Here is a 57,671-nt window from a genome sequence, read left to right on the forward strand (position 1 = left end):
GCCCGACAGCACAACTACGCCGTGATGATTGGTTGTGCGGATCTCGAAGTCGACCTCATCGCCGTGCGCACTGCTGCGTACGGCGACTGCCGTTGCCACTGCGTGTAGTGCGTCACCTGGCCACACGGGGTGCACGAAACGTGCTCGGTATCGCACCAGTCGATTTCGGCCTACCCACTCGGCCAGCAGCGTTTCGGTGGCCGCCATCGTCAACATGCCGTGGGCCATGACGCTGGGGTATCCCGACAGCTGCGCCCACGGTTCGTCGGTGTGCAGCGGGCTGTAGTCACCGGAAGCAGCTGCATACTGGACGATTTGGGTGCGGGTCACTTCGGCGTCCACCACCGCCTCGCGGCGGGCGCCGATGACGAATTTCTGGTCGGTGTGGAGATCGCTACCCATGGCCGGCGTCGACCTCATTAGCGGCGAACTCGGTGTCGACCAGAACCATTCGCGAACGCAGAACCAGCTCGCCCGCAGTATTTCGATACTCCCTGATGAGCTCTCGGAATTTCAGCGTCCCGGGCCGCCGACTTTGCTTTTGCCAGCTGGCGCCTTCGTATTCTGTGACCGCAAGGCGATCTCCCACGTGCATGCCAGCGAAGTACTCGAATTCTTGCTCAGCGTGAAGCACGCTGCCGCCCGGCGTTGAACTACCAACTGCCAACGCCCCCGTGGGGCGTAGGCCCCGCATGTGTTGGGGATCGAATTGGATTGACGCGGCGGGGAAGGTCAGCGGCACCACAGTCCCGTTTTCCGGCACTTCGCGAGCGAGTCGCTGGTCGCCAACAGCTCGAGCAAACGCCAGAACATGACCCGGCTCGATCTCGAAAGTGTAAGTCCCCATTACGGCTCCGGAGTGACTGGCCGAAAGCGGGGCAGAGCACCGTCACCACCGGTGGCGCAGAACACCACCTCCACAGGTTGGCCGATCGACAACTCGGTGGGATCGCAGCCGATGATGTTGGTCAGCATCTTGGGACCCTCATCGAGTTCGACCATGGCGAGTACGTAGGAGCCGGCGTCTGCGTATTCCAGGATTCCGCGGGTCGTCACCGTGTGGCTGTAAATGCTGCCCCGGCCGCTGGCCTCGATGTAGGCCAGGTTGGTGTGGTGGCAATTCGCGCAGACGTATCGGGGGTAGTAGCCGGCGAGTCCACAGTCTGCACACCGCTGCAGCAACAACTTCCCGTCCAGCGTCGCGGCCCAGAACACCGAGGTGTCGGGTGTGACACCCGGCGGCGGCGACGGTAATTGGGGTGCGCTCATGCGTCCTCCCGGCCTAGAACGACGGTCGCGTTGCCCATGCGTGTGCTCAGCCAGCCCCCGGTTCCGTGGGCCAGCGCAAGGTTGCAGTCAGAGATCTGCACGGCGGGATGGGCTTCGCCGCGCAGCTGACGGACTGCCTCGATGATTTTCGTCATTCCCCCGCGGTTGGCCGGGTGGTTGTTACATAGGGATCCGCCGTCGGTGTTGAACGGCAGTCGGCCATGGGGAGCCTGCAGCGCACCGTCGAGGACGAACGTGCCGCCGTCGCCCTTGGCGCAGAAGCCCAAGTCTTCGAGCGCCAACAACACGGTGATGGTGAACGAGTCGTACAGCCCGACGTAATCGATGTCGGCAGGACGCACCCCGGCCTCGGCGAACGCGTCGCTGCCCGACCGCACACCACCGGTCACGGTGATGTCTTGCCAGCCGCCGCGGGTGTGCTCGACGGTCTCTCCGTGTCCGAGGATTTTCACGCAGTCGCGGTCCAGCGTGGAGGCGACGTCGTCAGCGACGATCACGAGGGCTCCCCCACCGTCGGTGACTACGCAGCAATCAAGGCGATGCAGCGGCGTCGACACCATCGGGGAATTCACCACGTCCTCGACAGTGACGACCTTCGGCAACAGGGCGTGTGGGTTGTGTTGAGCGTGTGTTGAGGCGGCCACTTTGATTTCGGCGAGTTGCTCGCTGGTGGTCCCGTATTGATACATGTGCCGTTGCGCCGCAAGGGCGTATAGCGCACTGACGTTAGCTCCGAAAATCGGTTCGAACGATTTTTCCGGCGGATCGCCCATCAGCTGCCCGGGGGCCCGCAGCGAGGTCGTGCGGGGGCGCCCTCCCAAAGTGATGAGCGCGATCCGGCATTTCCCGGCGGCGACGGCTGCCGCGGCATGCCCCACGTGGGACATGTACACCGAGCCACCCATGTCGGAGCTGTCCATGTAGCGCAATTTGAGGCCGAGGTAGTCGGCCATCGCCAGACCCCCCAGCCCAGGGGCGTCGCCCCCGCAGAAGTAGCCGTCGACATCGGCGAGGTCAAGGCCGGCGTCGGCCAGGGCACCCAGGGCTACTTCGGCGTGAATCTGCGGGATCGACTTGTCGGGCAGTTCGCGTCCGGGATGTTCGAAAGCCCCTGCGATGAAAGCTTTTCCTTTGATGGACATCAGATGAACGGGTTCGGCGGGGCCGCTTCGGTGATGGGACGGAATTGTGTCTCCACCTCTTTGGCCATTTCCTGCAGATCCCAGGGGCCCTCCGAGCGCAGGGTCACCAGTGGTTCGGGGTCGCTGTAGAGCGACACCTCATAGCCCCGCGCGTGCACCACGTGACCGTTGAGCCATCCGGATTGCTCAGAGCCCAGGTAAGCGGCGATGGGGGCGATACTGTCGGGCGAGAGTTCGTTGCCACCCGTGCTGTAGGCGTCGTCTTTGATGGTCGCCGTCATCCGCGTTGCCGCTGCCGGCGAGACGGCGTTGGTCGTCACTCCGTACTTCTTGAGCGCGAACGCGCACGAATAGGTCAGTCCGACGATCCCCATCTTCGCGGCGGAGTAATTCGGCTGTCCGGGGGCCCCGTGCAGGCCGGCCCTCGAGGTGTAGTTGATGATTCTGTGTTGGGCGTTGGGATTGTCGAGTTTGCGCCAGTAAGCGGCGGCAGGCCTGATGGTGTTGAAATGCCCTTTGAGGTGGACCCGAATCACGGCGTCCCACTCCTCTTCGGTCATGTTGAAGATCATCCGATCACGCAAGATTCCGGCGACATTCACCAGTACATCGAGCTTTCCGAACCGCTCGATGGTTGACTCGACGAGATCGCGGGCAGCCTCGTGGTCGGAGATGTCGGCCCCGTTCGTGATCGCGGTGCCGCCATTTTGCTCAATCTCATGCGCCAGTTCGAGTGCTGGGTTGCCGTCGCTTTCCAGCCCACTCAGCGACGCCCCAATGTCATTGATGACGACCGTGGCTCCCTCGCGGGCGAACAGCCGGGCGACCGCGCCGCCGATGCCGCGGCCACCACCGGTGACGATGGCTACACGCCCCTCCATAATTCCCATAGATCAACGCTCCAGAAAGACCGGCAGTGCAATGGGGCCACGGGCGAATGCCGGTCGATACTTCACTTCGTAGCCGGGTTGGAGCTGAAAGACACTCAACTCACTAATCGCGCGGACTGCTGCTTTGAGCTCCCGCCGCGCCAGGTGATTGCCAAGGCATCGATGGATCCCGGCGCCGAAAGCCAGGTGCGCCGAACCATTCGGACGATTGAAATCGAGGGTGTCTGGATCGGGGAATTTCTCCGGATCATGGTTGGCCGCAGCCCAATTCAGCAAGATGCGGTCGCCACTTCTCATCGGGCAGCCGCGAACTTCGGTGTCGGCGGTCAGCGTCCGCCCGGCCGTGGGAACCGGTGTTTCCAGCCGAAGGAATTCCTCGACATGCTTGTCCAGCACTTTGTCGCTGGCACCGCGCAGGCTTTCACGCAGATCGTTGTCCGTGCTCAGGATGCGGGCGATGCCGGCCAACGCCCCCATCGTGGTCTCCATGCCGCCCATGATTGCCATGTTCAGCGTCTCCATCCTGGTCCGGTCGTCGAGTTCGAGCCCGTCGTCGAATTCCCCGGTGCCGAGGTGGGCGATCACCCCCGCCAGGTCGTCGGTTCGCCCCTCGTCGCGGCGCTTCTGCAGCAGCTCGATGCAGAACATGAACAATTTCGGGGCGACTTCGAGCGCTCTGTCGGGTTGTGTCAACAGGACGTCGAGGACCTCCAGAACCCAGCCGATGTCGGTGGACTTCTGGTCCAGGAAGCTTTCGAAAAATACGATCGGCGGCAGTTGGGAGGTGAAGCCGGCAATGAAGTCCGCGGGGCTCTGCTTCACACAGTTGTCGATCAGGCGGTCGACGGTCGCACGGATGCTGGGCTCGGCTGCGGCTAGCGCCTCGGGCGTGAACAATGGGTTGAGCGCCTTGCGAACACCGCGATGCAGAGGCGGATCGGTCTCCAGCGGCACCATCCGGAGGATGTCGAGATCGAACTGGACTGGCGCCGCGCCCTCAGCACTGCTGAAGACGTTCCAGTTGACCGCTGCATCCATCACGTCTTGGTACTTGTTGATCACCCAGAAGCCCGTGTCCTCCGCACTCCAGTGCGCGGTGCTGAACACGACCGGACATGTCTCCCGCAACGCGTTGACCCGAGGCCAGAAGTCGTCGGCGAGTTCGAGGTCGAGCGGATTGAAGTCGACGGGCGATGTGCCGACCGGTGCCGGTTCGGCGATGTCGTGCTCGGTCATGTTGCAGCTCCTGTCTGAAGTCTCGCCCTGCACATTGAATCCCGTGTCGGCCGGCGGGTCACGTCGGCGGCCCGATTCCGGATCATCCGCATCCTGAGATCAAATCCTACGCAGATTTAGAACTACTTGGTTTCTATACTTCTGGGCCTGAAGCTGTCAAGCGCGTCACATCTGCGGCAAGAAACGCTGGAAGTTGTGCTCGCGGTGCCGATCACCCCGCCGGACCGGCACCGCGAGTGGTCTGGGCGTTGGTGCAACAGATTCGGTTTTCGTTTAGACTGCCCACTACGAGCGTGCAGGAGGTAGCAGTCGTGGTGAAAGTGACATACATCCGCCCCAGCGGCGACGCGGTGATCGTGGAGGTGGCCGAGGGAATCTCGGTCATGCAAGGCGCGATCGCCAACGAAGTTTCGGAGATCGTCGCCGAGTGCGGGGGCACTCTGGCGTGTGCCACATGCCACGTGTATGTCGATGGGGACCATGCAGAGCGGCTGGCCACACCCAGCGAAGACGAACAGGAGATGCTCGACTACACCGCGTCGCCTCGTATGGCGAACTCTCGGTTAAGTTGTCAGATCTTAGTCGGACCCGAAGTTGACGGCCTCGTCGTGCGAGTGCCGCCCACCCAGTTATGACATCGGCGCTTATGCCAGCCACCGTTGTCATAGCCGGCGCGGGCCAAGCCGGTGCCAGCACGGCTGCAGCACTGCGCGAGTTCGGATTTCCGGGACGGATCGTGCTTGTCGGTGACGAACCGTATTTGCCGTATCAACGGCCGCCCTTGTCCAAAGGCCACCTCGCTGGCGTGAACGCCCAGGAAGGCCTCTGGCTGCATCCCAACAGCTTCTACGCGCACCACGAGATCGACTTGATGCTCGACGATTCGGTACGCCGGATTGATCGCAACAACGCTCGGGTCGAACTCGCGAGTGGGGCGGTACTGGACTACGACCGTCTGGTGCTCGCCCTTGGGGGGCGTAACCGCGCCTTGCCTGTCGCTGGAGCCGACCTCGACGGTGTTGTCGGACTGCGGAGTCTGGATGAGGCCGACGACATTCGGGATCGGCTAAGTCGCGCCCGCAATGTCGTGGTGATTGGCGGCGGCTTCATCGGACTCGAAGTCGCCGCGACAGCGGTAAAGCTGGGCGTGGATGCCGTCGTAATCGAGGTCTCCGACCAACTGATGGGGCGCGTCGTGTCGCCTGAGATGGGCCGCATTCTTCTGGACGCTCATCGAGCTCGCGGATTGCACGTTGCCTTGGGCACGAGTGTCCGCGCGATGACGGGGGTGGCGGGCCGCGTCAACGCTGTCGTGACGAGCGACGGCCACGAACTCCCCGCCGACCTGGTGCTGGTGGGGATCGGCGCGATTCCCAACACCGAGATCGCCGAGCGCGCTGGGCTTCGCGTTGACAACGGGATTGTTGTTGACGAATACCTCGCCACTGACGACACGCAGATCTCGGCGGTGGGCGATTGCGCGGTCTGTCCCAACCCATTCGCCAGCGGGCGCAACGTGCGACTGGAGTCGGTACACAACGCCACGGCGCAGGCACGGTTTCTGGCCGCGCGTCTTGTCGGCCGGGCCGAACCCTACGTGAGCGTTCCATGGTTCTGGAGCAATCAGGGCGATCTGAAACTGCAAATCGCTGGACTTCGCGGTCCGTCAGGCCACAACGTCTTTCGCGGAGATCCGGCCAGTGGCCGGTTTTCGGTCTTCTGTTTCGAAGGCGACGTGCTGCGTTGCGTCGAGTCCCTCAACCGACCAGGCGACCACATGGCTGCGCGCAAGCTGTTAGCGGATGGTGTCGCCCTAACCCCCGATCAAGCGAGCGACCTCACTGTTGACCTTCGCACACACCTCGCTGAGGCCACCGTCGAGCCGGTCCTCACCGATGACCGGACTCCCGCGCGGGGCTAGCTTTCGCCATGAGTGTGGTTGGCAGCGCGATGGTTTCGAAGGGATCATGTAGTCGCCGTGTTCGGCAGGGCTTCATGTGAGAGCCGTGATGGCGGTCCAGGACGAAGCGTTCTGCAAGCGAAGTTTGCGCCGTCGAGCGGCTTAACACTCACGGCCCTCATGGTCCGTTGCTCAGCGTTCCTTGGCGATTCAATCCCCCTTCATCGAAGGGGCTGGGATCGCAACGGTCGGTAAAGCACGCGGCACGCCTGGCGCCCGGACGAGCACGACATTCGGTGAACGACAGCGAGTTCTGAGCCCGACCCCGTGTGATGCCCACCGAGGCGTCGCGGTCCTCGGCCGGTCCTGGTCGCGGGATTGAACCGAGGCGGTTCAGCGGTGCCGACTGGTAGTAGGCCGGCGCCAAACGCACTGCCGAGTGTGAGGTGTTCGCATCGACCAAGCGTTCAATCGGAAGGGCTATCGCGGCCGATGCCGCCGTTCGAACCGGACGCAAGTCGGGCGGGAAGGCTGGTCCGGATCTGGCCATCGGTCTGGGCGAGTATAAGCCGTGCTCTCGGCACGACGGCAGTGATGATTGTTCGGAGTCGACCGTTGCGGTGTGGGTCGCGATTTAACGGTGAGTATGTCGGCTCCGGTCGAATCCTGCGCAGTTTCTTCCGGTCGAAAAGTGAGCAGGTTTACGGGGTTGAGTCTGCCTGACGGTCGACTTCGACGGAGGGCAGTGACTCGATTGCGGTGTGTTTGATGCGGTAGCTGGCGCCTTTGAGGGCGATGACGTCGGCGTGGTGCACGATGCGGTCGATCATTGCCGAGGCGATGGTGGCTTCCCCGAAGACCTGTCCCCAGCGGGAGAACGGCAGGTTGGAGGTCAAGATGACCGAGGATTTCTCGTATCGGGTGGAGATCAGCTGGAAGAACAGGTTGGCCGCTTCGGTGCCGAAGGGGATGTAACCGACTTCGTCGATGACGATCAGCCCGTAGCGCGAGATCTTCCGTAACTCGGCTTCGAGGCGGTCGATGCGGTGGGCTTCGGCCAGCCGGCTGATCCACCCGGTGGCCGGGGCGAACGCCACCCGATGTCCGGCCTGGGCGGCGGCGATCGCCAACGCGGTAGCCAGATGGGTCTTGCCGGTGCCCGGTGGTCCGAGAAGGACGATATTGCGGGCCTCGGCCAGCCAGCCGCCGGCTTCCAGACGGGCGATCTGAGCCCGGTCCACGCCGGGTTGGGCGGTGAAGTCGAAATCGGTGATCGTCTTGATCGCCGGGAACCCGGCATAGCGGATACGTTGCCGGGCACCAGATTCGGCGCGGGCGTTGGACTCCACCGCCAACACCGCGGCCAGATAGTCTTCCAACGACCAATTGGCTTCCCGGCCTTGTTCGGCCAGTCGGTGATAGTGCGCGGCGATCCGCGGTGCCTTCAATAGTCGGGATTGATGCGCGATGAGTTTGTCGGCCTCACCTGGGGTCGGGGCACGTTTGGTGGCCATCAGGCGACTTCCTCGCCGGTCCCGAACGCAGCGCCGTAGGCGCCCAGATCCGCAACCTGGACCTCGACATCGAGATGGCTGCTCACCGTGGGGCGGTTGCGGTAGTGCTCGCGGAGCACCGCCGCTGCTGCCAGGTGCTCAGGGTCGGATATCAATCCGTTTGTTCCCCAAAGCCTTTCATGGCTGGCGACCGGCCGGTCACCACAGACAGCTACCACACGGTCCAGGCATGCGGTCACGGTGATCATCCGCCCGATGACCTCCGGATGCACCGAGTAGGCGTTGCCACCGAGGCTGACGTAATAGTCCCGGCCCAGTCGGGTGCTGAAGGTGGTGCCCGTCGTCGGGGCCACCGGCGGCAACACCGCCATCGCCGCCCGGTCCGCGGCGAGCGCGTCCGCCGGGATCGCCGTGGCGCCGCATGTTGGCCTTCATCGTCAGCCAGTCGGTCAGCTGAGCGTTGAAGTCGGCCGGTGAGGTGAATACGCGGCCGGGTAAGAACGAGGTGCCCAAATAGCCGTTGGCCCGCTCGACGAGCCCTTTGGTTTCCGGGTCATAGGGTCGAGCCTGAACCAGGCGGGTCCCCAGCACACCGCAGAACCCGGCCACCCCCTCGGCCAGGCGGCCACGTTGGCCGATACCGGACTCGTTGTCCCACAACAGAGTCCGCGGAACCGCGCCGATGCGACCACAGAGCAGCTGCCACATCCCGGCCAGCAGATCCCCGGTCACCCGGGACGGGACCATCACCGCAGCGATGAACCGTGAATACGCGGCGACCATCACCAAGACCGGGAACGAGCGCAACACCCCGGCGTGATCGGGCACCAGCGCACCGGGAAACCACAGATCGCACTGGACCTGCTCACCGGGCCGATGCACCAGCCGGTCACACGGATCGGCTGGCGCATACTGCGGGCGGATCCGTGCGACGTTCTCCGAGAACCAGGAATGTCCACCGCTCCAGCCGACCCGCTCGGCGATCACCGACGCCGCCATCGTCGGATACTGCTTGAGCACGGCCCGCACCGCCGGCTCGATCTGGGCCCACGCCGAGGTCGTCACCGGTGGGCGTTCATAGCGTGGCGGGGAATCCGAGCGCACCGCGTTGGCCACGGTGTTGCGCGCCAGGCCCAACTGCCGGGCGATCTCGGCCTGCGAAAGCTTCTCCGACCGGTACAACCGCCGGATCTCAGCCCAATCCTCCACAGTGATCACACTCCAAACGTTGAAGGGTGCTCACTTTTCGACTGTCGACCGTCGCGTAATTCCCCCGGGGTGTCCGTCATGTAATTCCGCCACCGGTGGGCCTCGGTGTAGGTCTACCGGGTGGGCTTGGCGTTGTCTACCGGCGCGCTAGCGCCGGGTCTTTTTCGGGGTCGGTAGCTGGGTCCGTCCATCAGGATCTGGTGGCTGGTGTTGATCAGGCGGTCGAGCAGCGACTCGGCGACGACGGGGTTGGGGAACAGGTTGTACCAGTCCTTCGGTGATCGGTTGGAGGTCAGGATGAGGGGGCGGCCGTTGACGGCGCGATCGGAGATCAACTCGTAGAGGTCGTCGGCGTGCATCGCGGTGTGTTCGCGCATGGCGAAGTCGTCGAGGATCAGCACGAGCGGTTTGGTGTATTCGCGGATGCGTTGACCCCAGCTGCGATCGGCGTGACCGCCGGCGAGGTCGGAGAGTACCCGGGAGGTCTTGGCGAATCGGACGTCGCCGCCGCGGCGGGCCACTGCGTGCCCAAGCGCTTGTGCCATATGGGTTTTCCCGACTCCGACGGGTCCGTAGAGGATCACTGATTCGGCGGCGTCGAGCCACCGCAGTGCGGCCAGGTCGCGCAGCATCGCCGCGGGCAGCTTGGTGTTGGCGGTGAAGTCGAAGGATTCGAATGTCGATTGTTCCTCGAAGCGGGCTCGGCGGATGCGCCGGGTGAGGGCGGCGGATTCTCTGCGGGCGATCTCGTCTTCGCAGAGCACCTGGAGGAAGTCGAGGTGCCCGAGGGTGCCGTCGCGGGTCTGCGCCAGCCGGGCATCCAGGGTGTCGAGCATGCCGGTGAGTTTGAGGGTGCGCAGCGCATTGCGTAGTGCGGGGTCGAGGATGCTCATGGTGGTGATGTCCTTAGGTTCAGATCGAATGATGTTGGTTGCCAGCTGGATACGATGCGTTGATCACGCGATCTCGCCGGTGGTGGTGTCGAAGGCTTGCGGCCCGCGCAGATGCGCCGCGGCTTGCGGGGCGGCGGATTCGATGATGCCGTCGAGTTCGGTGCCGGCGGCCAGGATGCCCTTGACCGTGCGGTAGCTCGGGTCGCCGACGGTGATCGCCCGCGCGCAGGCGGCTTCCAGGCGGTCGTGGCCGACGGTCTTGAGCAAGGCGAGGACGCCTTGAGCGCTGCGCAGTCGGTGGATGGCGTTGACTTCCATGAATTCGGCGATCACCTGGGTACAGGCCGGTCCGACCTCGGCGGCTACTCGGCGACACCAGGTCGGGTTGCGCATCGTGAAGGCGATCTTCTCCGGCGGGTAGTGCTCGAAGTCGGTGGCCCGCCCACGGTGATGGGTGACGTGGGTGGCCACGACGTCGCCGTCGTGCACGATCTGCACCAGGTCGCCGCACGTGCGGGCGTGGACCTGTTGGCCCATCAGCCGCCACGGCACCGAGTAGAGCGCCTTGCCGACTTTCACGTGGCAGTCGGCGGCGACCTTGCCCGTCGACCACACCGCAAGTTGGAAATCACTGTGCGGCAACGGCAACAGGGCATGCTGTTCAACGGTGGAGAACACGAACCCTGGTTGCTCACCGTCGAGTGCCCGAGAGTTTCGCGCCCCGGCTACCTCACGGCACCAGACCAGCGCGGCGGCCTGCATCTGCTCCAGCGAGGTGAACTCGCGGCCCCGCCAGAACGAGTCCCGAATGTATTGCATCGGGCGCTCGACGCGTGGTTTGTCCTTCGGCTTGTTCGCCCGCGCCGGGTCGATCAGGCAACCGTAGTGGGCACCCAGTTCGGCGTAGGCCTTGTTGATCTTCGGGTCATAGAGATCCGGTCGAGTGACACCGGTCTTCAGGTTGTCCGGGACCAGCCGGGCCGGGACGCCACCGAAGAACTCGAACGCTGCCACATGCGAAGCGCACCAGGAGGATTGATGCATCTTCAGGACCGGTTGGACGAACAGATGCCGCGAATGGGCCAGCACCATCACGAACGCCCACACCGTCACGCGTCGACCACTGACTGGGTCGAACCACATCCCGAGGCGGCCGTAGTCGATCTGGGCCTCGCTGCCCGCTGGCACCGATCCGCGGGCCACGGTCACCTTCTCCCGCGTCGCCTCTTCGGAGAGGTTCGCCGAGATCCACCTGCGCACTGAGGATTCCGACGCGGCAACGCCATAGTCGTCACGCAGCCGCTGCGCCACGGTCGCCGCACTGACCTCGGCCTTGAGCCAGTCACGGATCCGGTCGCGGTGCACTTCGATGCCCGGCCAGGTCGTGGCCCGCAGACCGGGGTCGGCGACCTCGGGAAACCACCGACCAATGTGCGCCGCCCACTCGGGCTCGGTGACCGGCTCCCCGCCCGGGGTCAGCGACTCGGCGATCGCCGGCGCCAAATACTTCGCGATCGTCTTGCGGTCGATGCCCAAACTCTCCGACAGCTGGCGCTGAGACCGACCCGCATGCCAATGGGTCAACAACTCGATCAGGTCGAACACGTCGAAACTTCTCCTCGCCATTCGGCGCCCTTCCTCACGAGTCGAACCGTGAGTCGAGCGAACCTGTGTACGAGGCCCACGACCGGCTGCCACACCGCCCCAGGGTGGGGGAATTACGTGACAGACGGGGTGGGGGAATTCCGTGACGGACAACCCCTCAAGCTGGAGGAATTACGTGACCGCTGACATTCGACCGGAACTACCTGCTCAATTTTCGACCGGAACCGACATGAGTACGCTCATCGGCGCCCAGCCCACGGCGGTACCGCATCGCAGCGGCACAGCGACTCCACGACCGTCTGCCGGCCACAACGGGTTGCCACCTTGATGAACCCTCTACGCCACGGCGGTGCAATGACTGTCGCCCGGTTGTGCAGCTGCTGAAAATTCCCCTGCGTACGAACGGACTTGGTATCCGACGCCGCATGATCACTCCGAAGCAGGATGGCGATGTTCGAGCTCAGCAACGCACGGTCGATGCAACCTCTGTCGCCTGCCATGAGGATGGGACCAGTGTGACCTGATTTTTGCCAGGGTGATGGGACCACCTGGATTGCCAGTTATGGGACCACCGGCGCGTCGCGTCGGTGGTCTTTTCATTTGTTCGTTCGATCGCCGTGACAGCTCAAGTCACGGAGGTCGCCGGCATGGCTTTTCGGGAGGTCAGTGTGAACGAGATCAGGGAAGTTCTGCGGGTGTGGCTGGGCGTGGCGGGGTTACCGGCGCCGGGGTACCGGACGATCGCCGCGCATTGCGGTGTGGATCGCAAAACGGTGCGCCGTTACGTCGAGGCCGCCCACGCGGCCGGTCTGCGCCGCGGCGACGACGCCGGCGCGATCGACGACGGTCTGATCGGGATGGTCGCCGAAGCGGTGCGCCCGGTTCGCCCCGATGGTCACGGCGCGGCGTGGGAGCAGTTATTGGGGTTCGAGGATCAGATCACCAAGTGGGTGGCCGGCTCTGGTGAGCAGCGGCCGTTGACAGTGACCAAGATCCACACTCTGCTGGGAAGGCAGGGCTGTGTGGTGCCGTATCGGACGTTGCACCGATTCGCCAGCCAGCGTTGCGGTTTCGGCCGCAAAGATCTCACGGTGCGGGTCGCTGATGGTGATCCCGGGGTGGAGTGCCAGGTCGACTTCGGCTATCTGGGGATGCTCACTGACGTCGATGATGGGCGCCGCCGCAAGGTGCATGCGCTGATCTTCACCGCGGTGTACTCCCGGCACATGTTTGTGTGGCTGTCCTACTCGCAGACTCTGGCCGCGGTGATCGCCGGCTGCGAGGCGGCCTGGGAGTTCTTCGGCGGCGTGTTCGCCGTGCTGATCCCCGACAACCTCAAACCGGTGATCGCCGCCGCCGATGCGGTCAACCCGCAGTTCAGCCAGGGCTGGCTGGACTACGCCGGGCATGTCGGGTTCCTGACCGACCCGGCGCGGGTGGCCTCGCCGAAGGACAAGCCGCGAGTGGAACGCGCCGTGCAGTACGTGCGCCGAAACTTCTGGGACGGTGAAACATTCACCAGCCTGGCCCATGCGCAGCAGGCGGCGACGGTGTGGTGTCGTGACACCGCGGGCACCCGCACACACGGCACCATCTGCGCTCGTCCGCTGGAGGTGTTCACCGCCGAGGAACAGTCCCGGCTGTTGCCGGTGCCAGGGGTTTATGACGTGCCGGTGTTCAAGACGGTCAAGGTGCACCGCGATTTCCACGCCGAGGTCGCCAAGGCGCTGTATTCGCTGCCCGAGTGCTGGATCGGTCAGTACCTGGACGTGCGGGCCGACACCGAGTTGGTGAAGTTCTATCGCCGCGGCGTGCTGGTCAAGGTCCATCCTCGCCAGCCGGCCGGTGGGCGCAGCACCGACCCCGCTGATCTGCCCGAACACAAGACCGGCTACGCGCTGCGCGATGTGACGACATTGATCGCCACCTGCGCCGCGCACGGCCCCAACGTCGGGATCTACGCCGAACGCATCCTCGATGACCGGCTGCCCTGGACGAAGATGCGCACCGTCTACCGGCTGCTGGGCCTGGTGCGCCGCTACGGCGCCGACCGGGTCGAACAGGCCTGCGCACTGTCGCTGGATCTTGATGTCGTCTCGGTGAACAAGATCGCCTCCATGCTCGAGCGTGCCACCGAGACCAGCACACCCGCGCTGCCGAAGGCCGTCCGCCACACCGCCACCCGCTTCGCCCGCGATCCATCCGAATTCAGCTCCACCCCAACACCATTGACCATCATCACGACCACCGTTGCCGAGGAGAACCGCTGACATGACCACCACCGCCCGTGGCGCCACCGACCCGATCGGCGCTGACCTGCTCCGACTGCTCAAGACCCTCAAACTCGGCGCGATGGCCGACACCCTGCCCGAACGCGCCGCTCTGGCCCGCCAACACAAACTCAGTCACATCGGGTTCCTGGAAACGCTGCTGGCCGACGAGGTCTCCCGACGCGAATCCCGCTCCGCCGCGTTGCGGGCGACCAAAGCCGGACTCGACCCCACCATGCGGTTTGATACCTGGACCGCACACGAGGACCTGCGCTATGACCGCACCCTGCTGGGGGATCTGACCTCACTGCGGTTCCTCGACGCCGGCCAGTCCGCGATCGTCCTCGGGCCCGTTGGTGTTGGCAAGACGCATCTGGCAACAGCATTGGGACACATGGCCATTCGACGCAGACACACCGTAGTCTTCGGCCGGGCCGACAAACTGTTCACCCGACTGCGCGCCGCAAGGCTCGACCACACCGTCGACGCCGAGATCCGCCGCCTGGCCGCCGTCGACGTCCTCATCATCGACGACTTCGCGCTACGCCCGCTCGACGCCACCGAAACCAGCGACTTCTACGAAATCGTCGTCGAGCGCCACCGCGCCAAGACCACCATCGTGACGTCGAACCGCGAGCCCGCTGAATGGCTGACCATGACCGCCGACACCCTGCTGGCTCAATCAGCCATCGACCGGCTGACCTCCGCCGCGCACACCCTGGTCATCGAAGGACCGTCCTACCGCCAACGGACCCGGCCCCAGCTTGACCCAGACCCCGCCGACGAGCATCCTCAGTAACGCGCCACGGTGGTCCCATCCCCCTGGCAATCAGGTGGTCCCATCACCCTGGCAAGCGACAACCTCCCCGTGGCTTCGATCGCAATCAACGGCGCGTTCAGCCCGTGCTTCTTCATCACATCGTTAAGCTCAGCGATCCCGTCTCGAGACATCGACCACGACATCGGCATCCCACAGACAAGGGCGTGCTGATCGGTACCTGACTGAGCGCCTTGCCCAGACCCAGGGGCGACAATCATCCGAGAGCGATCAACGCAACCTCATACCGACGTGAACAGCCTCTTCCGAACCGGACCTCCGAGAGGATCCGCCCCCTAGCCTCTGTTGGCCTATCAGCTCAACGCACCCGCGCTTGTCGAGGAGGACGGTCGGTGCTCAATATCGAATGGTGTTCGCCGGCGAAGGCTTCCCAGGCAGCGATAACGAGCTGGATCGAGGCCTCCGGGTGGGCGGCGGCGACCGCGGCAATCGCCGAGACCGTTTGCGGCCCAAGGCCTGCTGGACTCCCGGGTACGCGCCCTGACGCGATAGCACCGTGCAGCAGTCGTTGAAACTGGCGCCGCTCCCCCGGTACGGTCATCCGGCCACGTCAGGCTCGTGTCGGTCAGACAAGGGTGTAGTTGCTACCCCACGGACTGCGGTCGGCGCCTCCTTGGTGAGCCTTAGCCCGGGGACGCGTATATCGATCACCGCCAGATCGGTTGTGTGGCGGCCGGCGGCCTGCGGCGCAGTACGCTGCAACCGCGCCCCGCCACGACCGAACGACCGGACCAATCTCGCCGAAACTCGTCGGGGCATTGCGGGTTTCATCGTGAGTTCAAGCCGCCACAATCGGGATGCTGAATTGGTCACTTGGAACACCTTCATTGTTCGCGGCGTCGTCACCGCCGCATCCGTTCCCCCGTGCGTACCAAGCCGAGTACTTGAGGCTGCCGGGACGCAGTTCAGGAATACGCGTTAGGAACGTCGCCGGTCACCGCGGGCGACGACCAGTCCCAGTTCTTCAAAGTCGAGGGTGGCTTCGCTGATACCGCGTTCACGCAGTATGAACTTTTGCACACGGCCATTGGCGTTGGTCGGTAGGGAATTAAGTACCTCGACGTAACGCGGAATGGCATAGTAGGGCATCGACTTTCGAAAGAATTCGAAAAGTTCCTTTGGCTGGATTTCGCAGCCGTCGATCAGCACCAGGCAGACCTTGACGTCGTCCTCGCTGAGATCAGATGGCACGGCGTGCACGGCCGCTTGAGCGATCGAGGGGTGTGCGGCGATGGCCTGCTCGAGTTCGATGGAGGATACGTTTTCGCCTCGGCGACGCAACGAGTCCTTCTTTCGGTCTGCAAACCAAAAGTATCCGTCGGCGTCGACACGGCCGCAGTCCCCGGTGTGGTGCCACAGATTCCGAAAAGTACTCACTGTCGCGGCATCATCGTTCCAGTATCCGGAGAACAGGCGGAACGGCTCGTCGGGGCGGACTACAATCTCGCCGGCCTCACCAGCTGGCACCTCCCGGTCGTGATCGTCGACGACCTTTACCTGCAATCCTCGCGTCAGTTTGCCCATGCTTCCGGGGTGGCGCTTGTCTCGCGGATCACCGAGCAGGACTGGCCAGCATTCCGATTGGCCGAACACTTCCGCGAATGGGCTTATGCCGAAGCGCTTCTCGAAGCTGTCGATGAAATCGGCAGTCGAGGGCATAAACGTAATATGGCGCAGCGTGTGGTTGCGGTCGTCTTCGTGGGGTGGCTGGGCCATGATCGCCATACCCATCGCCCCCATTCCGAGGGCAGCGGTGGCGCCCGTCTCCCTAATCCTTGATCCACCGATCGAATAGGAGTTGGGGCGGGTTGTAAAAACGAAATGCCCTGTCGCGGTGAAAGAATGGGATTTGTCTAGGATCACATTCGGTCAGAACGAAGGGCATCTCGTAGATGCAACTATCTCACACTCGTCCTGTGGCGTCAGCCCGCTTTGATGACCCCAATCTGGTGTCGTGTGCCGGGCTGGTCCCGATGGCCGCTCTGGCTCATCAGTGCGGGTTGAGCAGCCTGGCTGATGAGCACATCACGGTGCCGACCGACAAGGGCGCCAACGCCGGGGCGAAAGTCTTGTCGCTGGTCGCGGGCATGGTAGCTGGTGCTGACAGCATCGATGACATGGCCTTGCTGCGCCACGGCGCGATGGGCACCGTGTTCGACCGCCCGTACGCCCCGTCGACGCTGGGATCGTTCCTGCGCGAATTCAGCTTCGGTCATGTCCGCCAACTCGACGCCGTGGCGGCGCGGTTGCTGGCCGGTCTGCACGAACGCACTCCGGTGCTGGCCGGTGTTGACGGTCCGGTGTGTGTTGATCTCGATGACACCATCATCGAAGTGCACGGCTACACCAAACAGGGATCTGGTTACGGATACTCCGGGGTCCGTGGGTTAAATGCGCTGATCGCCACGCTCACCACTGAGCATGGTGCACCGATCATCTGCGGCCAACGCCTACGCAAAGGCGCCTGCGGATCAGCACGTGGAGCTGCCCGCATCGTCGGCGACACGCTGGCCACCGTGACACGACTGCGCTCTTCGGCGGCAGCCACCCGGCCGCTGCTGCGAGCCGACTCGGCGTTCTACGGCTACCCAACCGTGGCGGCTGCTCTGCGCGGTGGTGCCGACGTGTCGATCACCGTGCGCCTGGACCCAAAAGTCAAAGCCGCCATCGCCGCCATACCCGAGGACGCCTGGATCCCGATCCAGTACACCGACGCGATCTACGACGAGAACACCCAGCGCTGGATCTCGCGCGCCGAGGTCGCCGAGATCGACTTCACCGCGTTCAGCTCCCGCAAAACCAGCGAGCAGATCCCCGGCAGGCTGGTGGTGCGGCGCATCCCCGACCTCAACCCCGCCAGCGGCGAGGGGCAGACCACCCTGTTCGACACCTGGCGCTTCCATGCCTTCTTCACCACCACCGACCTCGATACCGTCACCGCCGACAAGACCCACCGCGGCCACGCGCTCATCGAGCAGGTCCACGCCGACCTCAAAGACTCTGCTCTGGCCCATCTGCCCTCGGGGCGATTCGGCGCCAACGCCGCCTGGCTGGTGTGCGCAGCGATGGCGTTCAACCTCACCCGCGCCGCGGCCACCCTGACCGGACCAGCGCTGGCCAAAGCCCGCACCGGCACCATCCGCCGCACCCTGATCAGCGTGCCGGCACGCATCGCCTCCTCGGCCCGACGCCTGACCCTGCACCTGCCACGCAACTGGCCCTGGGAAACCGCGTGGAACACCCTGTTCCACAGTCTGTTTGGCCGAAACCGGCCACTGCTGGCCTAACAGAGCAACCCCAACCGCCCGCACGAGACGAAAGACCCACAGGAACAAGCCGATACCGAGATCGGGCCATCACACACACCCACCTCACGGCACACCCCGGGCCCAACGCACACAATCGAAATCGACTTCACACCGACAGCTCACCGGTGGATCGAGGCTAATGCGTGCCATATAGGTGCTGGCATGGAAGGCCGGCTCTACGATCGCCGATCCGCGAACGGCCAATGCTGCTGTGACGAGCCAGGTTTGACCGCTGAAGTGAAACAGTGGGTTTGCTCCGAAGACAATGTCACCCTTCTCATACCACCCGTTCTCGACGAACACATTGATCAGATTGCAGTAGTAGCCGTGGGTGATGGTGCAGCCCTTGGAAGGACCGGTTGTGCCGGAGGTGAAGATGATGGCGCACACGTCGGCAGGCTCGATCTCGGGTTCGACCAGCGGCGCATCTGCGTTGAGAAGCTGCGCGTAGTGCGTGTCGGGCTGAATCGTCGCGTCCTGGGCGCCGTCCCCAACAAGGATCAGTTGTGGTCGGCGAGGAAGGGAGTCGAGAATCGGCGACAGTAGCTCGAGGGCTTGGCTGTCAGCGATGTACACCGTCGGGTCTGTTTGCAGCAGCTGGTGACGCAGAAAATGTCCACGCAGGTACGTGTTGAGCGGGACCTGGATAGCGCCAGCTTTGGCCAGGGCGTAGATGAGCACTATGTACTCGATGCGGTTAGGGAGGTTGATGGCGACCCGGTCGCCTTTGCCGACCCCGCACGCTTGCAGCGCCGCCGCGACGCGATCGGACTGCGTGTCGAGTTGACCGAGCGTGACCCAGTCGCTGTCGCATTGCACGAACGGCCGCCCAGGGTCCAGCGCCGCTTCCTCGCGCAGCCACCCGCCGAGGATTCGTCCAACCTGGTGTTCATCGTGAGACATGAGGGAATCCGTTTCGGTTTGCGCTGCCAGACAGGATGAGCTCGGCGGCCCGTTCACCGATCATCATCGACGGGGCATTGGTGTTGCCGGTAGTGATGGTGGGCATGATGCTGGCATCGGCCACACGCAGGTTGTTGATGCCGTGTACTCGCAGTTCAGGGTCGACGACCGCCAGGTCGTCCACACCCATCTTGCAGGTACCCACTGGGTGATAAGAGGGGGTCACGGCGGCGCGCACATAGTCCTGCCAATCGCTGTCGTTGCGACAGTTGGCCTCTGGTTCGAGTTGCCCGTCGGTGATCGCTGTCATCGCCGGTTGGGCCATCACCCGCTGCATCTCGCGCAAGCCGAGCAGGCAGTCGCGCACGTCGTCCGGGTCGGCGAGGAACTGGTAGGAGATGCGCGGTGTCGCGTCAGGCGCTGACCCGCGCAGCGTGACAGATCCGCGGGTGCGCGGTCGCAGGAAGGTCGACGACGCCAAGAAGCCCTCCTCTTTTGCCGGCTGCACGTTAAACATGCCGTTCTCGTCCACGGCGCGGGTGATGGCGAATGGAACAAATTGCAACTGCAGGTCTGGGGTCTGCAAGCTGGGTTCAGTGCGCGCCATGCATTGAACCTGCACCATCGTCATAGCCAGCAGACCGCTACCGTCGCGCAGATAGTCGGCGAGGCCTTTGGCGGCTGTCCCGACTCGCATCTTGTTGATGGTGGGTATTTTCGACCGCCAACGCTGCATCAAGTAAGGGTGTTCGTGCAGGTTTTCGCCGACACCGGGCAGATGCAGCAGCGTTTCCACCCCGGCAGATGACAGCGCGGCCTTCGGGCCGATACCCGAGAGCTGCAGCAAGCGTGGGGAGCCGATCGCTCCTGCGCTGAGGATGACTTCTTCTCGGACCCGGGCCTCCATGACCGTGCCGTGATGGCGGTACTGGACTCCCACGGCAGCGCCGCCATCGACCAGGATGCGATGCACATAACTGTGGGTCCGCACGGTGAGTTTGCCTCGCAGGGCCACGCGACGCAGGTACTCGCGCGAGGATTGGGACCGGGTACCGCGGCGATGATTGACTTGGGCGAGTCCGACCCCGTCTTGGTCACGACCGTTGTAGTCGGGGTTTACCGGGTAGCCGGCTTGTCGACAGGCCTCCATAAACGCCATGTTGGCCTGGCCGTGATTGGTTTGTACGTTGACTGCGATGGGACCGGAACCACCCCGAAACTCGCTGGCTCCCCCCGCCCAGGTCTCCATTCGTTTGAATGCAGGTAAGACCGAGTCGTAATCCCAGCCCGTGCAACCCTGTTTGGCCCAGCCGTCGTAGTCGGCGCGGTTTCCTCGAACGTAGACACAGGAATTGATCGAGCCGCCGCCACCCATCACCTTGCCAGCCATCCAAGCTTCTGGACGTCCGGTGCGCGACGGGTCGGGCTCGGCCGGATACTTCCAGTTGACTTTCTGATAGGCGAGCGCGACTGCCGCAGGGATCCGCACGTCGATGCGCCGGTCGCTGACACCGGCTTCCAGCAGCAGAACGTCAGCGCCTGCCTCGGCAAGCCGTGCTGCCACCACCGATCCCGCCGATCCTCCACCTACGACGATGTAGTCGAAGACTGTTTCGGTCTTGGTCAATCTCGGTACCCCTCATCAATTCCGTTGTAGCTAGTAGCTTTTGGGTAAACCGAGCACATGCTGGCTGACGTAGGCCAGGATCATTTCCTGTGGGATGGGCGCAATTTTCATCAGCCGCGCCTCGCGCCAGTAACGTGCAATGTGGTATTCCTCGGCATAACCGAAACCGCCGTGTGTCTGCATGGCGGTGTCCGCGGCCTGGAAGCCGGCATCGGCCGCCAGCAGCTTGGCCATATTGGCTTGGGGGCCAGCTGGCACACCATGGTCGAGCATCCATCCGGCCCGCCGGGTGATCAGTTCGGCGGCCTCCAAGCGAGCGTGCGCCTCGGCCAAGGGAAACGCCACACCTTGGTTTTGGCCGATGGGCCTGCCATACACCACGCGTTGGTTGGCGTAGCCGATGGCGCGGCGCAGCGCCGCTTGCCCGGTGCCGATCGCTTCCGATGCGATGAGCACCCGCTCAGCGTTCAGCCCGTCGAGGAGATAGTAGAAACCTTTGTCCTGTTCCCCGACCAGGTCGGTGGCCGATACAACCACGTCGTTGTAGACGGTTTCGCAGGAGGAGACAGCGTTGCGCCCGGCTTTGGAAATGGGGGTAATGGTTACGGCCGGGTCGTGCAGGTCGACCATGAACAAGCTCAAGCCGTCGGTGCGGCGGGCGCACTGCTCGGCGGGTGTAGTTCTCGCCAGCAGCAGCACCCGGTCAGCGTCGAGCGCCTTGGACGTCCAAACTTTCTGTCCCCGAATCACATACGAGTCACCATCGCGAACCGCTCGGGTTTTGATCGCTAGTGTCTCGGTGCCGGCGTCGGGCTCGGTGACACCGAAGGCGACATGGAGTTCTCCGGAGGCGACTCGCGGAAGGTAACGCTGTTTGATGTCGTCGGATCCGTGCAGGATGAGCGGATGCATGCCAAAGATCGACAGGTGGATGGCGCTGCATCCGTTCATCGCCGCGCCCGAGGCGGCAACTTCCTGCAAGATGATCGACGCCTCAAGCAATCCACGGCCGCTACCGCCGTAGGCCTCTGGTATGGCGATACCGATCCAGCCGCCGTCGGCGAGGGCGCGATAAAAATCCCACGGAAATTCGTGACGCTGGTCGCATTGAGCCCAATAGTCGTCATCGAACTTCGAGCAGACCGCGCGCACGCCCTCGCGAATCAGATCAAGATCGGTGTCATCCGAGAAGTCCACTGTTTGGCACCTTTCTGGTCACCGTTGGTTCGGCGCGTTCTGCACAGACTTCAGTTCGTAGAACTCGCTGAGTCCGTAGACACCGAGCTCGCGGCCGTTGCCGGATTGCTTGTAGCCACCGAACGGCGCGAGCAAGTTGAAAAAGGAACCGTTGATGTCGACGGCGCCGGTCCGCAAGAGTCGCGCAACTCGCAGCGCGCGGTCGGGATCGGCTGACCATACGGCCCCCGCAAGGCCGTACTCGGTATCGTTGGCGATCGCGAGGGCGTCGTCTTCGGTGTCATACGGCAGAATTGAGAGCACCGGTCCAAAGATTTCCTCGCGGGCGATGCGCATGTCCTGCCGTACGTTGGAAAACGCGGTGGGCGTGACGAAGAAGCCCGTCGGCACGTCCTGCGGTTCGTCTAGACCGCCATAGATGAGGTCGGCCCCCTCGGCCAAGCCGAGACGAATGTAGTCTCGTACCCTGTCGCGCTGGGTTGCCGAGGCCAGTGGTCCCATCGTGGTGGCCGGATCGAGCGGATCGCCGATTGTGTAGCTCGCCAGACGCGCGCGGACGAGATCTTCGACCTGGCCCAGCTGCGATCGGGGTACGAGCATCCGGGTGAGCGCGGTGCAGGTCTGGCCGGTGTTGGTGAAACAGTTCGCCACCCCGACTTTGACGGCCTGCGCCAAGTCCGCGTCATCCAGGATGACGTTGGCGGATTTGCCGCCCAGCTCGAGCGCGACTCGCTTGACGGTGCGTGCAGCGACCTCGCCGATTCGCCGTCCCGCGGTGGTCGAGCCGGTGAAGGTGACCATATCAACGTCGCGGTGATCGACGAGCTGTTCTCCCACGGTGGCGCCGCGGCCCGATACGAGATTGAACACCCCCGCCGGCAGACCAATCTCGTCGAGAATGTCGGCGACTATGAATGCGCTCAGTGGCGCCACCTCGGAGGGTTTCACCACCACCGTGCATCCGGTCGCCAACGCCGCAGCGACCTTGCCCAGCACCTGCTGCAGGGGATAGTTCCAGGCGGTGATCGCCGCGACGACGCCGATCGGCTCGCGGATGATCAACGACTCGCCAAGTTGTTCCTCGAGCTCGAACCGCGTCATGAGGTCGCGGTAGCTCTCCAGGACCCGCCGGGGCAGTCCTACCTGCACCGCCTTCGACACCCGCAGCGGTGTGCCGATCTCGCGGCACAGTAGTTCGGTCAGTTCGTCAGAGCGTTCGTCGATGACGGCGGCCAAGCGTGTGAGGTAGCCGAGCCGGGTGTCCATTGCCGCCTGCGACCAGGCCGGAAAGGCCCTGCGCGCAGCGGCTACCGCGTCGTCGACCTCGTCCGACGTTGCATCGGGAATGCGCCCCAGGACGGTGCCGTTGATGGCCGAGTGCACGTCGATGCGACCGCCTCGGGAAGACCTCCAGCTCCCCGCAATGTAGACAGCGTCCCGCTTGCAAATGGTCATGAGGTCAGACCCGGGGTTTTAGCGTGTAGCTTGCGCATCTTGGCGATCCATCCGTCGTAATCGGCCGCTTTGCCGCGGAAGTATTTTTCCACCAGCGGGTGGGTGAGGATAAGGAACTGCTCGGTCCGCATGCCCTCCACGACACAGTCAGCGGCCTCCTCGGCAGAGATTGCGCCGGCCACCGCGAACCACTCCCCCTGGGCGCCGCGCAACATCGCAGTTCGGACGCCTTCGGCGACGATGCACGATACGCGGATACCGCTGCTGCCGTAGTGAATTGACAGCCATTCCGTTAGCCCCAACACGGCGTGCTTGCTGGTTGCATAAGGGGCGTTACCCAACGCCGTGAGAAGCCCTGCTGCGGAGGCATTTTGAATAAGGTAGCCAGTTCCGCGTTCAAGCATGTGCGGCAACACCGCCCGTGCGGCGTAGACCTGCGGCATGACATTGATGTCCCACACCTGTTGCCAGGCTTCGTTGGAAGCCCACGGGTTGCCGCGTTCATGCAGTGGCGCGACTCCGTCATGGGGCTCACCCCACAAGACCCCGGCATTAGACACAAACACATCCACGCGGCCGAATTCTGCGAGGGTGGTGCTGACGAGGCCCTTGATCTGGACCTCCTCTGAAACATCGGTGACCACGCCCAAGGCGCCGATCTCGTTGGCAACCCGTGCGGTGCCGGCCGTATCGATGTCTGCGACAACCACCCTGGCGCCCAGGGCGGCGAACCGGCGGCACATCGCTTCGCCCATGCCCGCAGCACCGCCGGTGACGATGACGACTTTGTCTGCTGGCTCCACTCGCCTACGCCAGCTTCGTGAGTTTCGCCGCGGTGTCCCACATGACTTTGCGCTCGGCGACCGGGTCATTGAGCTCGGCGGCGACCTTCTCATACTGCCGGGGTTCGGCCAATCCTTCAGGGTGCGGATAGTCCGAACCGAACAGGACGTGATCGACGCCCATGTGTTCAACGACCTCGAGCAGGTTGTCCTCCCAGAAGGGGGCCACCCAAATATGCTCGCGGAACTGCTCGACGGGATCGGAGGCGAAATAGCCCGGCCGTTGGAAGCCCGCCCGGTTGAGCCCGGCAACCGAGAGCGGTAAGAACTCGGCGCCGTTCTCCACCGAGGCCACCTTCAGGTTGGGGAAGCGCTCAAAGAGCTTGTCGCACGTCAGGGCTGCCAGATAGTTGGCGATCGCACGCTCGTGGCCGACGGCGATCTGCAAGGGGGAGGCGATGTCGCCGATGATGTTGGTGCGGTGCTGGACGTACTTGTCGAGGCCCGATCCGCCGACCTCGCCGACGTGCACGACCACCACAGCGCCGGCCTCCTCTAAGCGGGCCCAGATCGGGTCGAAAACCGGGTCGCCGGGCGAACGCCAACCGTCGTCGGTGTAGGTCGCCTGGGCACGCACCACGAAAATACGAGCGTCGTTGGCCAGCCCGTGTTCGATCTCACCGATGGCGGTTGGGATGTCGGCGAAGGTCAGATAGGGCGAGCTGAAGATGCGGTCTTTGTAGTTATAGCCCCAATCGTCGAGCAGCCAGCGATTGAAGGCCTTGAACGCTTGCGCGGCGGCGGGGGGGTCGAGCTGCAGTCCCTCTTCGTAACCCATCGCCAGCGAGGGCAGCATCCAAATCGCTTGCAGGCCGTGCTCATCCATCTTGACCAAGCGGTCGTCACGGTCGCGGTAGTGGCTCGGAATGGGCTCACGTTCGGAGAGGATGTCCAGAAGCGAACGCTTGTGCGGGTTGCCGCGGAAGTATTCGGCCATCACTCCGGGCTTGACGATGGGGTCGAAGGTGGGATTGGTCACGGTGTTGTCGATCTTCCCGCCAACGATCTGGCGGGTCCGACCGCCGATCACCGCTGTTTGCACGGTGCGCTCGCGCCACTCTTTGGGGCAGTGCCGGGTGAAGGCGTCGAGCGGCTCGTAGTAGTGCTGGTCAACGTCCAGGACGGGAAGTTGATCGATGTCGGTCATGTGGTCCTCCAGATTCGGCGTTGGTCAAAATGCGCTCACGGGGAGCAACGCAGCGCGCAAGCACGCAGTATGTACCTAAATCTACTAAGATTTTGGTATCGAAACAAGGGGTAGTGATCCGGCGCAGACGCACAGCGCGTCGACGATCGCGCCGCCCTGAGCGTTCACAATTGCGGGATTTACCTCGATCTCTGAGAAATCACATGTGTCGAGCAGGTCGCCCATCCGATTCAGTGTCTCGGCGATCCATGCCTCGTTCACAGCGCTTCCGCCGCGGAAACCGAAGAGCAATTCGGCGAGCCGCAGGCGGCTCAGGGCCTGATGCAGGGAGTCAGGGTCGCACGGCAGCGGAACGTGCTCCACATCTCGGTACACCTCGACGGCAGCGCCGCCGACTCCGACGGTGCCGAACACACCGAGGCCTTCGGCGGCGCGCACGGTCAAGATGAGCTCCACTCCTGCGGTCACCATCTTTTGCACGAGCCACGTTGAGTTCGCGGCCCCGTCGCTGGTGGACATCCGTGATACCGCTTCCTCGACTTGAGCGGCAGTGGACAGGTTGACTGCCACCAAGCCCAGCTCGGTGCGGTGCGTGATGTCCTCAGCGGCAGACTTCACGACCACCGGGAAGCCCAGCGCTTCGGCCGCGTGGGGTGCAGACGTGCTGTCGCACACCGTCATCGGTGCAATATCCAAATCATGGTCGGCCAGCAGTTGAAGTGCTTGCCCTCCGCCGATCGTCACCGCCGTTGATTGAGACTGGCCGGCGGACGCGGGCGCGGTGTTGAGCACCTGACCAGGCCCGAGGAGCGCGCTGACGAGTCGCCCCAGGTCCGAAGGGCTCTGGGCCACAAGGACGCCGGCCGCGCGCAGTTGGTGGATGTAAGGGTCGACTGCGCGTCCCCCGTACCACAGCACGACGCACGGTTTGCCCGTCTTGTTCCCGACCGCGAGGATGTCGGCCACACTCTGGGAATTCCATCCGCGCGCTCCCATCGGCAGCGGAACGCAGACCACCTCGACGGCGGGATCCTCAGCGACGGCCATCAGATACCCGCCGAAGTGGACGGGCATCGAGCCTGGCCCGACGTCGAGCGGATTGGGGGTGGCAGCGAAGCTGGGCAACTGGGCTTTGAGCCGCGCAGCGGTGGACTCGCCCAGCGGGGGAAAGACCACTCCGGCGCTGGATAGCTGTTCGGTGGCCAATACCGCCATACCGCCTGAGTAGGCGACCATCCCCCATTGCCGAGGGAACGTGCGGTGCCGCGGCGGGGTCATCGCGCCCAACACCCACAGGTCGTCGGGGTCGTCGACCACGGTGACCTCGAGCGCCCGTAGCAGTGCCAGCTCCAGACCTCCTCGGCCGATGATCTTGCCGGTGTGGCTCGCCGCGGCCTGCTCACCCGCCGCGGTGCGGCCACCTAGATAGGTGATCAGCCGTTTGCCGGCGGCGTGCAATTCGTGCACCGCCGCCGAGAAGCGGCGGCCGTCGCGAATCGATTCCATGTATAGGGCAACGGCGTGTACCTCAGGGAGCCCCGCGAAATAGGAGATGAAGTCGGGGATGTCCATGTCGCGCTGGTTACCGGTGCTGACGATATGGGAGATGCCGACCTCGGCGTCACGGGCCCGCTCGACGATGGTGCTGCCGATCGCGCCGCTCTGAGCGATCACCGCGATACCCCCGGCGGCGATGGGAACGCCTTCGGTAAGAACCGATGTCATGCTCATTGCGAGGCCGGTGCGCACGTTGACAAGTCCGGTGCTGTTTGGCCCGACGATACGGATTCCCTTCTCGGCGGCGAAGTCGAGCAGGCTGCGCTCCAGTTCGTGGCCGGTCTCCCCCATGTCGGCGAATCCCGCCGTCAAGATCAGGGCCTGCCGCGCACCCACGTCAGCGCATTCAGCCAACACGTCTTTGACCGAATGGGCCGGCACCGCAATGACGACGACGTCCGGCACCGTGGGCAGTTCGCGCAGGGAGGGAAATGCCGGAACGCCGTCAACTGCGTCTGCCGAGGGATGGATCACCGAGACCTCACCGGTGTACCCGTAGACCTTCAGGTGTTCGAGGACCGCGCGACCGCCGGCCTTATAGGCCTGGCCGGAACTGGTCGATACACCGACAATGGCGACCGAGGCCGGCTCCAGGAACAACTTGGCGACGTCGGCACGAGGGGCGAGGATAGCCATGGTTTCAGTCACGCTCGGTCCTGAAGGGCAACGTGATCAGGCTGCGCGTCTGGCCACCGTGGGCAGCAAGCCGAGCGTCGTGGGGAACGGAAAACCTTGGCATTTTTTTGAAGATCTCCTCGAAGGCGATGTTCAGCTCGAGCCGCGCTAAGTGGGAGCCCACGCAGCGGTGGTTACCGGCGCCGAAGACCATCGATTTGGCGGGGTTTCGGTCGATCACCAGTTGATCGGCCTCGGGGTAGACGTCTTCGTCGCGGTGCGCGGACGCCAGCGGTATGACGACGCGATCGCCGGGATGTAGTTCAACCCCGCCGAGGACCGTCTGTTCGGTCACGGTACGGCTGCCGTGAACAATCGGCTCGTAGCGCAGAAGTTCGTCGATCGCGGTCGGAATCAGTGACAGGTCAGCGGCGATTCTGTCTTGCAAGTCGGGTCGACGGGCAAGGTGCAGGAAGCTGAAACCGATTGCGGTGGAAACAGTATCGAGTCCTGCCAACACCATGACGTAGGCGAAGTTCAGAATTTCGCGGTAGTCAAGCTTGCGCGCCCCGGGCATCTCCGCGGTCGTCAAGAAGGAAATGATGTCGTCGCCAGGGTTTTTCAGGCGGTCGTCGAGCAGCTCACGCAGAAAATTGTTGAGCGCCTTTCCTGCCTCGAGTCTTGCGGCGGTCTGAGCATCGACATCGCCGTGCTCAACACCGTTGGTGGTGGTGTGGAGGATGGTGCTCGCCCAGCCGCACAACTGATCACGTTGAGCCGCATCAAAATCCAATCCGACCAAGCGTAGGAACACCGAGCTCGGGTAGGGCTCGGCGAATTCCTTCATGAAATCGAATTCCCGCTTGGCTACCATGGCGTCGACAAGTTCAGCTGCATATCGGCGAACTTCGTCGGCGATATGCTCAATCGCCCTAGGACGGAACAGGGGGTCGATGATCGTCCGGTAGCGGCGATGCTCCGGCGGATCGACCTCCAGGGGAATGAGCGCCCGGGTGTGGCCCGGGGTGGGAGGAGTGTCAGCTGGCCACGACGAGAAGACTTGCGCGTTATGAAGGACGGTAGCGATGTCGTCGTACTTGCTCACCACGTAGAACCCGCCGTAGTTATCCGTGTGCGCTACTGGGCATTTGGCCCGAAGCGCCGCGTAGTCCGGATGCGGGTTGAGGGCGAAATGCGGATCGTAGTGGTCGTATTCGTGGCCCAGTGCCTGCAACGCCGTGCAATCACCCGGTCGTTCCCCGTGCTGATGTTGGCTCACGTGAGCGCACCTCGATTCATTTGAGATGTGTTGGACGACAACTGCCCAGAGGGCGGAGAGCCCCCGCTCGGGTCGGCGGACTCGCGGCACAGCTCCGTCAGCGCGCCGGGATCTTTGTAGTGCACGTCGACGCGGACGATCTTGTCGCCGCTTAGCCGGTAGATGTCGACACACTCGACCGGCATGCTGCGACCGGTTCGCCGCGAGGTGAACGTGCCGTGCACGACTACCGCGACCCAATTGTTAGCCCCGGCGATCTCTGGCGGATCCAGCTCCACACGAAAGTCGCGACCAACGTTGCCCAGCAGCTGCCGGAAGCCTTGACCGCCCACGTAGTCGCCGCCGAACGGCAAGCTTGCGGACTCGGAAAATACGTTCGCATCGTCGAGTAACGCGATGCAAGCGTCGAGGTCGCCGCTCGCCAGTGAGGTGGTGAACCGTCGCACCAGCTCGACGCCGTCTCGCTCAGACACCTTTGCCCACCTCTCTTCGCGCATCCCCACGTGGCTCGCGCGGACACGCAGCCGGTATTTTTTCTACACGGATTTTGATAACAAGTCAACGCTCAATGGGGATATTGTGGCTATTCCTGGGCACCATAGTCTGTGCTAACTTAGAATCCACATCGAGGACGGGAGAACACCGTTGACGTTCGCGCTCTCCGACGAACAGCAGCAACTGCAGCAGATCGTCCGCAAGTTCTGTGAGGCCAAGTCACCGATAGCGGAGGTCCATCGGTTGATGGACACCCCTGACGGCTTCGACGCCGCGGTGTGGTCCCAGATGGGCAGTGAACTTGGCCTGCCGTCGCTCGCCATCCCGGAGCGATTCGGAGGAGCGGGCTTTTCGTTGGTTGAGTTGTGCCTGGTCATGGAGGAGATGGGCCGCGCGCTGCTGTGCGCCCCGTTCTTCTCCTCAATTGCCTTGGGAGCAGACGCGATTCTGGAGTGCGGTACCGATGAGGACTGCGAGCGCCTGCTGCCGGGTATCGCGTCGGGAGAGGTTCGAGCCGCACTGGCGTTCGCCGAACGAACCGACGCGTGGACGCCATGGGAGGCTGACACCGAAGCTACTCCAGACGGTGCGATCTATCGGCTACGGGGAACGAAGACCCTCGTTGTCGATGGGCATACCGCCCAACTGATCGTTGCCTCTGCGCGCCGAACCGATTCCGGCACGGTATCTCTGTTCACCGTGGAGACCACCGAAGCGGAGGGCCTGCGGCGCACGGCGATACCGACGCTGGACATGACCCGCCAGGTGGCTGAGGTGGCGTTCGACGACACACCGGCCCGACTCTTGGGCAACGTCGAGGAGGACAGCACCGAAGCGCTGGGGCGCACTTTGCAGCGGGCGGCGGTCTGTCTGGCTGCCGAACAGCTCGGCGGTGCCGCATATTGCCTGGACGCCTCGGTCGACTACGCGAAGATGCGCACACAGTTCGGGCGGCCTATCGGCAGCTTCCAGGCCATCAAGCATCGGTGCGCCGACATGTTGGTCGACGTGGAATCCGCCCGCTCGGCCGCCTACTATGCAATGACCGCGATCATCGAGGGCTACGACGAGGCACTGGCGTCGTCGCTGGCCTACGCACATTGTTCAGAGGTATTCGCTTCTGCGGCAAGCGCTATGGTTCAAATCCATGGCGGCGTCGGATATACCTGGGAACACCCCGCACATCTGTATCTGAAGCGAGCCAAAGCATCTGAGGCCTTGCTGGGCGGCGTCGGCTACCACCGCGAGGTCATCGCTGCAGCGATGAATATCTGAGCCGTCTGCTGAGCTTCGCTTCGAGCGGGGTCAGTGACTGCTGGTACCCACGGGCCGGCGCTTGGGGTGGCTGTCCCCGAAGAGAATCCGGTCGCTGTGGCAGAGAGGCCAGGACGGTCCGATCGTGGCTCTCCCGCTCCGAAACGGCCGGTCGGTCACACACCCCAGGCCGACCGCCGACAGATCGGGAATGAGAACAACCCAGCGATCAGACTGAATAGCCGCCATCGACCCGAAGGGTTTGTCCGGTGACGTAGGCCGCTCCAGGCCCGGCGAGGAACGCCACGACGTCGGCCAGCTGTCAGCGGTCACGTAATTCCTCCAGCTTGAGGGGTTGTCCGTCACGGAATTCCCCCACCCCGTCTGTCACGTAATTCCCCCACCCTGGGGCGGTGTGGCAGCCGGTCGTGGGCCTCGTACACAGGTTCGCTCGACTCACGGTTCGACTCGTGAGGAAGGGCGCCGAATGGCGAGGAGAAGTTTCGACGTGTTCGACCTGATCGAGTTGTTGACCCATTGGCATGCGGGTCGGTCTCAGCGCCAGCTGTCGGAGAGTTTGGGCATCGACCGCAAGACGATCGCGAAGTATTTGGCGCCGGCGATCGCCGAGTCGCTGACCCCGGGCGGGGAGCCGGTCACCGAGCCCGAGTGGGCGGCGCACATTGGTCGGTGGTTTCCCGAGGTCGCCGACCCCGGTCTGCGGGCCACGACCTGGCCGGGCATCGAAGTGCACCGCGACCGGATCCGTGACTGGCTCAAGGCCGAGGTCAGTGCGGCGACCGTGGCGCAGCGGCTGCGTGACGACTATGGCGTTGCCGCGTCGGAATCCTCAGTGCGCAGGTGGATCTCGGCGAACCTCTCCGAAGAGGCGACGCGGGAGAAGGTGACCGTGGCCCGCGGATCGGTGCCAGCGGGCAGCGAGGCCCAGATCGACTACGGCCGCCTCGGGATGTGGTTCGACCCAGTCAGTGGTCGACGCGTGACGGTGTGGGCGTTCGTGATGGTGCTGGCCCATTCGCGGCATCTGTTCGTCCAACCGGTCCTGAAGATGCATCAATCCTCCTGGTGCGCTTCGCATGTGGCAGCGTTCGAGTTCTTCGGTGGCGTCCCGGCCCGGCTGGTCCCGGACAACCTGAAGACCGGTGTCACTCGACCGGATCTCTATGACCCGAAGATCAACAAGGCCTACGCCGAACTGGGTGCCCACTACGGTTGCCTGATCGACCCGGCGCGGGCGAACAAGCCGAAGGACAAACCACGCGTCGAGCGCCCGATGCAATACATTCGGGACTCGTTCTGGCGGGGCCGCGAGTTCACCTCGCTGGAGCAGATGCAGGCCGCCGCGCTGGTCTGGTGCCGTGAGGTAGCCGGGGCGCGAAACTCTCGGGCACTCGACGGTGAGCAACCAGGGTTCGTGTTCTCCACCGTTGAACAGCATGCCCTGTTGCCGTTGCCGCACAGTGATTTCCAACTTGCGGTGTGGTCGACGGGCAAGGTCGCCGCCGACTGCCACGTGAAAGTCGGCAAGGCGCTCTACTCGGTGCCGTGGCGGCTGATGGGCCAACAGGTCCACGCCCGCACGTGCGGCGACCTGGTGCAGATCGTGCACGACGGCGACGTCGTGGCCACCCACGTCACCCATCACCGTGGGCGGGCCACCGACTTCGAGCACTACCCGCCGGAGAAGATCGCCTTCACGATGCGCAACCCGACCTGGTGTCGCCGAGTAGCCGCCGAGGTCGGACCGGCCTGTACCCAGGTGATCGCCGAATTCATGGAAGTCAACGCCATCCACCGACTGCGCAGCGCTCAAGGCGTCCTCGCCTTGCTCAAGACCGTCGGCCACGACCGCCTGGAAGCCGCCTGCGCGCGGGCGATCACCGTCGGCGACCCGAGCTACCGCACGGTCAAGGGCATCCTGGCCGCCGGCACCGAACTCGACGGCATCATCGAATCCGCCGCCCCGCAAGCCGCGGCGCATCTGCGCGGGCCGCAAGCCTTCGACACCACCACCGGCGAGATCGCGTGATCAACGCATCGTATCCAGCTGGCAACCAACATCATTCGATCTGAACCTAAGGACATCACCACCATGAGCATCCTCGACCCCGCACTACGCAATGCGCTGCGCACCCTCAAACTCACCGGCATGCTCGACACCCTGGATGCCCGGCTGGCGCAGACCCGCGACGGCACCCTCGGGCACCTCGACTTCCTCCAGGTGCTCTGCGAAGACGAGATCGCCCGCAGAGAATCCGCCGCCCTCACCCGGCGCATCCGCCGAGCCCGCTTCGAGGAACAATCGACATTCGAATCCTTCGACTTCACCGCCAACACCAAGCTGCCCGCGGCGATGCTGCGCGACCTGGCCGCACTGCGGTGGCTCGACGCCGCCGAATCAGTGATCCTCTACGGACCCGTCGGAGTCGGGAAAACCCATATGGCACAAGCGCTTGGGCACGCAGTGGCCCGCCGCGGCGGCGACGTCCGATTCGCCAAGACCTCCCGGGTACTCTCCGACCTCGCCGGCGGTCACGCCGATCGCAGCTGGGGTCAACGCATCCGCGAATACACCAAACCGCTCGTGCTGATCCTCGACGACTTCGCCATGCGCGAACACACCGCGATGCACGCCGACGACCTCTACGAGTTGATCTCCGATCGCGCCGTCAACGGCCGCCCCCTCATCCTGACCTCCAACCGATCACCGAAGGACTGGTACAACCTGTTCCCCAACCCCGTCGTCGCCGAGTCGCTGCTCGACCGCCTGATCAACACCAGCCACCAGATCCTGATGGACGGACCCAGCTACCGACCCCGAAAAAGACCCGGCGCTAGCGCGCCGGTAGACAACGCCAAGCCCACCCGGTAGACCTACACCGAGGCCCACCGGTGGCGGAATTACATGACGGACACCCCGGGGGAATTACGCGACGGTCGACAGCCAGCTCAGCGGCCGAACCGAATCGCCGCATCGGAATCGCGCGCCGGGCCGCCTCCAGTGCCTGTTCGTGATAGTCGCCGCTAGCGATGAGGTCGTCGAGGATGCCGGCCGCGATAACGCCCACCCCTACGCAGTTGGCGCGCACCCCATTCTTGCCCTCTTCGGCGGCGATGGCCCGGACCAACTGTTCCACGGCGGCTTTGGGGCAGGCTGATAGGAGATCTCGGGTGGCGTACCGCAGCAACGCGGTCGTCACCAGGGCCACGATCGAACCCCGACTGACGCGCAACGGTTGGATCGAGGGGCGCAGCAGGTTGAAGCAGGCCACCGCATCGGCCGATAGTTGATGAGCGAACTGCTGCGGCGTGATTTGGGCGGTATACCCCATCGGGATTGGGGGCCCCGCGGCATAGACCACCGTGTCTAGCCGCGGCATCCGCTCCACCAGCGCGGCCGTGGCATCGGCGTCAGTGAGGTCGAGCTGATGCACCGATGCCTCGGCACCGGCCGAGCGCACACCGTCGGCTGACTGGGACGCGGCTTCGGCGTTATGCCGGTAGGTCAGGGCGACGTCGAAGCCGTCGCAGGCCAGGGCGTGGCAGATCGCAGATCCGATCCCACCACTGCCGCCGGCGACCAGGGCTAGCGGCCTATCCATCCGGCGGGCCTTGGGCCTGCAGTTGTGCATAACCGGTCATGACCAACTCACCGTGCTGGTTGAGCGTCGATAGCTCTAGGTCAACGGTGCGCGATCCGTGACGGTCGGTTATGCCACTGACCGTGGCGATCGACGTCAGGGTGTCGCCAGGCCAGACTTGTCGCCGAAACCGCACCCCGAAACCACGCAGCTCGGCGTCCTCGATCCAGTCCGTTATCACCTTTGCGGTCAGGCCCATGGTGAGTTGACCGTGGGCGATCACGCTGGGATAGCCTGCCACTTCGGTGGCGTACACCTCGTCGGTGTGCAAGGGGTTGTAGTCGCCAGATGCACCGGCGTACATCACGATTTGGGTGCGTGACAGCTGCTCTACGACGACTGTCTCATGTCGATCTCCGGTCGATAATTCGATGAGCTTCACGGTGCCACCGCTCTTTCGGTGATTACGCGTACCCGGCGCGCGGTGACCGCGATCTCACCCCGCTGATTGACGAAGCGGGTGATCTCCTCGGAGAAGGACAGGGTTCCACCGCGCGGGCTGTGTTTCTCCCAGGTCCGGCCCGCTTGGCGGGAGACGGTCAACACGTCGCCGGGGCGCACCGAGGTGTGAAACTCGTAGTGCTGCTCGGCGTGAAGGCTTGTTCCGGCTCCCGACGACGGCGGGGCGAAGCCGGGACCACGGCCCGAGCCGTTCCAGGCGACACCGGGCTTGGGGCGGTAGGGCCATTCGGGGTCGAACTGCGCGGCTGCTGCGACGAACGTCGGCGGGGCCACCACGCCTCCCCGGCGGCAAGTGAGCTCATCGTCGTCGTCGAAGTAGACGGGATTGTCGTCGCCCAGCGCCCGGGCGAACATCTGGATGTGCCCACGCTCAACCGGGAATTGGAAGGCGTCGGTATTGGGTGCCATGCCCTTGGAGCTCATCGCGGCTGGGTCTCCTGCACTCGGGGCTCGCGGGGAAGTCCGAGTACCTGCTCGCCGATGATGTTGCGTTGCACCTCGCTGGTGCCGGCATAGATGGTGCCCGAGTGAGCGACCAGAAAGGTGTCTTGCCATCGTCCCAGGCGGTAGTCGGGTCCGGGTGGGCGCAGAATGGCTGACGGGCCGGCGATCTCCAGAGCCAGCGCCCCCAGCCGTAGGTGATATTCGCTCCACGCCAATTTCCAGGTGGACATCTGCCGGCCGGGCTGGCCGCCGGCCTCGACCTCGGCCACCGTCCGTTGCCAGCTGCTGCGCATGATCGCGACCTGGGTTTTGGCCCAGGCCAGCTCGCGCCGCACCCACGGATCACGGGCCCGGCCTTGCTGTCGCGCCAGGTCGACGAGTTGTTCGAGTTCACGTTCGCGGGCCTGCAGGACCATCGTGGTCGCGCGACCGGCTCCCCCCCGCTCGAATCCGAGGGTGGACTGGACGACCTGCCAGCCCCGGCCGAGACCGCCGATCACCCCGGACAGGGGTGCCTCGGTGTTGTTGAAGAAAACTTCCGCGAATTCCTCGGCGCCGGTCAACTGCCGGATCGGGCGGACCTCGACGCCGTTGTGGCCTGGGGTGAACGCGGTGATCGCGTAGGACAACCCGCGGTGTTTGGCCGCGGTGGGATCGGTGCGGCACAGAACGAAGATCATGTTGGCCGTGGTGAACCTGGAGGTCCACACTTTCTGACCGGTGATCAAGAGCCGATCACCCTGCACCACTGCGCGGGTGCGTACCGATGCGAGGTCCGATCCCGATCCGGGCTCGGAGAACCCTTGGCAGTAGCGGTGTTCCCCGGAGATGATCCGCGGCAGGTAATAGGCTTTTTGTTCCTCGGTGCCGTGCAGAATGATCGACGGTCCGACCATCGACTCGCCCTGCACCCGGTCGACCCGCGGGACGCCGGCGCGGTAGAACTCCTCGTCGAGGACGGTCATCTGCGGTGTGTCCCAACCACGTCCGCCATATTCGGTCGGCCACGCGGGGCAGATCAGCCGCGCCTCGGCGCAGCGCCGTTCCCACTCCTGAAAGACGGGGTCCGCGTGTGCCGCGGCGAGGTCGGATTCACTCTGCAGGCTGCTCACCGAGCCAGGCAGGTCGGCGCGCAGCCGCCAATCAATTAAATCCGTCAGGCCGGCGGGGGCGTTGTCGGCGATCCACCCGCGCAACGCGTTCCGTAGCTCGCTGAGGGGCACGTCGAGATTTCCCATCAACTGACCGCCACCCCTTCAGCGGCGGGCGCCGACTGCTGTTGCCGGTCATCGCCCGCCAACGCGCGCACCGTACGGGATACGCATGGCTTTCCGAGACGTTCGGCCATCCAGAGGCTTGTCGATACGAGCTGCGCTAAGTCGATGCCTGTCGCGATTCCCAGGCCCTCCAACATCCACACCACGTCTTCGGTGGCCAGGTTGCCTGCCGAGCTGTCCGCGAACGGACAGCCGCCCAACCCACCTGCCGAGGAGTCCACCGTGCTGACGCCGGACTGCAATGCCGCGAACACATTGGCCAGCGCTTGCCCGTAGGTGTCGTGAAAGTGCACGGCGATCGCGTCAATGTTGATGCCCGCCGCCACGACCGCGTCGATGAGGGTTCGGACCTGGCCGGGTGTTCCGACTCCGATCGTGTCGCCCAGCGCCAGCTGATCGCACCCCAGGTCCATCATTCGCGTCGCGACATCAACCACTTGTTCCACCGCAACCGGACCCTCCCAGGGATCCCCACAACACATGGAGACGTAGGCGCGCACGCTGACGCCGGCCTCTCGCGCCCGCTGCACCACCGGGGCGAACATCGCCAACGACTCGTCGATGCTGCGACCCAAGTTGCGGCGTGAGAACGTTTCAGTCGCGCTGGCGAACACAGCGATGTCGCGAACTCCGTGGTTCAACGCCCGATCAAGTCCGCTGACCGTTGGAACCAGCACCGGGTAACGTCGGCCTGCGTCCAGATCTAGTCCGTCAATCACCTTTTCGGCGTCGGCGAGCTGCGGGACGCGGCCCGGGTGCACGAACCCGGCCGCCTCGATGGTCTGCAGGCCGGCGGCGCCCAATCGTTGGATGAACTCAATCTTGGTATCTGCTGTGATGACGGCTTTTTCGTTTTGCAGACCGTCTCGCGGGCCGACCTCGTAAATGGTCACCTGGGTGGGCAGTGCGGTTAACGGCACGGGGCTGGGTGCACGCATCACCATGGTCAGATGACGCCACGCTCGTGAAGCGCTGCCACATCGGCTGCGCTATAACCGATTTCGGCAAGGACTCTTTCGGTGTGTTCACCCAGGGCGGGTGCCGGCCGTGTGATGTCGAAGGGTTGGCCGCTGACCGGGGCGGGCCAGCCCGTGCTGGTGTAGGGACCGGCCACCGGATGATCGGAGTGGTGGATGATCTCGCGAACGAGCAGATGGGGGTCGCTCAACGCGTCGGTTTTCGAGTTCGCCGGACACAGCGGGATGTCGTGCACCCGGGCGATGTCCATCCATTCCGCGGCGGTGCGGGAACGGAACACCGGGATCAGCTCGTCGAGAAGGTCGGCTTTGCCGCCGTCCGCGAAGTCCACGGCGAACGTCTTGTTCTGGGCGTCCAGCAGGTCCTCGCGGTCGATCGCCCGGCAGAAATTTTCCCAGAACTTGTGCTCGATAGCAGCGATGAGCACGATCTTGTCGTCTTTGGTCTGGTAGTAGGTGTACTTCGGGCGTCGCCGCGGATCGAGCCCGACCGGCGGTGGGGGGTTGCGCCGATCGGTGATGCGGTCGCGATTCCATGCCAGCACCGCGTCCAGGCTCTGGTTGGCCAGCACCGCGTCGGCACCTGCAGCGTCGATGTAACAGCCCTGTCCGGTCGTGTCTCGGTGTCGCAGTGCAGCCACGGCGGTGAGGGCGGCGTAGAGCGCAGTCGACAACGGCCCGTCGATCGAGCCGGAAAAATACAATCCCTGGGGATTGACCACCTCGGTGACCACACCGTCATCGGACACCTGAAGCTGTGACTGTCCGGCAACCGCGCCCATCATGTAGCCGTGGACGGGGATTTGACTGTAGCTGCCGCGGGTGCCGAACCCGTTGGCCTGGCAATAGATGATGTCGGGCTTGCTCGCTCGCTGCGCGGGGTACCCGATACCCAGTTTGTCGCAGGCGTCACCGGCGAATCCATCCACGAAGATGTCGGCGGTCTTGAGCAGTTCGAAGAAGACTCCGCGTCCCTCATCACAGCGGAGGTTCAGCTCGACGCTGCGCTTGTTGCGGTTGCAGAACAGGTGAAACACGCTGTTCTGGTCGGTGATACGGTCACCGAGCTCGCGCAGGTAGTCGCCGGTTCCCGGTCGCTCGATTTTGATGACGTCGGCTCCAAGATCGCCGAGCAGCCTGCTGGTCTGGTCACCCGTGGGCAGCATTGCGCACTCGAGTACGCGGATGCCCTCCAACAGCTTGATCATGTGGCGTAGCGCTCCTTTCGGCGGCTCCACCCGAGCCAGGGAATTCGATTCTAACCTAATTCAGATTCGAGTCAACTGCGCATCAGACACCTCTGCCCGGGCGAGCCTCTAGCTGACCAGCGAGGAAACGCACGATGCGGCGATAATCACTGCGCTGCAATCTCCGGCATTGGCCAAAACTCGCATAGAATCGTCTGCGATGTTGATGGCCCACAAATGGGAACCAAGGAGCGTGTTGTTCACTGATGGCTAATCGACGAACCCGCCCCGGGAAGAAGGCCGTCGCGACCCGGGCCCGGATCCTGGACTCCGCCGCCCTCATATTCCGCAACAAAGGTTACGCGGGCACCCGGTTGTCGGATGTCGCGGCCGCCGCCAACACTCAAACCGGCAGCCTTTACTACCATTTCCCGTCACGCGAACAACTCGTCGAAGAAATGCTGCGCGTCGGTCAGGAACGCACCAGTGGCTTCGTCCGGCGACGCGTCGCCGGGCTGGCTGACGACGCTCCCGATCTCGACCGGCTCCGCGAAGCCATCTCCGCGCACCTCGACGCCGTTCTCGAGATCGGTGATTACACCGCGGCAACAATTCGGATTATCGGGCAGGTGCCGGAAGAGATTCGCAAACGCCGTATTCACGAGCAGCGCGAATACGGCGAGTTCTGGCGCTCGCTCGTCGACCACGCCCGGAAAGCGGGACAGTTCCGCACGGACCTTGACGGCTCCACACTGCGTCTGCTGCTGCTCGGCGCGATCAACTCGGTGCCCGATTGGTTTCACCCCAGAGACGGCGGGATGTCCAGCGCCGAGCTCAAAGAGCAAGTGGATTCCTTATTTCTCGACGGCCTGGCCGTACATCGGCAAGCCACCCGTTCAATCGCCGAGGGTCTCGCCGCCTACACGCTGGCCGAGGAAAAAGTCCTTCGCGACGGCAGCAGCGAACACGTGAAGGCCGAAGGGGCTCAACGGATCCTCGACGCAGCCGCCGACGTTTTCCGAGACAAAGGTTACGCCGGTACTCGCTTAGTCGACGTGGCGGAGGGCGCCGGCATTCAGACCGGCAGCATGTATTACTACTTCAAGTCCCGCGAGGATTTGGTCCTGCAGATGGTTCTGGTCGCCTGGAAACGCACGGACGATCTGGCCCGCCTGAGCGTGGCCTCGCTGCCGGCCGGGGCCACCGCACTGACACGCCTGTCCACAGCTTTGACAGCCCACCTGATGTCGGTGTTGCGAAACACGACGTACACCTCAGCGCTCGTCCGCATCCTGGGCCAGATCCCCGACAGTGTTCGTGAGCAGACAGTCGCCTATCAGCGTGCATACCTCGATTACCTTCGCGGGCTGCTCGAGGATGCCATCGCCTCCGGCGAAGTCAGAAGCGATGTTGACCCTGCGGTCACCACCATGTTGATCACCGGCACATTGAACTGGGCGGTCGAGTGGTACCGGCCGGGCGGCGCGTTATCGCCGGAGGACCTGGCTCGACAGGTCGCCAGTCTTGTTTTCGACGGGGTAACGGAGATCACGCCTAAGTGACCATCCGGGTGCAGCGACGTTATACCGTTACCCCGTCTTACTGCCATGGGGGTGCTAAACCCCCAAGTCGCGCCCGATGATGTCTTTCATGATTTCGGTGGTACCTCCGAAGATGGTTTGGACACGGACATCGACGTAGTCTTTGGCCACTTTGTATTCGTTCATGTAGCCGTAACCACCGTGCAGCTGCACGCACGCGTCGACAACCTTCTTGGCCAGCTCGGTGCACCACCACTTGGCCTTCGCGGCCTGGACAGCATCCAAGTCGCCGTCCACCACGCCGCGTAGACACCGGTCGAGAAACTGCTCGGCTATGTCCAACTCGGTGTCCAACTCGGCAAGCACAAACCTGTTGTGCTGAAAACTTCCGATGGGCTGTCCGAAGGCCTTGCGGTCCTTGGCATATTGCAGCGTTTGCCGCCACGTCTCCCGCGCCGCGGCCACCGCGCCCAAGGCGATGGACAGCCGCTCAGCGGGCAGGTTGTGCATGAGATGGTAGAAGCCCCTGTTCTCCTCGCCCAGGAGGTTTTCGCCGGGCACACGCACATCGTCGAAATGCAGTTCGGCAGTGTCCTGCGCGTGCAGGCCCATCTTGTCAAGCTTGCGGCCGCGGCTGAATCCCGCCATATCACGCTCGACGACCAGCAGTGAAAATCCCTTATGTCCCGCCTCGGGGTCGGTACGAGCCACCACGATCACCAAGTCAGAATTGAAGCCCGCCGAGATGAAGGTCTTCGAACCAGACAAGATCCAGTCGTCGCCGTCGCGTACGGCGGTGGTTCGTATCCCGGCCAAATCGCTGCCAGCGCCCGGCTCGCTCATCGCAATCGCGCCGATGATCTCGCCTGTGACATAGCCGGGCAGCCAGCGTGCCCGCTGCTCTTCGCTAGCAAGCGATTTGAGGTAGGGGGCAACGATGTCGTTCTGTAGATTAAGCGCCGGGGTCGCGGAGCCGAACTTGGCAAGCTCCTCGACGATCACCGCATTGAAGCGAAAGTCGTCAGTGCCGCCGCCGCCATACTGCTCCGGTAAATTGAAGCCGATGAGGCCGTACTTGCCAGCTTCGATGTAGGCCGAACGGTCCACGAGCCGATCGCGTTCCCACTTCTGGGCCTGAGGTGCCACGACCTGGTCGATGTACAGGCGCGTCGTTTCGCGCAGCTGTTCGTGTTCGGACTCGAAAATCAGTCGCTTCATGCAGCAGACCCTGCCTTTCATTAGTGACGTGGTTGGCGGTCACATATGCGCGTGTCGGTCGCCTTGGCCCTTCGGCCCTTGGCCGCGAAGGCGCCCCTGCCGCTGGGCAGCAGTCATACGGTGCGGTCGTTACGCCCAGACCGCGATCGTCGCTGGAGGCATTGATGTTTCACAGCGTCGGGCAACTGCCCGCCAGGTACCCATACGATGCCCACGCAATGACGAATCGTGTTGAGTATTAGACCGATACGCTTGATCGAGGGAGCGCGGGCGCGGCGCTGAGGTTCACCAGACCAGCTCGGCAGGACCGTCGATCCTCGCCCTGGGTTCGCCACCGTGAGGGCCGGCCCGGGGTCTTGCTCCTCCTTTCATGATCGATGCACATGCGGTTGAATCCTAACCGGAATTAGATTAGATTCTATCGCATGTCGAATTCCTCAGGGAGCTCCACACGGGGCGTGGTCGGATGTGCGGCCTACTTGCCCCACTACCGCCTGCGCCACAGCGAAATCGGATCCGTCTTGGGTGGTGCGCAGCCCGCCGGCACTCGGTCGGTGGCGTCTTACGATGAGGACACCACGTCCATGGCTGTGGAGGCGGCGCGGGCGGTACTACGCGGCCTAAGCCCCGTGGCGACACCGACACGGCTGTATTTCGCCACCACCGAGCCTGCATACCTCGACAAGTCCAATTCGGCGATCATCCACGCCGCGGTCGGTCTTCCCCGCGACACGCTCGCCGTGGACTTCGGCGGCGCGCCACGCTCGGCGGTCGGCACACTGCTGGCAGCGGCTGATTCAACTGACAGCGTCTTGGCTGTGTTTGCAGACATTCGTTCCGGACTGCCCGGCAGCGCAGACGAGAAACACGGCGGGGACGCGGCAGCAGCGGTCCTGTTCGGTCCCGAAACCGACGACGCACCTGTCCTGGCCGAACTGCTCACCACCGCCTCAGTTACTGACGAATTCCTTGATCGGTGGCGCACTCCGGGCGCTACGACCTCGCGAGTATGGGAAGAGCGCTTCGGCGAGCATGTCTACGTTCCGTTGGCCATGGAGGCGTTTTCCGCTGCACTCAAGCAAGCCGACCTGACCGGGGATGGAATTGACCATCTCATCGTCTGCGGGTTGTCGGTGCGAGCCAACCGCCAATTCGCAGCCAACAGCGGTGTGCCGCGTGATGCCGTGGCCCCCGACCTGACCTCGGTGATCGGCAACTCAGGAACCGCCCAGGTCGGCGTTCTCCTGGCCGACGTGCTCGAACGCGCCAAGCCGAACGAGGTGATCGCAGTGGTCGTCCTGGCCGATGGCGCATCGACGCTGCTGCTGCGCACCACCGAGGCTCTCGGACGCCGGCGATCGCAAGGACCCACTGTCGGCACGCAGATTCTTTCCGGGGACGACTCGTTGAGCTATGCGACGTTTCTGACCTGGCGCGGAATGCTGCGCCGGGAACCACCGCGCCGGCCCGAGCCCGATTCGCCCGCCGGGCCGCCGAGTCATCGGTCAGGGGGCTGGAAGTACGGCTTTGTCGGCTCCCGCTGTGAGGAATGTCAGACCGTGCACTTGCCGCCCGCGCGGATCTGCTTCCACTGCGGCTCCGATGACCGCATGCGCGCCCAGTCGATGGCCGACACGCCCGCGCGCGTGGCGACTTACACCATCGATCGCCTCGCCTACACTCCGAGCCCACCGATGATCGCCACCGTGGTCGACTTCCACGGCGGCGGCCGCTTCCGATGCGAACTCACCGACAGTGGGCCGGCAGTCGCGATCGGCGACGAAGTCGAAATGACGTTCCGGCGGTTGACCACATCGGAGACCGGCGTGCACAACTACTTCTGGAAAGCGCGCCCAGTCCGCCACCAGACTGAGGAGAGCTGAGATGGCCGCGCACGGAATTTGCGACCGGGTTGCGATCGTCGCGATGGGCTGCACCGACTTCGGCGAACACTGGGACCGCTCGGGCGACGATCTGCTGATCGACGCGGTCACCGCCACCACCACCAGCGCCGGGGTCCGGCTGGCCGATATTGATGCGTTCTGGCTGGGTACTTACACATCGGGCTTGTCCGGATTGAGCTTGAGCAGGCCACTGCGGCTACACGGCAAGCCGGTCACCCGCGTCGAGAACATGTGCGTCACCGGATCAGAGGCACTCCGCAATGCGTCCTATGCCGTGGCCAGCGGCGCCTACGACATCGCCATGGCTGTCGGAGTCGAGAAATTGAAAGACTCCGGATTTTCCGGCCTCCTGCGGCCCTCAATACCCTCCGACGGAACCGGGGGTACTCTCGGAACCACAAGTGCCCCAGCTAATTTCAGCCTCCTGGGGCCGGCCTACGCGCAAAAGTACGGAGTCGATCCCGGCGAACTCAAAGAAGTCATCACTCGCATCGCCTGGAAGAACCACCACAACGGGGCCCGTAACGCCCGCGCACAGTTCCGTAAGGAAGTGTCAGTTGACACGATCTCCTGCTCGCCGCTGGTCGCCGGTCAGTTGGGAGTGTTCGACTGTTCCGGCGTCTCCGATGGTGCGGCCGCGGCGATCGTCGTGCGCGCCGAAGATGCCCACAAATACACCGACAGGCCGCTCTACATCAAAGCCCTGTCGTTGGTTGCCGGGGCTGCCGACGGCAATGTCGATCCCGCATATGACTTCACAACGTTCCCCGAAGTCGTAGCGTCGGCCCGCAATGCCTACGCCGAGGCGGGGATCACCGACCCGTCTCGTCACATCGCCATGGCAGAAGTCCACGACTGCTTCACCGTCACCGAACTGGTCCTCATGGAGGACCTCGGGTTCGCCGAGCGAGGCACTGCATGGAAAGCCGTCCTGGACGGAACGTTCGACCTCGACGGCCCGTTGCCGGTGAATCCGGACGGAGGACTTAAAGCGTTTGGCCACCCGGTCGGAGCCAGCGGGCTGCGTATGCTCTTCGAATGCTGGCTGCAGCTACGCGGCGAGGCTCCAGAAAACCGCAGGATCACCACGCTCGACTCCGGCAAGACCATCGGGCTTACCCACAACCTCGGCGGTGGGCCCGGAGAGTGCGTGTCTTTCGTATCAATCGTCGGGACCGAACCCAATGGCTGACCGGAATCGACGTGATGTCAGCGTCAACCAACACTGAGTGGGGCATGCCATGCACTGCGCTGTTGACACCGGCGGCCGGTAACCGATGAACGCGAGATCCCAACGCTGGTGCGCGTGGTGCGGTCCTGTGATGACTGTCGTATTCTTCATCGGCTTTGGCGTGATCGCCCGCTTCATACCGCCGCCGCACCCAGGGCTTAGCGCCGGTGAAATTGCGGACCTCTACCGTGGCCATTCGATCCGGATTCGGGGGGGAGTCCAGCTCGCGATGTGGGCGGGGGTCCTCTGTGTGCCATGGGTGGTGGCCGTCGGCCTGCAGATGAAGCGGATCGAGGGTCGCTTCGCGCCGCTTTCCTATGTCCAGATCGGCCTCGGGGTGTTGCTGCCGCTGGAATTCATTGTGCCACTTTACTTTTTCCAAGCCGCGGCCTACCGCCCCGGGCGGTCGGATGAAGTAATCCAAGCGCTGAACGACCTCGGGTGGCTGCCGTTCACCGGTCTGGTCTACACAGTCGTCGCCCAAGCGATCGTGGTCGGTGTCGCCATATTGTCCGACACCAGCGCGACACGGGTCTTTCCCCGGTGGGCCGGCTACTTCAGTATCTGGGCAGGAGTTGCGATGGCACCGGCAAGTCTCGATGTGTTCTTCACCGACGGCCCGCTGGCATGGAACGGAGCGATCGCCTGGTGGTTGCTTCTCATCACCTTCTTCGTGTGGTTCATCGGGATGACTGTGGTGACTTTGCAGGCCATCAGTAACCACGAGGCGCAATTCACGGCTTCGAATCGTTGAACGGTCCAAAACTGATGGCGGTGATCAGAAAAGACTGCGCGGCATCCCAGGTGGCGCCCACGCCCCGTCGGCCACGGAGAGTTCCGGGCGAGCCTGGTATCTGGGTCTTCATATTCGGAGATCTATTCGTGTTCGCCTACCTTTTCGTGGCGTACCTTCACTACCGCCGCCCCAACCCGAATAGCTTTGCCGCCGCTCAACACCACCTCAATGTCGACTTGGGCGTCATCTACACCTTGTTGCTGTTGACGAGTTCACTGTTCGCAGTCTTGGCGCTACGGCGGATACGAAGCGGGCATACGACCGCCGCGTCACGTCTCGTCATCGCGACGATCGGCTGCGGACTCGCATTTGTCGTCCTGAAAGTAACCGAGTACCAATCGAAGGTGGCAGCTGGGATCACCCCGGGCACCAACCAGTTCTACTTGTTCTACTACCTATTGACTGGTTTGCACTTGGTCCACGTAATCATCGGCCTTGGCGTGCTCACCTTCCTGCGTTGGCTAGCACGACGCGCATCGCACCTTTCCCCGCTGCAGCTATCGTTGGCTGAAGGATGCGCATGCTTTTGGCATATGGTCGATTTGCTGTGGCTTGCCATCTTCCCGCTGCTCTATCTGGTGAAGTGACGTGCGCAGCGTTTACCGAGACCCCGTGATCGTCGTGTGGATTGCATTGGCGCTAGCGACATTTCTGTCCTGGTGGCTATCCACCGAAGAGGCATCGGACGGAAGACTCATTGCGGTGATCATCCTGATCGTCGCCGGGGTGAAGATCAGGCTCGTCGGTCTCTATTTCATGGAGCTGCGCGATGCACCGACTTTGCTCCGCGGAGCGTTCGAAATCTACGTCTTTGTCCTCTCCGCCGTTCTCGCCGGCTACGTAGCGGCGACCTGACCAAAATCAGGCGGCATTGTCGGGCGCCGGCCCTGTCGGCCGGTGCAAACTGCCAACCGAAACAGAAAGGAACCGAGCAACAATGGAGCTTGAGGGCAAGAATGCGATCGTAGTTGGAGGCGCGTCGGGCTTTGGCCGAGCGACCGCCCAGGCGCTGGCCCGGCGCGGCGTGAATATCGCCATCCTAGACCGGCCTGACAGCGCTGGCCAGGAGGTCGCTGACAGCCTCCACGGGTGCTTCTACGAGGCCGATGTGATGGACTTCAGCGGGACCGAGCGCGTACTGCAACGAGTGGTCGAAGCCCGAGGTGGGCTGCACATCGCGGTGACCACGGCAGGGGGCGGCTCGGTCATGCGGACCTTGACTAAGGACGGCCCCCACGATCTCGAAGTCTTCCGCCAGATACAGGACCTCAATACGGTAGCCACGTTCAACGTAAGCCGGCTGGCGGCATTCCATATGAGCGCCAACGCATCTGAGGACGATGAACGGGGCGTCATCATCAACACGTCGTCGATCGCTGCCTTCGAAGGTCAGATCGGCCAGATCGCCTATTCGGCTTCCAAGGCCGCCGTTGCAGGGATGTGCCTGACTATGGCGCGTGATCTCGGCAACCTCGGCATCCGCGTTCTGGCCATCGCCCCGAGCCTATTCGCCACCGGCATCACCGCAAACATCCCCGCCGACATGGCCGAAAGCCTGACGAAGGACGCCGCGTTTCCGAAACGTCTAGGGCGACCCGAGGAATACGCCAAACTGGCTCTTGCGATTATCGAGAACCCAATGCTCAACGGCCAGTGCATCCGCTTGGACGCGGGCCAACGGTTCGCTCCGAGATAAGGGCTAGGAACCCGGTATGCGTAGCAGAGTGGCCTGTGCACTACCGCCTAACCTGTGCGCATGGCCGGCGCGCACTTGGCGGCAGACGCCAGGTTCGCCGGCAGGCGAGAACGTGTTCAATCGATGATGTACCTCGTGCCCATCACCGCTGGCGTCGACGTGGGCTGGGCACCCTACTGCGCGTCAATGCCCCGGGGTCCTATCATCGGCTCCGCGCAGTGCTGCTGCGGCTGCCCCGAGGCAGGAAGCCCAGGGCATCCGGATCCGGGCAGCCTCCAGTCGTCCGACCCAACTCCTTCGAACTCAGAGAAACAGGTAGCGCCATGAAAGGCTCGATCATTCGGCGAACACTCTCGTTAAGCGGCATCGTCTGTGTGGCACTACTTCTCAGTATCCTCCTCATCACACGATTGCTGCCCGTGTGGTCGCCTCTGTCCTGGCGGCCGCGTCCCCGATCGGAGACTCGAGCGCCCCTTCGCGTGAGTTAGTAAGTCCACAAAAGGTCCGTTCCTCCCGTATGGCGGCGCCCTTACAACATCGCGGGGGACGGCTCCAACGAAGCCGAAGCGCCTATCAGCGAGACCGGCATACGTTTGGACTCTGTCCCGCGAAAGCCGGCCGACCCTTCGGGAGTTCCGGCGACCAACCCAGTTGACCTGTGACGGGTTAAATAACGCTCCGGCGCTGCGCCCGTCGGCCTATGCGACAAAAGTCCTACCGCTGCCCTAGCTGAGTAAAAGCGTTGTGACAGTATCGGTTCAGTGTCCACGGTCACGTAATTCCCCAGGTTCAGGCGCGCGGCCGGGATCCGGCCGAACGTCGGCCTGGCTCAACGCGCCGGCCTGACGGTCGAGCGGGCGATCGTCACCGACGACCACATGCGCTCGGTCGACGATGACGACGTCTACGTCGTCGGCGAGTGCGCGCAGCACCGCGGCCAGGTCTACGGGCTGGTCGCGCCGCTGTGGGAGCAGGCCCGGGTGCTGGCCGACCACCTGACCGGCACCGACACCGGGGCCGCCTATCACGGTTCCCGGGTCGCGACGAAACTCAAGGTGGCCGGTGTCGACGTCGCGGCGATGGGTGTCAAGGCACCCGAACATCCCGACGACGAGTTCGTCCAGTACAGCGAGCCCCGACACGGGGTGTACAAGACGGTCGTGATCCGGGACGGAAAGCTGGTGGGCGCCACCCTGGTCGGCGATGTGTCGAAGGTGTCCTTCCTGACCCAGGCGTTCGACAGCGGGTTGCCGCTGCCCGACGAACGGGTGGCGCTGATGTTCGACATCGGGACGCCCGACGTGGGCGTCGGAGTGGCCGAGCTGGCTGACGACGCACAGGTGTGCAACTGCAACGGGGTGTCCAAGGGCGCGCTGGTGGCGTGCGTCCGGGGCGGCGAGACCTCGGTCGGTGGCGTGATGGCGAAGACCAAGGCGGGCAAGGGGTGTGGCTCGTGCAAGGAGCTGGTCGGCCAGGTCGTGGAGTGGGCGGCTGGCGGCGCGGTCACCGAGGATCCGTCGACGTCCTGGTACGTGCCCGGCGTCCCGTATGACAAGCCGACGCTGATGCGACACATCCGGGATCTCGAACTGCACTCGGTGTCTTCGGTGTTCGCGGCCCTCGCACCGGATGGCAAGGAGGACGCCGGGTCCAAGATGGCACTGGCCTCCCTGCTGGACATGATGTGGGCCGACGAGTACGTCGACGAGCGCGACGCGCGGTTCATCAACGACCGCGTGCACGCCAACATCCAGCGCGACGGCACGTTCTCGGTGGTACCGCAGATGAAGGGCGGGGTGACCGACGTCGCGCAGCTGCGCAAGATCGCCGACGTCGCCGAGAAGTACGAGATCCCGATGATCAAGCTGACCGGCGGGCAGCGCATCGACCTGCTCGGCGTGCGCAAGGAGGACCTGCCCTCGGTGTGGGCCGACCTCGACATGCCGTCGGGCTATGCGTACGGCAAGAGCTTCCGGACGGTCAAAACCTTTGTGGGCAGCGACTTCTGCCGCTACGGCGTCGGCGATTCGACAGCTCTGGGTATCGCTATCGAGGAGCGCTACCAGGGTCTGGCCAGCCCGGCGAAGATGAAGCTGGCGGTGACCGGGTGTCCACGCAACTGCGCCGAGGCGTTGTGCAAGGACCTCGGGGTCGTCGCGGTCGACGGGGGCCGCTGGGAGATCTACGTCGGCGGCGCGGCGGGCGCGCACATCCGCAAGGGCGATCTGCTCGCGACGGTCGACGACGCACAGACGGTGATCACACTGACCGGACGGTTCCTGCAGTACTACCGCGAGAGCGCGAACTGGCTTGAGCGCACCTACAAGTGGGTGCCCAGGGTCGGCATCGAGCATCTGCGCGCGGTGCTGGTGGAGGAGCCGGCTCAGGAGTTCCTGGCGGGGCTGGACGAACGCATGCAGAAGTCGATCGACGCGTACCGGGACCCGTGGCAGGACGGCCGTGAACCGGCGTCGGTGGGTCAGTTCAGATCGGCGTTGCCGTTGCTGCCGCTGCCCCTGGTGCCGGTGCGGTGAAATCAGAGGAGATCCCTGTCGGCGAGGGACGCACGCTCGCGATCGACGGGGCCCAGGTGGCGGTGTTCCGCCTGCGTGACGGGTCGCTGCGCGCGGTCGACGCGGTATGTCCGCACCGCGGAGGGCCGTTGGCCGACGGACTGGCCGACGACTGCGTGATCGTCTGCCCCCTGCACGGCCACACGTTCGACCTGAGTTCGGGCGAAGAGGTTTCCGGCGCGCAGATGTCGGTGCGCAGCTACCCGGTCGAGGAGATCGACGGCGAGATCCGGCTCGGGCTCGCCTGAGCCAGGATGGCGCTTCCGAGCCAGCGGCGCAGGAACCGCCGCAACTCCTCGCGTGAGCGCGACGGGTCGTTGGGTGCGACGAAGAACGAGAGCATGGTGCGCAACGTGAACTCGACGAGATCGCGCAGCGCGGCGTCGTCGTAGCCGTAGCGCTGCCAGTCCACGTCGAAGCGGGTGATCATCCGCATCCCGACATCCTGTGCCAGGGCGGAGGCGACCTCCCCGGGTGTGGCCGCCGAACTCGGCGAGGAGAGCAGGATTCCCAGGTGCGGGATCGCGACGACGGCGTCGAGGGTGAAGAGGAACCCCTCGGTCATCGCGTCGGCGGGGTCGGTGATTCCGCGGACGCGCGCCTCGAGCTGATCGAGGAAACCGTCGACTGACGCGATCGCCGCCTCGCGCATCAGATCCTGTGCCGTCGGGAAATAGCGGTAGACCGTCTGCCTGATCACACCCAGCGACTCGGCCACGTCGGCGATCGTGATGGCCGAGCCGGTCTCGGCGATGAGGTCGACGGCCGCGGCGACGATCCGACGGGTCGCCTCCTCGTCGGTCTCGGGCGGATTACCGCCCCAACCTCGGCGTTTGCGTGCCATGGTGCCCCGAACCGTAGCACAGGGATTGACTCTTCCCCCGGGTTCACGTAATCATACATGCAACGATGCATCTGTATGATTACGAGCACTAGGACGGTTCGACATGACCGAGTTGATCGTGCGCAAACTCCGATTCGCGTTCGCCAGCGCACCGGTTCCGTTCGTGTGGAACCAGGCCAATCCCGCGTTCTCCTCGATGGCGAATGCCGTCTCGTTCCTCGCGGTGGGTTTCGAGAAGATGATCGGCAGCATGATCCCGGAAGCCATGCCGCACATCACCGACCCCGGTGTCGCCGAGGAGGCGGATGCATTCGTCCGGCAGGAGGGCCAGCACGCGATGGCCCACCGGCAGCATGTCAAGGGACTGATCCGGTCCTACCCCGGACTGAAGGACACGCTCGACAAGGTGATCGCGGCCTACGACGACATGACGGCGAACACACCGCTGAAGTACCGGCTGGCCTACACCGCCGATCTCGAGGCGACGTTCACCCCGGTGTTCAAACTGATGCTCGACCACGACGACACGCTGTTCTCCACCGGCGACGACCGGGTGGCGTCACTGTTCCTGTGGCACTTCGTCGAAGAGGTCGAACACCGCAGCTCGGCCCTGACCATCTACGACGCCGTGGTCGACGATCCGTGGTACCGGATGCGGGTGGCGCGGTCGATCTTCACACACGTGATGGCGATCATCCGCCTCGTCTCCGAAGAGTTCAACGAACACGTCCCGCTGGCCGACCGTGAGGTCGACGCGATGTCGACGTTCCGCATACACCGGCGTAAAAAGGCTCTGCTGCAACGTCTCCCGTTCGTCGATGCGCCGTATGACGGGCCGTTCGCGAACGCGTTCAGCCACCTGCCGTTGCGCGAGCAGCTCGTCGCACTCGGCGGCGTCGTGCGCAGCCAGATCCCCGGCCACGATCCGGCCCACGAGAAGTTGCCCGCGCTCGCCCAGGAGTGGTTCGACCGCTACGAGGCCGGCTACGACGTGACGCGGTGGTACACCGCCTCCCAGGAAAGCGAGACCGCCCGTGTCTGATCTGTGCACGCCCACGTTCGCCGATCTCGCAGCGCGCCTCGGCTTCTCGTGTGAGACCGCCGGAGGCCTGGTCGAGTTCCGCAACCCGTTCGCCTTGGAGAACTGGACGCTACCGGTGCTGGAGCTGACGGTCGTCGTCGGCGCGGTGCTCGCGCTCTGGTACGCCATCGTGCGGTTGCGCAGGCACAACGACCCGACCAACATCGTGCTGTGGTTCGGGGCGATCGCCTACCTGCTCATCATCGAGCCGCCGCTCTACTTCCCCGGCGCATTCGGCATCTCGGACTACGTCGACACGATGTTCGCGCACAACGTGTTCACCGTCGAGTTCCTGTGGGGACGGCTGCCGCTCTACATCGTCGCGATCTATCCGATGATGGCGACGGTCGCGTTCGAGATCGTGCGCAACCTCGGCGTCTTCCGCCGTTACGGCACGCTGGTCGGCGCGGTCTGTGTGGGCTTCGTCCACCACGCGTTCTACGAGATCTTCGATCATCTCGGCCCCCAGTTGCGGTGGTGGGAGTGGACGCTGGAACATCCGTTCGCCCAACCGTTCTTCGACTCGGTACCGCTGCCGAGCGTGGTGGTGTTCGCGACGCTGTGGCCGATGTCGCTCGCGCTGTGTGTGCAGTTCTTCGTCGGGCGCCACATCGACCGGGGCCGCACGTTCACCGGGGCCCAGGTCGCGGTGCGCACCGTCGTGGTCGGGGTGCTGGCCTCGATCGGCACCGCGATCCTGCCGCTGCCCGCCACGGCCGCCGCCGGCATCTCGGGCAGCACCACGGTCGGTGGGGTGGTCTACGCCCTGGAGCTCGTCCTCATCGCCGTCGTCGCAGTCCCGGTGCTGTACCGGCAGTGGCGACGCGGAGGCGACGACACCTCGGTCGCGACGGCCGGCCCGCTTCGCGTCGTGTTCGGTTATGCGGCAGTCTATCTGGCGGTGATGGCGGTGCTGTGGGCGACGGCGCTGCCGGCGTACCTCGGCGCGGCCGACGGCGTCACCGCCGCCGGCGACCCGGTCGGCAGCCTCTGGTACACGGTGCTGTGCTTCGTGATCGCCGGTCTGTGTCTGGCCGCGGCGGCGACCGCGCGACGGCAGGGTCAGCCGGTGAACCGGGAGAACCACTCCACGAGCGTCTCGGAGAACAACGCCGGATCCTGACCGTGCATCGAGTGGGCCATCATCGGGAACGATCTGTAGGTGACCGACCGTCCGCCGCTCTTGGCGAGCTGGGTGACACGGCCGGCCTGGATGTCCGAGCACGCACCGATGAGCCCTCCCGAACCCTCGTCGATCATCCGGAAGTGGTGGGTGTAGAGCACCGGCACCTTGACCTTGCTCAGCATGACGTGATGCGGACAGCTCGCGGCGAATGTCCCTGTGATGAAAGCCTTTCCCCACTCGGGGTCGTATTCGCGGAGGTTCTGCGGCGGGTCCGCGGTGCCGACGACCAGCGCGACGTGGGCCTGCCAGTCCGCGAGTTCCGTCGGCACGGCCGCGACGAAGCCGTCCCAGTCCCCGACGCTCCACTGGTCGCCGAGGTAGCGCGCCCACATCCCGAACAGCGGGCCGATGCTGTCGGTGATCGGCGGCCCGACGATCGGGGCAGTCTCCGAGCTGAAGAACGGCGGGTCCTCCCAGCACGCCGCGACGACCTGTCCGGGCTTGGCGAACGCTGACAGCCAGGCACTCGCCAGACCGCCCGACGACAGCCCGCTGACGAATGCCGGCCGGCCGATGACTCCGTCGAGGAACCGGACGAGATCGTTGCCGACGTTGTCGAGTGTGTAGCGGCCCGGCGTGCGCGTCGACCGTCCCTGGCCGCGCAGGTCCACCGCGTGTACGTGGAAATGCCGGGCCAGCAGCGGAATCGCCGCCTCATAGCCCCACCACGATTCCGACTGCCCGGGTATCAGCAGCAGCGGCGGGGCGGCCGCGTCCCCGGCGACCACGTAATTCAGCTGGACTTCACCGGTGTCGAACAGACGCTCGGGGTAACCGTGCTCGACATAGGTGGCCTGCGGTGCGTGCGGTCCGAATGCGCCGGCGTACCTTCCCATGCCGTCCAGGCTGTCACACCCGGATCAGTCGGCGGTGGGCTTGACCGCCAGGACCGGCTTCGGGCATTCGAGAATCAGCTTCTGCGCGACGCTGCCGAGCAGCAGTTTGCCCACCGGGTTGCGGTGCCGGATGCCGACCACCAGCATCTCGGCGTCGGCGCGGTCCATCGCGGCGAGCAGCTCGTCGGCGGGGTCGACCCCGACCGGCTGGACGAGTTCGTACGGCACCTCACACTCGGCCAGCCGGGCCTCGACGTCGCGGACCTCGGACTCGCCGGCGAACCGGGCGTCGACGTAGGACTCCCCCGCCGTCGCGTTGATCACAAGCAGGTTCGCACCACGCAACCGGGCCTCGGCGATGCCGTGGTCGAGTGCGGCGTGCCCGAACGGGTCCGCGGTGTATCCGATGACGATCATGACTGCGACGCCTTTTCTCTCTGGTCCTTGTCGTCCTCGACGATCAGCAGACTCTCCTCGCTGCGGTGCATGAGCCGCAGCACCAGCGGGGCGAGCAGCAGCAACGCCATCAGCACGTAGGTGACGATCGCGACGGGTTCGGTGAACAGGCTGCTCCACTCCCCGCCTCCGAGCTGCAGGCTCTGTCGCAGCTGGCGCTCGATGCGGGGGCCGAGGATGACGCCGATGATCAACGGCAGCACCGGAAGTCCGAAGCGCCGCATCATCAGACCCATCAGGCCGAAGATCAGCAGCAGCACCAGGTCCAGCGGCTGCAGGTTCACCGCGAACGCTCCGAGCGTGGCGAAGAACAGGATGCCCGCGTACAGGTACGGCCGCGGGGTCCGCAGCAGCTTGGCCCACAGCGGCGCCAGCGGAAGGTTCAGCGCGAGCAGCAGGAAGTTGCCGATGAACAAGCTCGCGATCAGCGTCCAGATCAGCAGCGGCTCCTTGTCGAACAGGGTGGGGCCGGGCTGGATGCCGTAGGACACGAAGGCGGTCAACATGACCGCCGCGGTCGCGTTGGTGGGCAGACCGAGCGAGAGCATCGGCACCAGAGTGCCTGCGGCCGAGGCGTTGTTGGCGGCCTCCGGCCCGGCGACACCCTCGATGGCGCCCTTGCCGAACTCCTCGGGATGCTTGGTGAGCCTCTTCTCGGTGATGTAGCTCAGGAACGTCGGCAGCTCGGCGCCACCGGCAGGCAGCGCGCCGAACGGGAACCCGTAGGCGGTGCCGCGCAGCCACGGCTTCCAGGACCGCTTCCAGTCGTCCCTGCCCATCCAGGGCCTGCCGACCGGGATGACCTCGGCCGGACGGCGCCGCAGATGTGCTGCCACCCAGAGCGCCTCGCCGAGGGCGAACACCGCCACCGCGATGACGACGATGTCGATGCCGTCGGACAGCAACGGCAGGCCGAAGGTGGCCCGCGGCTGACCGGTCAGCGAGTCGATGCCGACGATGCCGATCGCCAGGCCGAGCAGCAGTGAGATCACGCCGCGCATCTTCGACGAGCCGAGCACGGCGGTGACGGCGACGAGTGCGAACAGCATGATCGCCAGGTAGGACGGTGCGCCGAGGGTCACCGCGAAGCGCGAGATCGCGGGCGCGAAGGCGGCCAGCAGCGTCGTGCCGATCGCACCGGCGACGAAGGATCCGATGGCTGCGGTCGCCAGTGCCTGGGCGGCACGTCCGGCTTTGGCCATCTTGTTGCCTTCGAGGGCGGTGATGACCGACGACGATTCACCCGGGGTGTTCAGCAGGATGGAGGTCGTGGAACCTCCGTACATGCCGCCGTAGAAAATGCCGGCGAACATGATGAACGCCGCGCTGGGGCTGACGTTGTAGGTGATGGGCAGCAGTAGCGCCACCGTCATGGCCGGGCCGATGCCCGGCAGCACGCCGACCGCCGTGCCGAGCAGCACGCCGATGACGGCGTACATCAGGTTCGTCGGCGTCGCCGCCTCGGAAAACCCCTGCAGGAGCCAGTCGAAGTTCTCCATCTACAGAATCCCATCCAAAATGCCTGCGGGCAGCGGAATTCCGAGCCCGGAATAGAACGCATAGAAGCTCGCAATGCCCAGCACCGCTCCGATCGCGATATTGCGCACGTAGTGCCTGCTGCCCAGGACGGTGGCGCATCCGCCGAAGAACAGGGCGCTGGTGATCGTCCAGCCGAGGGGTTCGACGAGCACGATCAGCAAGACGAACAGACCGACCAGCAGTCCGACGGTGCGCCAGTCGCTGGGCATGTCGGGATCGATGTCCTCCCCCGCGTCGGCCTCCCCCTTGAGCCCACGCGGGATCGCGATGGCCAGTATCACGGCCATCACCAGCAACGCCACCCCGATGACGATCGGGAAGAACCGGGGGCCAACGGGATCCACCTCGGCGTACCCGCCCGGCATGGAGAGCCCGTCGTAGACGAGGAACCCGCCGACGGCGACCATGACGGCGCACACGATGTACTGGGCGTAGTCGGGCCGCTCGGATGTCTCGGTGCTCACGTGTTCGACGCTCATACCAACCCCAGATCCGTCAGTGTCGATTCGACGCGCTGATCCTGTTCGGCCAGGAAGTCCTCGAACGGTTGGCCCGTCATGAACGCATCGCTCCAGCCGTTCGTGACCAGCGCCTCCTTCCACGCCTCGGTCGCGTGCAACTCTTCGAGGATCCTGACCAGAGCCTGCCGGTCCTCCTCGGAGATGCCCGGTGGCGCAAGGACTCCGCGCCAGTTGGTGAACGTCAGGTCGATGCCGGCCTCCTTGAGCGTCGGGGCGTCGACGCCCTCGACCCGCTCCTCACCCGACACCGCGAGCACCCGCACCTGGCCGGCCTCGATCTGGTCGACGTACTCGCCCAGACCCGAGGTGCCCGCGGAGATCTTGTTGCCCAGCAGTGCCGTCAGCAGGTCGCCGCCGCCGTCGTAGGACACGAAGTTGACCTTCGTCGGATCGACGCCGACGGCCTTCGCGGTCTCCATCGGGAAGAGATGGTCGGGCCCACCGGGATTCGACCCGCCGCCGATGGTCACCTTGGCCGGATCGGCCTTCCACGCGTCCACGAAGTCCTGCACGGTCTGGAACGGCGAGTCGGCGGGCACCAGGATGCCCTCCTGCTCCTCGACGACCTTGGCCAGCGCGGTGGCGTCCGAGGCGCGGGCGGTGGAGCCGTTGGTGAACACCGCGCCGACCACACCGAGGCCCATCATCATCATCAGGTCGCCGTTGCCGCGCTCGTTCATCAGGCGCGCCATCGCCACGGTGCCGCCGGCACCGATGACGTTGAACACCTCGACGCGACCGGTGATCTCGTCGTCCTCCATGATCTTGACCGCGGTGCGGGCCGTCAGGTCGTATCCGCCCCCGGGGCTGTTGGGCACCATCATCCTCAGACGGTGCAGACCGGTTTCCTCGCCGCGGGTCACCCCGCACGAACAGAGAAGGAGCGTGACGACCGCGGCGATGACCACGCCGACGATCGTTCGGCGCCGTGCGAACATGTCGTCCCCAATCACTTGTGATGCTCAGCAATACTGGACCCCACGGGTGACCCACGTCACCCATGTGGACGCAAAGGAAGTTCTGGTCATTAAGAACATTCGGTCGACGGCCGGCGGCCTGCTGCGGGGACGCAGTCTGGCCGCGCAGTTCCTGGTGTTCCAGCTCTTCGTCGTGGCCGTCGTCCTCGTCGCCGTGGCCGCCGTCTCGGTGGCCCAGTCCGAAGGCGAGTTCCGTGACGTGCGGGGCCAGCGGATGATCGCCGTCGCCGAGAACATGGCCTCGACTCCCATCGTGCGCGAACGCACCGAGCAGACCCGGGCCGATCCGTTCCTCGCGCGCACCCTCGCCCCCGAGGTCGACCGCGCCGTGGCCCTTTCCGGCGCCTCCCTCGCCGAGATCCTCGGCCCGGACGGGACGGTGCGCGCGTCGTCGGATCCGTCGCGGGTCGGGGCCCGGGTCGACCTCGGCGCCACCCGCGCCGACGAGGGCCGGGCCTGGTTCGGTGACACCGACATCGACGGCACGCACAGCCTGGTCGGTCAGGTGCCGATCCTGTCGACCGACGGCGAGGTCCTCGCGATCGCGTCGGTCAGTGAGGCGTACCCGTCGGTGTGGGGACTGCTCAGCGGCGCCGGCGAGAGCCTGCTGGTGTACCTCGGCCTGGGAGCGGCACTGGGGCTCCTCGCGTCGTGGCTGCTCTCACGGCGGATCAAACGCCAGACCGGCGGCCTGGAGGTGGCCGAGATCGCGAGCCTCGCCGACCACCGGGAAGCCCTGTTGCACAGCATCCGCGAGGGTGTCATCGCGGTGAACGGCAGCGGAGAGATCACCCTGC

General features: G+C 64.5%; 52 protein-coding genes and 2 pseudogenes (2 of these 54 running past the window's edge). 20 read left to right on the forward strand and 34 right to left on the reverse strand.

Features of this window, described 5'->3' with window-relative positions:
• The 6 genes in view from DYE23_RS16655 to DYE23_RS16680 are tightly spaced (at most 3 nt apart) and all read right to left on the reverse strand, a layout consistent with a single transcriptional unit that may run on beyond the window.
• Positions 1-402, reverse strand: the 5' portion of a protein-coding gene (locus tag DYE23_RS16655; protein WP_115327679.1) for a MaoC family dehydratase. Its footprint begins 21 nt before the window's first position; only the first 402 of its 423 coding nucleotides appear in the window; its start codon is at positions 400-402; the stop codon falls past the left edge of the window.
• Positions 395-847, reverse strand: a complete 453-nt coding sequence (locus DYE23_RS31945; RefSeq protein ID WP_115327680.1) for an FAS1-like dehydratase domain-containing protein — start codon at positions 845-847, stop codon at positions 395-397. Before DYE23_RS31945 ends, DYE23_RS16655 begins: the two co-directional genes overlap by 8 nt.
• Positions 847-1,269, reverse strand: coding sequence for a Zn-ribbon domain-containing OB-fold protein (locus tag DYE23_RS16665; RefSeq protein WP_115327681.1), 423 nt, complete (start codon positions 1,267-1,269; stop codon positions 847-849). Before DYE23_RS16665 ends, DYE23_RS31945 begins: the two co-directional genes overlap by 1 nt.
• A complete protein-coding gene (locus DYE23_RS16670) occupies positions 1,266-2,432 on the reverse strand; it encodes a thiolase family protein (RefSeq protein ID WP_115327682.1) in 1,167 nt (388 codons plus the stop codon). The genes DYE23_RS16665 and DYE23_RS16670 overlap by 4 nt, the downstream gene beginning before the upstream one ends.
• Positions 2,432-3,322, reverse strand: coding sequence for an SDR family NAD(P)-dependent oxidoreductase (locus DYE23_RS16675; RefSeq protein WP_115327683.1), 891 nt, complete (start codon positions 3,320-3,322; stop codon positions 2,432-2,434). The genes DYE23_RS16670 and DYE23_RS16675 overlap by 1 nt, the downstream gene beginning before the upstream one ends.
• Before the next feature lie 3 nt (positions 3,323-3,325).
• Positions 3,326-4,558 carry a cytochrome P450 gene (locus DYE23_RS16680; protein WP_172527797.1) on the reverse strand — a complete coding sequence of 411 codons (1,233 nt, stop codon included), beginning with the start codon at positions 4,556-4,558 and terminating at the stop codon, positions 3,326-3,328.
• Between the two features lie 293 nt (positions 4,559-4,851).
• Here DYE23_RS16680 and DYE23_RS16685 point away from each other — a divergent pair, with 293 nt between their 5' ends.
• Positions 4,852-5,193, forward strand: coding sequence for a 2Fe-2S iron-sulfur cluster-binding protein (locus DYE23_RS16685; RefSeq protein WP_235660429.1), 342 nt, complete (start codon positions 4,852-4,854; stop codon positions 5,191-5,193).
• A gap of 11 nt (positions 5,194-5,204) precedes the next feature.
• Positions 5,205-6,479: an NAD(P)/FAD-dependent oxidoreductase gene (locus DYE23_RS16690; RefSeq protein WP_115327684.1), complete on the forward strand. Its 1,275-nt coding sequence runs from the start codon at positions 5,205-5,207 to the stop codon at positions 6,477-6,479.
• Positions 6,480-7,159: 680 nt separating this feature from the next.
• Here DYE23_RS16690 and istB (DYE23_RS16695) read toward each other — a convergent pair.
• The 4 genes and pseudogenes from istB (DYE23_RS16695) to istA (DYE23_RS31090) form a co-directional block, all read right to left on the reverse strand.
• The gene (gene istB, locus DYE23_RS16695; RefSeq protein ID WP_115327685.1) at positions 7,160-7,972 is read right to left on the reverse strand and encodes an IS21-like element ISMyma9 family helper ATPase IstB; all 813 of its coding nucleotides are present in this window, start codon (positions 7,970-7,972) and stop codon (positions 7,160-7,162) included.
• Positions 7,972-9,181 (reverse strand): annotated as a pseudogene (istA, locus tag DYE23_RS16700) (IS21 family transposase). The gene istB (DYE23_RS16695) and the pseudogene istA (DYE23_RS16700) overlap by 1 nt, the downstream one beginning before the upstream one ends.
• Positions 9,182-9,294: 113 nt before the next feature.
• The gene (istB, locus tag DYE23_RS31085) at positions 9,295-10,074 is read right to left on the reverse strand and encodes an IS21-like element helper ATPase IstB (protein ID WP_115327697.1); all 780 of its coding nucleotides are present in this window, start codon (positions 10,072-10,074) and stop codon (positions 9,295-9,297) included.
• A gap of 63 nt (positions 10,075-10,137) precedes the next feature.
• Positions 10,138-11,679 (reverse strand): IS21 family transposase, encoded by a 1,542-nt coding sequence (istA, locus tag DYE23_RS31090; protein ID WP_115327696.1) that lies wholly within the window; start codon positions 11,677-11,679, stop codon positions 10,138-10,140.
• 647 nt (positions 11,680-12,326) lie between these two features.
• Between istA (DYE23_RS31090) and istA (DYE23_RS16710) the strand changes: the two genes are divergently transcribed.
• A complete protein-coding gene (istA, locus tag DYE23_RS16710; protein WP_115326215.1) occupies positions 12,327-13,949 on the forward strand; it encodes an IS21 family transposase in 1,623 nt (540 codons plus the stop codon).
• 1 nt (position 13,950) lies between these two features.
• Complete coding sequence (gene istB, locus DYE23_RS16715) at positions 13,951-14,748, forward strand: IS21-like element helper ATPase IstB (protein WP_067388237.1); 798 nt, start codon at positions 13,951-13,953, stop codon at positions 14,746-14,748.
• A gap of 957 nt (positions 14,749-15,705) precedes the next feature.
• Here istB (DYE23_RS16715) and DYE23_RS16720 read toward each other — a convergent pair.
• Entirely contained in the window at positions 15,706-16,650 is a 945-nt protein-coding gene (locus DYE23_RS16720; RefSeq protein ID WP_272940049.1) for an AMP-binding protein, read from the reverse strand.
• 29 nt (positions 16,651-16,679) lie between these two features.
• Here DYE23_RS16720 and DYE23_RS16725 point away from each other — a divergent pair, with 29 nt between their 5' ends.
• The gene (locus tag DYE23_RS16725; RefSeq protein ID WP_115326321.1) at positions 16,680-18,074 is read left to right on the forward strand and encodes an IS1380 family transposase; all 1,395 of its coding nucleotides are present in this window, start codon (positions 16,680-16,682) and stop codon (positions 18,072-18,074) included.
• Positions 18,075-18,158: 84 nt separating this feature from the next.
• On the opposite strand, the gene DYE23_RS16730 is transcribed toward DYE23_RS16725, so the two are convergent.
• The 9 genes from DYE23_RS16730 to DYE23_RS16770 all read right to left on the reverse strand — a co-directional run bounded on the left by DYE23_RS16730 (position 18,159) and on the right by DYE23_RS16770 (position 29,190).
• Complete coding sequence (locus tag DYE23_RS16730) at positions 18,159-18,998, reverse strand: AMP-binding protein (protein ID WP_218566986.1); 840 nt, start codon at positions 18,996-18,998, stop codon at positions 18,159-18,161.
• Entirely contained in the window at positions 18,985-20,625 is a 1,641-nt protein-coding gene (locus tag DYE23_RS16735; protein WP_115327687.1) for a GMC family oxidoreductase, read from the reverse strand. The genes DYE23_RS16730 and DYE23_RS16735 overlap by 14 nt, the downstream gene beginning before the upstream one ends.
• 30 nt (positions 20,626-20,655) lie before the next feature.
• Positions 20,656-21,822, reverse strand: coding sequence for an acyl-CoA dehydrogenase family protein (locus DYE23_RS16740; protein ID WP_115327688.1), 1,167 nt, complete (start codon positions 21,820-21,822; stop codon positions 20,656-20,658).
• A gap of 18 nt (positions 21,823-21,840) precedes the next feature.
• Positions 21,841-23,277: an aldehyde dehydrogenase family protein gene (locus DYE23_RS16745; RefSeq protein WP_115327689.1), complete on the reverse strand. Its 1,437-nt coding sequence runs from the start codon at positions 23,275-23,277 to the stop codon at positions 21,841-21,843.
• Positions 23,274-24,080, reverse strand: a complete 807-nt coding sequence (locus DYE23_RS16750) for an SDR family oxidoreductase (RefSeq protein ID WP_115327690.1) — start codon at positions 24,078-24,080, stop codon at positions 23,274-23,276. The genes DYE23_RS16745 and DYE23_RS16750 overlap by 4 nt, the downstream gene beginning before the upstream one ends.
• A 4-nt stretch (positions 24,081-24,084) precedes the next feature.
• Entirely contained in the window at positions 24,085-25,266 is a 1,182-nt protein-coding gene (locus DYE23_RS16755; protein WP_115327691.1) for an amidohydrolase family protein, read from the reverse strand.
• 84 nt (positions 25,267-25,350) lie between these two features.
• The gene (locus DYE23_RS16760; protein ID WP_218566987.1) at positions 25,351-27,471 is read right to left on the reverse strand and encodes an acetate--CoA ligase family protein; all 2,121 of its coding nucleotides are present in this window, start codon (positions 27,469-27,471) and stop codon (positions 25,351-25,353) included.
• Entirely contained in the window at positions 27,464-28,717 is a 1,254-nt protein-coding gene (locus DYE23_RS16765; protein ID WP_115327693.1) for a cytochrome P450, read from the reverse strand. Before DYE23_RS16765 ends, DYE23_RS16760 begins: the two co-directional genes overlap by 8 nt.
• Entirely contained in the window at positions 28,714-29,190 is a 477-nt protein-coding gene (locus DYE23_RS16770) for a nuclear transport factor 2 family protein (RefSeq protein ID WP_235660431.1), read from the reverse strand. The genes DYE23_RS16765 and DYE23_RS16770 overlap by 4 nt, the downstream gene beginning before the upstream one ends.
• Before the next feature lie 172 nt (positions 29,191-29,362).
• On the opposite strand from DYE23_RS16770, the gene DYE23_RS16775 reads away from it, so the two are divergent.
• Complete coding sequence (locus tag DYE23_RS16775; RefSeq protein ID WP_115327695.1) at positions 29,363-30,487, forward strand: acyl-CoA dehydrogenase family protein; 1,125 nt, start codon at positions 29,363-29,365, stop codon at positions 30,485-30,487.
• Positions 30,488-30,695: 208 nt separating this feature from the next.
• On the opposite strand, the gene DYE23_RS31760 is transcribed toward DYE23_RS16775, so the two are convergent.
• Positions 30,696-30,773 (reverse strand): hypothetical protein, encoded by a 78-nt coding sequence (locus tag DYE23_RS31760; RefSeq protein ID WP_264032856.1) that lies wholly within the window; start codon positions 30,771-30,773, stop codon positions 30,696-30,698.
• 201 nt (positions 30,774-30,974) lie between these two features.
• Here DYE23_RS31760 and istA (DYE23_RS16785) point away from each other — a divergent pair, with 201 nt between their 5' ends.
• Together istA (DYE23_RS16785) and istB (DYE23_RS16790) are read left to right on the forward strand one after the other, a co-directional pair.
• On the forward strand, positions 30,975-32,516 hold the full coding sequence (gene istA, locus DYE23_RS16785; RefSeq protein ID WP_115327696.1) for an IS21 family transposase: 1,542 nt from the start codon (positions 30,975-30,977) through the stop codon (positions 32,514-32,516).
• Positions 32,517-32,579: 63 nt separating this feature from the next.
• Positions 32,580-33,359 carry an IS21-like element helper ATPase IstB gene (gene istB / locus DYE23_RS16790; RefSeq protein WP_115327697.1) on the forward strand — a complete coding sequence of 260 codons (780 nt, stop codon included), beginning with the start codon at positions 32,580-32,582 and terminating at the stop codon, positions 33,357-33,359.
• On the opposite strand, the gene DYE23_RS16795 is transcribed toward istB (DYE23_RS16790), so the two are convergent.
• Genes DYE23_RS16795 through DYE23_RS16820 form a run of 6 tightly spaced genes read right to left on the reverse strand, consistent with a single transcriptional unit; the run spans position 33,322 to position 38,496 of the window.
• A complete protein-coding gene (locus DYE23_RS16795) occupies positions 33,322-34,089 on the reverse strand; it encodes an SDR family NAD(P)-dependent oxidoreductase (protein ID WP_115327698.1) in 768 nt (255 codons plus the stop codon). The genes istB (DYE23_RS16790) and DYE23_RS16795 overlap by 38 nt on opposite strands.
• The gene (locus DYE23_RS16800; protein WP_115327699.1) at positions 34,082-34,510 is read right to left on the reverse strand and encodes a MaoC/PaaZ C-terminal domain-containing protein; all 429 of its coding nucleotides are present in this window, start codon (positions 34,508-34,510) and stop codon (positions 34,082-34,084) included. Before DYE23_RS16800 ends, DYE23_RS16795 begins: the two co-directional genes overlap by 8 nt.
• Entirely contained in the window at positions 34,507-35,013 is a 507-nt protein-coding gene (locus DYE23_RS16805) for an FAS1-like dehydratase domain-containing protein (RefSeq protein ID WP_218566988.1), read from the reverse strand. The genes DYE23_RS16800 and DYE23_RS16805 overlap by 4 nt, the downstream gene beginning before the upstream one ends.
• Complete coding sequence (locus DYE23_RS16810; protein WP_115327701.1) at positions 35,010-36,272, reverse strand: acyl-CoA dehydrogenase family protein; 1,263 nt, start codon at positions 36,270-36,272, stop codon at positions 35,010-35,012. Before DYE23_RS16810 ends, DYE23_RS16805 begins: the two co-directional genes overlap by 4 nt.
• Positions 36,272-37,249, reverse strand: a complete 978-nt coding sequence (locus DYE23_RS16815; protein WP_235660432.1) for a hydroxymethylglutaryl-CoA lyase — start codon at positions 37,247-37,249, stop codon at positions 36,272-36,274. Before DYE23_RS16815 ends, DYE23_RS16810 begins: the two co-directional genes overlap by 1 nt.
• Before the next feature lie 8 nt (positions 37,250-37,257).
• A complete protein-coding gene (locus DYE23_RS16820) occupies positions 37,258-38,496 on the reverse strand; it encodes a CaiB/BaiF CoA transferase family protein (protein WP_115327703.1) in 1,239 nt (412 codons plus the stop codon).
• Between the two features lie 245 nt (positions 38,497-38,741).
• Between DYE23_RS16820 and DYE23_RS16825 the strand changes: the two genes are divergently transcribed.
• Positions 38,742-40,037, forward strand: coding sequence for a TetR-type transcription factor C-terminal domain-containing protein (locus DYE23_RS16825; RefSeq protein ID WP_115327704.1), 1,296 nt, complete (start codon positions 38,742-38,744; stop codon positions 40,035-40,037).
• Positions 40,038-40,091: 54 nt separating this feature from the next.
• On the opposite strand, the gene DYE23_RS16830 is transcribed toward DYE23_RS16825, so the two are convergent.
• Positions 40,092-41,234: an acyl-CoA dehydrogenase family protein gene (locus DYE23_RS16830; RefSeq protein ID WP_115327705.1), complete on the reverse strand. Its 1,143-nt coding sequence runs from the start codon at positions 41,232-41,234 to the stop codon at positions 40,092-40,094.
• Positions 41,235-41,974: 740 nt separating this feature from the next.
• On the opposite strand from DYE23_RS16830, the gene DYE23_RS16835 reads away from it, so the two are divergent.
• The 8 genes and pseudogenes from DYE23_RS16835 (at position 41,975) to DYE23_RS16870 (ending at position 49,682) form a co-directional block, all read left to right on the forward strand.
• Positions 41,975-43,117, forward strand: coding sequence for a zinc ribbon domain-containing protein (locus tag DYE23_RS16835; protein ID WP_235660433.1), 1,143 nt, complete (start codon positions 41,975-41,977; stop codon positions 43,115-43,117).
• A 1-nt stretch (position 43,118) separates the two neighbouring features.
• Positions 43,119-44,330 (forward strand): acetyl-CoA acetyltransferase, encoded by a 1,212-nt coding sequence (locus DYE23_RS16840; protein ID WP_115327707.1) that lies wholly within the window; start codon positions 43,119-43,121, stop codon positions 44,328-44,330.
• A 130-nt stretch (positions 44,331-44,460) separates the two neighbouring features.
• Entirely contained in the window at positions 44,461-45,123 is a 663-nt protein-coding gene (locus DYE23_RS16845) for a hypothetical protein (RefSeq protein WP_147292291.1), read from the forward strand.
• A 14-nt stretch (positions 45,124-45,137) separates the two neighbouring features.
• Positions 45,138-45,752, forward strand: a complete 615-nt coding sequence (locus DYE23_RS16850; RefSeq protein WP_115327709.1) for a cytochrome c oxidase subunit 3 — start codon at positions 45,138-45,140, stop codon at positions 45,750-45,752.
• Between the two features lie 25 nt (positions 45,753-45,777).
• The gene (locus DYE23_RS16855; RefSeq protein WP_235660435.1) at positions 45,778-46,020 is read left to right on the forward strand and encodes a cytochrome C oxidase subunit IV family protein; all 243 of its coding nucleotides are present in this window, start codon (positions 45,778-45,780) and stop codon (positions 46,018-46,020) included.
• Positions 46,021-46,102: 82 nt separating this feature from the next.
• On the forward strand, positions 46,103-46,861 hold the full coding sequence (locus tag DYE23_RS16860; protein WP_115327710.1) for an SDR family NAD(P)-dependent oxidoreductase: 759 nt from the start codon (positions 46,103-46,105) through the stop codon (positions 46,859-46,861).
• Positions 46,862-47,658: 797 nt separating this feature from the next.
• Positions 47,659-49,395 (forward strand): annotated as a pseudogene (locus DYE23_RS16865) (ferredoxin-like domain-containing protein); the annotation flags it as partial.
• A complete protein-coding gene (locus DYE23_RS16870) occupies positions 49,392-49,682 on the forward strand; it encodes a Rieske (2Fe-2S) protein (RefSeq protein ID WP_011893890.1) in 291 nt (96 codons plus the stop codon). The pseudogene DYE23_RS16865 and the gene DYE23_RS16870, both read left to right, overlap by 4 nt.
• Here the strand turns inward: DYE23_RS16870 and DYE23_RS16875 are convergent.
• Complete coding sequence (locus DYE23_RS16875) at positions 49,634-50,278, reverse strand: TetR/AcrR family transcriptional regulator (RefSeq protein WP_011893889.1); 645 nt, start codon at positions 50,276-50,278, stop codon at positions 49,634-49,636. The genes DYE23_RS16870 and DYE23_RS16875 overlap by 49 nt on opposite strands.
• A 103-nt stretch (positions 50,279-50,381) precedes the next feature.
• Here DYE23_RS16875 and DYE23_RS16880 point away from each other — a divergent pair, with 103 nt between their 5' ends.
• Both DYE23_RS16880 and DYE23_RS16885 read left to right on the forward strand, forming a co-directional pair.
• Positions 50,382-51,320 (forward strand): metal-dependent hydrolase, encoded by a 939-nt coding sequence (locus DYE23_RS16880; RefSeq protein ID WP_115327711.1) that lies wholly within the window; start codon positions 50,382-50,384, stop codon positions 51,318-51,320.
• On the forward strand, positions 51,313-52,482 hold the full coding sequence (locus tag DYE23_RS16885) for a hypothetical protein (protein ID WP_011893887.1): 1,170 nt from the start codon (positions 51,313-51,315) through the stop codon (positions 52,480-52,482). Before DYE23_RS16880 ends, DYE23_RS16885 begins: the two co-directional genes overlap by 8 nt.
• Here the strand turns inward: DYE23_RS16885 and DYE23_RS16890 are convergent.
• From DYE23_RS16890 to DYE23_RS16910, 5 genes are read right to left on the reverse strand one after another with little or no spacing between them, the layout of a single operon-like run.
• A complete protein-coding gene (locus DYE23_RS16890) occupies positions 52,422-53,381 on the reverse strand; it encodes an alpha/beta hydrolase (RefSeq protein ID WP_115327712.1) in 960 nt (319 codons plus the stop codon). The two genes, DYE23_RS16885 and DYE23_RS16890, sit on opposite strands and share 61 nt — an antisense overlap.
• Before the next feature lie 24 nt (positions 53,382-53,405).
• Positions 53,406-53,798: a universal stress protein gene (locus DYE23_RS16895; RefSeq protein WP_115327713.1), complete on the reverse strand. Its 393-nt coding sequence runs from the start codon at positions 53,796-53,798 to the stop codon at positions 53,406-53,408.
• Positions 53,795-55,336, reverse strand: coding sequence for a tripartite tricarboxylate transporter permease (locus DYE23_RS16900; RefSeq protein WP_115327714.1), 1,542 nt, complete (start codon positions 55,334-55,336; stop codon positions 53,795-53,797). The genes DYE23_RS16895 and DYE23_RS16900 overlap by 4 nt, the downstream gene beginning before the upstream one ends.
• Positions 55,337-55,855 (reverse strand): tripartite tricarboxylate transporter TctB family protein, encoded by a 519-nt coding sequence (locus DYE23_RS16905; RefSeq protein WP_011893883.1) that lies wholly within the window; start codon positions 55,853-55,855, stop codon positions 55,337-55,339. It lies immediately after the preceding gene.
• Complete coding sequence (locus DYE23_RS16910; protein WP_099961639.1) at positions 55,852-56,835, reverse strand: Bug family tripartite tricarboxylate transporter substrate binding protein; 984 nt, start codon at positions 56,833-56,835, stop codon at positions 55,852-55,854. The genes DYE23_RS16905 and DYE23_RS16910 overlap by 4 nt, the downstream gene beginning before the upstream one ends.
• 46 nt (positions 56,836-56,881) lie before the next feature.
• Between DYE23_RS16910 and DYE23_RS16915 the strand changes: the two genes are divergently transcribed.
• Positions 56,882-57,671: the beginning of a sensor histidine kinase gene (locus DYE23_RS16915; protein WP_235660437.1), read on the forward strand. Its footprint extends 884 nt past the window's final position; only the first 790 of its 1,674 coding nucleotides appear in the window; it begins with the start codon at positions 56,882-56,884; its stop codon lies beyond the right edge, outside the window.

It is taken from the genome of Mycolicibacterium gilvum (genome assembly GCF_900454025.1).
Lineage (GTDB): Bacteria > Actinomycetota > Actinomycetes > Mycobacteriales > Mycobacteriaceae > Mycobacterium > Mycobacterium gilvum.

Coding starts and splice junctions, on each gene's coding strand:
- DYE23_RS31945 (WP_115327680.1), bottom strand. CDS start 847: ATGGGGACTTACACTTTCGAGATCGAGCCGGGTCATGTTCTGGCGTTT.
- DYE23_RS16665 (WP_115327681.1), bottom strand. CDS start 1,269: ATGAGCGCACCCCAATTACCGTCGCCGCCGCCGGGTGTCACACCCGAC.
- DYE23_RS16670 (WP_115327682.1), bottom strand. CDS start 2,432: ATGTCCATCAAAGGAAAAGCTTTCATCGCAGGGGCTTTCGAACATCCC.
- DYE23_RS16675 (WP_115327683.1), bottom strand. CDS start 3,322: ATGGGAATTATGGAGGGGCGTGTAGCCATCGTCACCGGTGGTGGCCGC.
- DYE23_RS16680 (WP_172527797.1), bottom strand. CDS start 4,558: ATGACCGAGCACGACATCGCCGAACCGGCACCGGTCGGCACATCGCCC.
- DYE23_RS16690 (WP_115327684.1), top strand. CDS start 5,205: ATGCCAGCCACCGTTGTCATAGCCGGCGCGGGCCAAGCCGGTGCCAGC.
- istB (WP_115327685.1), bottom strand. CDS start 7,972: ATGGCCACCAAACGTGCCCCGACCCCAGGTGAGGCCGACAAACTCATC.
- istB (WP_115327697.1), bottom strand. CDS start 10,074: ATGAGCATCCTCGACCCCGCACTACGCAATGCGCTGCGCACCCTCAAA.
- istA (WP_115326215.1), top strand. CDS start 12,327: ATGGCTTTTCGGGAGGTCAGTGTGAACGAGATCAGGGAAGTTCTGCGG.
- istB (WP_067388237.1), top strand. CDS start 13,951: ATGACCACCACCGCCCGTGGCGCCACCGACCCGATCGGCGCTGACCTG.
- DYE23_RS16725 (WP_115326321.1), top strand. CDS start 16,680: ATGCAACTATCTCACACTCGTCCTGTGGCGTCAGCCCGCTTTGATGAC.
- DYE23_RS16730 (WP_218566986.1), bottom strand. CDS start 18,998: ATGTCTCACGATGAACACCAGGTTGGACGAATCCTCGGCGGGTGGCTG.
- DYE23_RS16745 (WP_115327689.1), bottom strand. CDS start 23,277: ATGACCATTTGCAAGCGGGACGCTGTCTACATTGCGGGGAGCTGGAGG.
- DYE23_RS16755 (WP_115327691.1), bottom strand. CDS start 25,266: ATGACCGACATCGATCAACTTCCCGTCCTGGACGTTGACCAGCACTAC.
- istB (WP_115327697.1), top strand. CDS start 32,580: ATGAGCATCCTCGACCCCGCACTACGCAATGCGCTGCGCACCCTCAAA.
- DYE23_RS16795 (WP_115327698.1), bottom strand. CDS start 34,089: ATGGATAGGCCGCTAGCCCTGGTCGCCGGCGGCAGTGGTGGGATCGGA.
- DYE23_RS16805 (WP_218566988.1), bottom strand. CDS start 35,013: ATGAGCTCCAAGGGCATGGCACCCAATACCGACGCCTTCCAATTCCCG.
- DYE23_RS16810 (WP_115327701.1), bottom strand. CDS start 36,272: ATGGGAAATCTCGACGTGCCCCTCAGCGAGCTACGGAACGCGTTGCGC.
- DYE23_RS16815 (WP_235660432.1), bottom strand. CDS start 37,249: ATGCGTGCACCCAGCCCCGTGCCGTTAACCGCACTGCCCACCCAGGTG.
- DYE23_RS16820 (WP_115327703.1), bottom strand. CDS start 38,496: ATGATCAAGCTGTTGGAGGGCATCCGCGTACTCGAGTGCGCAATGCTG.
- DYE23_RS16825 (WP_115327704.1), top strand. CDS start 38,742: ATGGCTAATCGACGAACCCGCCCCGGGAAGAAGGCCGTCGCGACCCGG.
- DYE23_RS16830 (WP_115327705.1), bottom strand. CDS start 41,234: ATGAAGCGACTGATTTTCGAGTCCGAACACGAACAGCTGCGCGAAACG.
- DYE23_RS16840 (WP_115327707.1), top strand. CDS start 43,119: ATGGCCGCGCACGGAATTTGCGACCGGGTTGCGATCGTCGCGATGGGC.
- DYE23_RS16845 (WP_147292291.1), top strand. CDS start 44,461: ATGACTGTCGTATTCTTCATCGGCTTTGGCGTGATCGCCCGCTTCATA.
- DYE23_RS16850 (WP_115327709.1), top strand. CDS start 45,138: ATGGCGGTGATCAGAAAAGACTGCGCGGCATCCCAGGTGGCGCCCACG.
- DYE23_RS16860 (WP_115327710.1), top strand. CDS start 46,103: ATGGAGCTTGAGGGCAAGAATGCGATCGTAGTTGGAGGCGCGTCGGGC.
- DYE23_RS16875 (WP_011893889.1), bottom strand. CDS start 50,278: ATGGCACGCAAACGCCGAGGTTGGGGCGGTAATCCGCCCGAGACCGAC.
- DYE23_RS16880 (WP_115327711.1), top strand. CDS start 50,382: ATGACCGAGTTGATCGTGCGCAAACTCCGATTCGCGTTCGCCAGCGCA.
- DYE23_RS16890 (WP_115327712.1), bottom strand. CDS start 53,381: ATGGGAAGGTACGCCGGCGCATTCGGACCGCACGCACCGCAGGCCACC.
- DYE23_RS16895 (WP_115327713.1), bottom strand. CDS start 53,798: ATGATCGTCATCGGATACACCGCGGACCCGTTCGGGCACGCCGCACTC.
- DYE23_RS16900 (WP_115327714.1), bottom strand. CDS start 55,336: ATGGAGAACTTCGACTGGCTCCTGCAGGGGTTTTCCGAGGCGGCGACG.
- DYE23_RS16905 (WP_011893883.1), bottom strand. CDS start 55,855: ATGAGCGTCGAACACGTGAGCACCGAGACATCCGAGCGGCCCGACTAC.
- DYE23_RS16910 (WP_099961639.1), bottom strand. CDS start 56,835: ATGTTCGCACGGCGCCGAACGATCGTCGGCGTGGTCATCGCCGCGGTC.